The sequence below is a fragment of the Vibrio sp. RE88 genome, assembly GCF_013113835.1.
Lineage (GTDB): Bacteria > Pseudomonadota > Gammaproteobacteria > Enterobacterales > Vibrionaceae > Vibrio.
The window spans coordinates 1-57671 of sequence record NZ_VTYQ01000015.1 but is presented as its reverse complement, the minus strand read 5'-3'; the positions used below and the strand labels follow the sequence as shown (position 1 = coordinate 57671).

The following is a 57671-nucleotide window of genomic DNA, read 5'->3' as shown; positions in this document are numbered from 1 at the left end:
ATACGCCTATCGCCATTTTTGAGTCAGTCACCGTTCGAGCAGATTTCCCAAGACGAGCACAAAACTTAGGGTTGTTAGCCAACTCCAACAGGTTGTTTCTAAACAAATTATCGTTAACTGCAAGTACATCCAATTTGCTATAGCTCACTGAGGGAGAATACGCCGTACTAAGAAAATAAGAAAAATCAGGAAAGCGGCCAAACAGTTTCAATACATCAAGATCACTAAGCTTTTCAACGAGCCTCTGCTCTGCCAGCTTTCTTATGTCTTCCACGACCTCCTCTTGCAATTTTTGCTTCTCTTTTGCAGCTTTTCGTCTCTCCTGAACTTTACTTTTCTCACACTCTAAAAGCAGGCGTTGATTTTTGGTTACCCGCTCTTTTTCATTAAGTATGACGCTATCACAGAACTCACTTTGCCGACTTAACACGGAATCGACATCAGATTGATCAAGTACGTATTTAATACTCACCAGCCATTTGGCATAACGCTCTCTGGTTGATGCCGCAATTTTACTCGCAAGCTGATTAGCCTCTTCATTGTATTTCTTATTGGTGAGTAACAAGGTACAAAAGCTCTGCAAAGGGTGATAGGTTTAATACTAACACAGTATGAGGTTCTGTTTGTTTTAGTAGCCGAGGCCATAGAACAAAAAAGCCCCTAGTCGCTAGCTAGAGGCCCTCTTGGTGTGACTGACCTAATGTGCTTTCTTTTTGCCTTTAGAGCGAAAGCCTTGATGTGGAAATACGTTTCTTATCCGTTGCTGTACTTTCTTGGGAACTTGCTTTGAAAAAACCAACTTGGAGCCTGTACGTTGCTGATAGACTTTTAGCTCTCCATCAAAAGGATCGCGCTCTGCAATATCTAAAACATTATGACGAAAAGTCGGAGGAAAGTGCCCTTTTTCTTTGGTGATGTGCCCTGACTTAAACTGAACACGCAACACTGGCCTATCAACCGCCACTAACCAGAATACAACAATTGCAGCAACCAAAATCACGTAAAGCATACATGCTCCTTAGTCTAGTAACTTACTCAAATCCTCTTTGAGGCTATTGACCGCTTTGCTGGCTTTCTCACTGCGTGATGCTTCAGATAGCAAATATTCAATGGCATCAGACAATGTGCAGCCTAGTTCGTTTGCGCGAGTCGAAAGCTTCTCCCAAACGCGATAATCCAAATCGATTGATTTTTTCTTGGTATGAATTTGTTCCGCGTTAAAATGGCGTTTACGCTTAGCACGGATGGCTTGCTTGAGCTTGTTGTCCAATTCAAGCGACATATGCTGCTCTATCCACTCCAACACTTTTGTTGGCTCATGCTCTAAATGGCGCAATTCATTAACCGCGGCCTCTGCTTCACTCGTATCAACATGCCGAGTGATTGCCTCTCCGTTCTTCCATTTACTGATGAGATACGTCCACTTCCAACCACATTCTAAATTTTCAAGTTGTTGATATTTCATTGTAAGCAGTTTCCATTCAATTTGGGTGACAGCGTAACTCACCATCACTTTAGTTACAATCTTTATTGTAGAAAAATCGACCTAGATCATCACATTGAATTCGCTATGTCATACTTAGCCGTTTTTCTATATAATTTCTGACCTTTTCAAGTACATGAATACTGTTGATGATCCAAGAAAGCTGGCGTGCAGTCACTCCACAATACACAAGTTATGACGATGTAATATCGAGATTTGAAAGCCTACCCAGTGTGGGTTTTCTTGACGTTCAGCCTCGACTAAAGCAAGCCTTATCTACTTTTGCTGCTATTAGAGGTTTTGCCAGAATTCTCGTTGTAAACTCGCCAGACAACGCTTTCTACCGTTCCAATATTAAGCGTAGTTTATCTTTCGTTTCTGACAGTAGCGTCATTTCAACAGAAAGCATCAACATAAACGAACTTCTTGGTACCTATTCGTGTAATAAATCTGGCGAAATTATCGCACACAAGAAAGGATTATTAGCCAAAGCTGATGGTGGATTCTTGATCGTTTCCGCTAATATGCTTCTCGCTAATCCAAGCAGTTGGCCTGTATTCAAATCGGTTTTTCTAGGTGAGAGTGTTAGCCCAATCAATACGACACCACGCAATATTGCTAACGATCTTCCAAGCAATTCTTATGATGTAAAACTCGTTGTCGTTGGCGACAGAGACCAAATTGCAGATCTAGAATACATGGATGGTGAACTCTATACGGGCTTAGCTGCTTATACAGAGGTTGAACACGAAATCACGTTAAGTGAACAATCCATAGAACTCTATCTGGGTTACTTGTCCTCTCTGCTGAAAGAACACAGTCTACCAACCCTCTCTTGCGAAGCGATTCATAGATTAATGGTTGCGGGAGCTAGGTACACTGAAGATCAACGCTATATGCCGATCGAACCTCTGTGGTACCTATCGATATTTCAGGAAGCTTCACTCCATGCCAACGACCAGATAATTGATGAGAGTGCACTAGACCAGGCATTAGATGCGAAGTACCAGCGCGAGTCTTACCTGCCCGAGCGCGCCTTATCAGACATCTTAGATGGACAGGTAATCATTGAAACCCAAGGTGAATGTGTTGGCCAGGTCAACGGTTTAACCGTCATTGATGTTTCCGGACACCCGCTTTCTTATGGTGAGCCAGCGCGTATTTCATGTGTTATCCATTTTGGTGACGGCGATATTTCCGATGTAGAACGGAAAGCTGAGCTAGGTGGTAACCTCCATGCAAAAGGCATGATGATCATGCAAGCATTTGTTTCAAGCGCTCTACAGTTGGATGAACCGCTACCTTATTCGGCCTCAGTTGTATTTGAACAGTCCTATTGCGAAGTCGACGGAGACAGCGCCACGCTCGCCGAGCTGTGCTCTTTTGTAAGTGCCCTATCTGAATACCCGATTAATCAACAGATCGCAGTGACTGGTGCGGTAGACCAATTTGGTCGAGTTCAAGCAGTTGGTGGCTTAAATGAGAAAATTGAAGGTTTCTATCGTGTTTGTAAGCATCAGGGCTTTACGGGCAAACAAGGCGTCATTCTTCCTAAAACGAATCTAAAACACTTAGCCCTTCATAAAGATGTAGTAGAAAGCATTAAGAATGATGAGTTTCACATCTGGTCTGTCGAAACCGTTGATGAAGCAATTCCTATCATTATGGGCAAGCCTTTCCGTGGCAATGATGAAACAAGCGTGATTCATAAGATCGCGGAACGAATTGAAAACTTTGAAAAACATGAACTTCCTCAAGGATTTGTGGAGCGCATCAAAAACTGGTTCTCTTAGAACAAAGATTAGTCACATTTAGACTGATCGGAGTTGTTTGGCGTACACGTGTTCACTAACATGCTGCTATCAAAATTTGGAGTAATTGATAATGCAAAACAAACGTGATTCTTATAACCGCGAAGATCTACTAGCTTCAAGCCAAGGCGAACTATTTGGCCCAGGCTATCCTCAGCTTCCAGCACCAAACATGCTGATGATGGACCGCGTGACTAAGATGTCTGAAACTGAAGGTGATTTCGGTAAAGGTCTGATTCTAGCAGAACTCGATATTACTCCAGATCTATGGTTCTTTGATTGCCACTTCCCTGGTGACCCAGTAATGCCTGGCTGTCTAGGCCTTGACGCAATGTGGCAGCTAGTGGGTTTCTTCCTTGGCTGGGTTGGCGGTAAAGGTAAAGGCCGTGCTCTTGGTGTTGGCGAAGTGAAGTTCACAGGTCAAATTCTACCGACAGCGAAGAAAGTCACATATGAGATTCATATGAAGCGTGTTGTAAATCGCAAGCTTGTTATGGGCCTAGCTGACGGTCGTGTACTTGTAGATGGAAAAGAGATCTACGTAGCGAAAGATCTTAAAGTTGGCTTGTTCCAAGACACATCTTCTTTCTAATTTAGAATACTTTTTAAAAGCGACTCTCTTGAGTCGCTTTTTTGTCAGCAAAATATTTAGTTATAGTGCGTTAAGTAACTAAACAAAAACCCCAATTGTTGGGGTTTTTGTTTGTTCCTTATGTCGTATGTGGATTGAGTCTTTTATTTGTAGAGACCAGAGTGTTTGTCTTCCCTGGCATCGCGCCAACCACCGAGCCAATAAGATCGAGCATCCATCTGTTGGTAAGGACATGAGTCCGTTGAGCGGCCATTTAAGCCTGCTTTATAGCCTTGAGACTGAGCTCTTTCTAAGCGGTCACGCTTTTGTCTCTTCATAGTGTCGTCCTCATACATAAAGTTTTTCTAACGTACTACTATTAACTTTTTGTGGAGCTTTTATGACTCCACAATTAAGAATCGATCAAAAATCCGCCTTTCTCAAGGTATAAAAAAGGCACAGATCCAAAAATGTGAACCTGTGCCCTAGATTAAAATTTAACCTACTTTCTATGGAACCCTAAGAAACCAAGTAGAGTCAGAGCTAGAAAGCCCAGTGAACCGCCTTGGCGATCAACTGTCTCAGTTCGATAGCCACGAGATTGAATATTATCTTTACCATTACCGGCGATAGGAACAAGCTTAACGGCAACAACTTTCTCTACGTTCACAGCCCCACCTTGACAGTATGAATCGACTTCCGTTGTATCGTACCCATTTTCACATTTAATAGCCGTAGCCGAGATAACCCCCGCATCGTTGATATCAGAGGCATCGATAATCCGATAGCGGTTATTGACTGAAGATGCAGAGCCATCATTAGTTAGATCATCTAGAATCCAAGCTTTGCTATCAAATATAGAAGAACGACGCGTAGATTTCGTATTAGTCGCATCTAATGGATTAATAAACGCACGCTTAGCGCGCTCTGTTCCATCAACTTCGGCAGCACTACTGATATCAACGCTACCAACTACTTCGTTAAAATTGTTTATGCTTCCCATTGTGCCACCAGCGCCATCAAAGAAAATGCCACCACTAAAATAGGTCGCAGCCGGAGAGCTACTTTTCACGTCAGAAACATAAAAGAGTCTATTTGAAGCAGCACGATTTTGGGGTTTATCGCCTGCTCGTTTTGCACTACCAACCGCTACAAAGTTGTCGTTGATAGATGAAACTACTGAGTTGCTGTAAATATAGTCAGAGCCGCTCTGTGCATTAGAAACAGCATTAATATCATTTGTATTAAATACCCATTGTGTAACATCGTTGGGATCAGCACTCATATCACCAACAAACACAGTAGCATCCATTCGTTGGTCTGAATAAGTATTGTAACCTACCCCATAAAAGGTCGTACCATCCACTTTAAAATCTCTGATACTCGCCTGCCCGAGCGTGTTACCATCTCGCTCGACACCACCATTTCCAAAGCCTATCTCTTTCACCCCAGATGAGCTATCCCAAATGCTCCCCTTAGAGTAGAAGTGTGTACCGTTCCCATCAGTGTCTTGTTGACGAGAAACGCTACCAACGGTATACGTGCCATCGGTTTTCCACGCCCTAGTTTGCACAACGGTAGGAGAACCCGTTGGTGTAGTCAAACTAGAAGAGCCAACAAACGCTACATTTCTTGTACTTCCATCACGTTTGTTGCCGACAGGATCAGTTCCATTTAAGCTATTGATAACTGCATTAGTTGTAGATACTTCTGTTTGATTCTCAACAAATGCGATAGAGTTAGTAAAGTCATTTGCGATCTCTTTCGCGTATCCATTCCACTCATCTTCAGCCCATGTATTACAAGTCGCATAACGAAGTTGAGCGTAGCAGTAGTTTTCGAAATCCGATTGATCATCAACATAGTTAAATGCGTTATCCATTGCAAATGGTGCTTCTTCCCTATAGCTAATACCTTCCTTCCAGTTGCGTGTTTCTGCCGCAATTTTAAAGTCAGCACTACTGCATGAAGCACTACTAGCAAAACAACCTAGATCTGGATTTCCCGTTGTATTTCCTTGCTCGACAGCTGTTCCATAGTACTCCGTGGTATATCCACCCTGTCCATGGGAATTGCTCGAAGATTCTGAAATTTCGACGACATTATAAATCGCGGCATGCGCTCCAAAAGAAGCGGCTACAGCTAATGTAATGGACGATAATTTAAAGATTTTACTACTCATTATTTGTTAACTTTCCTGTTGCATTGCTTCGAGCTCTTCCCAGCGTTCGAAAGCAACTTCAAGTTCCTGCTCTACCGCAGAAAGTTTATCTAAAATCGGTTGTGTCTGCTCTACTGGCTGAGAGAAAAAGTCAGGATCATTCACCTGCTCTTGCATTGATTCTATCTCAGCTTCCAATTCTTCGAGTTTTGCCGGCAGCACTTCAAGTTCACGCTGCAGTTTATAGGATAACTTCTTAGGCTTGCTCTTTACTGGCGCTGTTTTGGGAGATTCCTCAACCTGTTTCTCAGCTTTGATTGGTTTTTCAACCGCACGAGCTTTCTTCGTTTGTTCACGTTGCTGCTGGGCATCATGGTAGCCACCGACAAACTCTTCGATTTCACCTTCACCCTCAAAAATCCAACTAGTCGTCACTGTGTTGTCGACAAACTGACGATCGTGGCTGACAAGCAACAACGTACCCTGATAATTGGCAAGCAAATCCTCCAAAAGTTCCAATGTTTCGATATCTAAATCGTTGGTCGGTTCATCGAGAACTAATAAGTTGTTCGCTTTTAGGAAGATACGTGCCAGTAAAAGTCGATTTTTTTCACCGCCCGACAACGCTTTTACCGGTGTGCGAGCTCGCTTAGGCGCAAACAAAAAGTCTTGCAAGTAACTAAGTGCATGGCGTTGGCGTCCACCGACCATCACTTCTTGTTTACCATCTGCCAAGTTATCGATAACAGACTTCTCAGGATCTAAGATTTCTCGGTATTGATCGAAATAAGCGACTTCAAGTTTAGTACCACAATGAAGTCGACCTGAGTCTGGTGTGAGATCGCCAAGCAGTAATTTTAATAAAGTACTCTTACCACATCCATTTGGGCCAATCAGTGCGATACGGTCACCACGCATGATATTGAAAGAGAAATCCTTAACTATCGACTTACCTTCAATGTCATAGTTGATATTCTTTGCTTCGAAGACAATCTTGCCTGAGCGTGACGCATCATCAATCTGAATATTCGCTTTGCCTTGTACTTCACGGCGATCGCTTCGCTCTTCTCGTAGCTTCTTAAGCGCACGTACGCGCCCTTCGTTACGTGTACGACGAGCCTTAATGCCTTGACGAATCCAAACTTCTTCTTGAGCAAGTTTTTTATCGAATTCTGCATTTTGCATCTCTTCGACTCTTAGCATCTCTTCTTTATCGACTAGGTAGTTGTCGTAGTTACCTAGGAAGGAAGCCAGTTTGCCGCGATCGAGATCGACAATACGTGTCGCCATAGATTTGATGAACGCACGATCGTGAGAGATAAAGATAATCGAGCCACGGAAGTCTTTGAGGAAGTTTTCTAACCATTCAATCGTTGTGACATCAAGGTGGTTAGTTGGCTCATCTAATAGAAGTACATCAGGATCACGAACCAAAGCACGTGCAAGCGCGGCTTTACGCTGCCAACCACCAGAGAGGTCGGTTAGTTTAGTGTGACCATCGAGTTTAAGCGCAGCGAGCACGTTCTTGATACGGTCTTCAAAACGCCAAGCTCCAGTATGCTCTAGCTGCTCCTGAATACGGGCAAGTTTATTGATGTTCTGCTCTGATGGGTCAACAGCAATCAGATCGAGCTGATCTTGGTAGATCTTCAAATGCTCACCTATTTCTGCCAATCCACCAGCTACGTAATCGAATACCGTCCCTTCTTGGTTGCGTGGAGGGTCTTGTTCTAGCCGAGAGACGACCACATCCTGAGTCACGGTCAACTTTCCGTCATCCAGAATAACTTCGCCAGCCAGCACCTTCATTAAGGTGGACTTACCTGCTCCGTTTCGGCCAACCAGACAAACTCGCTCGTTTTCCTGAAGTGCAAAGTCTGCGTTATCGAGTAGCGGATGATCACCGTATGCCAGCAATCCGTTATTTATGGTAACTAATGCCATTCTTTTCTAACCAGTTTTGTAGTTCTTGTAAGTCAAACGGCCAGTTCAGCTCTTCACCGCTTACGTTTAAAACGGGAATCGTGACGCCGTAACGAGAAAATAGACCATCATCGAAAGCAATATCGACAACTTCAACTTTCTCTGCAATGTTTGCTTGTTGGCAAAGCTCAAACGCCATCTCACAAAGATGGCATCCTTCTGTACTGTATAGTGTGATCAATTTTTGGCCTACTATTCTGTGTGAGTCACAATCCAGCAGTTGTGAATATGTTTATTACGAGAAAAGTCTAGCGGCAGAGTTTGACTCGATATGTTCTTCGCATTGAGGCTCAATTCACCCAGAGCTTCCATATCCATTTTGAACTGTCGTTTATTGTTCGAGAATACGATGGTTCCACCTGGACGTAAAAGTCGCTTAAGGTTTTTCATCAGTTGAATATGGTCTCGCTGAATATCAAAGCTCTGCTCCATTCTCTTAGAGTTAGAGAATGTTGGAGGATCAATAAAGATAAGATCAAACTGTGCAGTCGAGCTATCTAACCACTGAAGGCAGTCAGCCTGTTCAAATCGGTGCTGACGTCCTACTTGCCCGTTGAGCTTCATGTTTTCTTTCGCCCATTCGAGATAGGTATTTGACATGTCCACTGTCGTCGTCGATTTAGCACCACCACAAGCCGCATGAACTGTGCCCGAGCCCGTGTAAGCAAACAAGTTTAAGAAATCTTTACCTTTGGCCATTTCACCAAGCTTGCGACGAGTAATCTTATGATCAAGGAACAGCCCTGTATCGAGGTAATCGTGCAAATTAACGATCAACTTAACGCCATATTCATTAACATACATGGTTTCAGATTCTTGGGAGAGCTTCTGATACTGTGAGCGGCCCTTTTGCTTCTCACGGACTTTAAGGACAACCTTGTTTGCTTCCGTGCCCGTCACTTGAATCGCTGCACGAATGATATCCGTCAAACGACGTTTTGCTTTTTCTTCAGGGATGTTCTTAGGCGCTGCATATTCTTGGATAACAAGGTGATCGAGATACACATCTATCGCAACATTGTACTCAGGTAAATCTGCGTCATAAATTCGATAACAATCGAGTTCTTCTTTACGCGCCCATTTGCCAATTTTGGCAATATTTTTCTTCAAGCGGTTAGAAAAATCAGGTGCGATCACCGATTCAGTGACATTGTCACCTTTATTTTCTACCGGGCGATCACTAATCGAGTAATTCTTCTGGTGACAAGGTAACGCACCATTATTCAGTTTAAACTGCTTATCTGCACGCATGCGTAAACAGCTTAGAAGCTCATCAGAACTAGAGAAAATAGACGCTTGGCAGCCACCGAATTCAGATTTCAGTTGAGCACCAAATGCGGTGTACAGAGCGATTAGACCTGGATGCGTTCCTAAACGCTCACCGTATGGTGGGTTTGAAACAATAACACCCGCTTCAAACTCTTGAGGACGCTTAACTTGCGCAGCATCGCCAAGATTAAATTCAATCAGAGAATCGACACCTGCTCGACGCGCGTTGTCTTTTGCGGTTTTAAGCACTCGCGCGTCGTTATCAAAGCCGAAAAACTTAGTGTCAACTTTTTTGACGCCCCTTCTCGCCTGTACTGCTGCTTCCGATTTAATCTCTGCCCAAAGCTCAGGTTCAAAGTCTTCTAGTGATTCGAAGCCCCATTTCTCGCGGTTTACGCCAGGTGCCATGTTTGCCGCCATCATGGCCGCCTCAATCAATAGCGTGCCTGAACCACACATAGGGTCTAATAGAGGCTTATCAGCACTCCAGCCACTACGTAGAATAATCGCAGCAGCTAAGGTTTCCCGAAGTGGCGCACGACCAGACTCTGGACGATAACCGCGTTGATGCAGGCCACCACCCACCATATCCACACCAAGAATCGCTTTATCGCGATGTAGACGAACATGGATGCGAAGATCTGCACGATCTTTACTGATCGACGGCCTTGGCAAGTTCTTTTTCTCGAAGCTATCCACTACAGCATCTTTCACTTTCATTGCACCGTACTGGCTATTGCGGATTTCACGGTTGGTACCATTGAAATCAACAACAAACATCTTTGAACTATGGAATTGATTTACCCAGTTCACGGAAGACGTTGCTAGATAGAGATCCATATCATCGTTACAAGTGAACTCAGATAGCACACGAACGAAACGCGACGCTAAGCGACTCCATAAGCAACAACGATAAATTTGCTCATTTGATGCTTTAAAGCGTACCCCTGCTTGAACAGGTTTGGCATTTGTGATCCCTAGCTTAGTTAACTCTTCAACCAACAAGTTTTCCAAACCGTTGGACGTAACCGCAAGATATTGATGCATAGTGTTCTTAAATTCTTGATAAATGACCCTTCATTATACCTGTCTCACATCAATTACGTTAGCTCAATCCACTTTTATCTCTCCCTCAACACGCTCAATTGAACAAAACATCAGCACATTCATATCGATCATTTACTTTCAAACTGAAGTTTGGAGCTAAGACAACGTTGTACAGTTACTTAGGGCTTTAATTGATAGTGAATACTTATTTACCACAAAATTGGACTATACCAGGCCATCAATTTCACGTAATTTAATTACAGAAAATAGCTAATTGGGGAATAAATGGTTAAATAAGGAACGTTGAAGTATCAGAACTGGGAATATTTTATTGATAGATAAATCGAAAAATTATGGGTGACTCACGTTATCCCCTACCTCTAATCTCAATTGAAGGTTCTTTTAAGCAAAAAAAAGTCGGCTCGAAGGCCGACAGGGAAATGAAACAAAGGAACGAATTGTTAGCTGACCAGAGCCATAGGTTGTGTCTGGCCAGAGAGAATATGATTGGCGCTCGACATGCGATCGTGCATGACTTTAATCGCCTGGCCAAATCCCAAAGATTTGGTTCCATTAAGAACGAACGCTTCCAAATTAATAGAGGCGCATAAGCTAGAGTTGTCTCCTACTTCTAGAACTAGAAAGTAACCATCACTGTAGCTGTTCGATAATTGGACAAAATCGCCTTCCACAGGCACATTTAAGCCATCAGAGATGCAATCAAAGAACCAGCTCTTAGGTTGGACTGGCTTATGAAAGCGCTTTGCGGCTACGCAATAGAGTGCTAATTCAGCCTGACGAGGCTCTGAAAGGTCTAGATGAGCAATTTGCTCTTTGTATGTTTGGTAAGCAGATGCGTCGTCAACGGAGAATTCGTTAACACCGATTGCGCAATCTACAATCAACTTTTTGGAAAGATTTGTCTTGAATACCATATCATCACCCAGATCCAGCATCAGGTGCTGCTCTGTGTCATCATAGTACCAAGTCCATTTGTCGCTCGGTTTAAGCATCATTCCAATCTCGTGTAAAAGTCAATTCAGGTAAAACACTAAATTACCTTCCCATACATTTACCGAAATTCTATTCGCTAATAAGCAAAAAAAAAGAGGAAATGATAAATCATCCCCTCTTCAGAAACTTAATAAATTCAAGCTTTACGTTCGTGTGACAGCGTCACCAAGGCTATCATAGGTTTTTAACAATATCTCTCACCAGCGTTGGACCATGATAGATAAAACCAGAGTAAACTTGGACAAGTTGTGCGCCTGCCATCATTTTCTCTTTCGCTGCAACGTATGAGTCAATACCCCCTACACCGATGACCGGAATTTGCTCTCCCAACTCTTCATGTAAACGACGAACAACTTCGGTGCTTCGAGATTGAACCGGACGGCCACTCAACCCACCCGCTTCATTGGCATGCTTCATTCCTTCAACAACACTGCGATCCAATGTCGTATTTGTCGCGATAACGCCATCAATGTTGTTCTTCAGTAAAGACTCGCAGATCTGGCTGATCTCATCATCACTAAGATCCGGAGCGATCTTTAGTGCAAGTGGTACGTATTTGTTATGCTTCTCCGCTAACTCAGCCTGCTTCACTTTTAATTCTGACAGCAGTTCATCCAACGCTTCACCGTACTGAAGTGAGCGTAATCCCGGAGTATTTGGTGATGAGATATTCACGGCGATGTAGCCTGCGTGCTCATACACTTTTTCCATACAGATGAGATAGTCTTCAGCACCCTTTTCAATCGGTGTATCTTTGTTCTTACCGATATTGATACCAAGCACGCAATCGAAGTTGGCTTTCTTTACGTTATCAACCAGATTGTCAACACCTAAGTTGTTAAAGCCCATTCGGTTGATAATGCCTTCAGCTTCGACTAAACGGAAAAGACGAGGCTTATCATTACCGGCTTGAGGTCTCGGTGTTACCGTGCCGACTTCAACAAAGCCAAATCCCATTGCGTCGAAAGCTTCAATACATTCGCCGTTTTTGTCCAAACCCGCCGCTAAGCCAACAGGGTTACGGAAAGTCAGGCCCATACATTCGACTGGACGATTAGGAAGTTGTTGACGATAAAGAAGATCGAGAGGAGTGCCGGTGAAACGTTTGAAGTTTTGAATTGCGAGATCATGTGCCTTTTCGGCATCAAGTTGGAAAAAGCCAGTTCTGGCTAGACGGTAAAGCATTGTGCCTCCGATAGAAAAAAGCCCCGTATAAACGGGGCTGTATTATTTACTGTTTTACCGAATAATTCAACGAAATATGTGTCGATTACTCGTTAGCTGAACAGTTTAAGTTAAGCAGCATCAATTCACGTAAAGCTACAGAGAACTTAGCAAATTCATGCACTGAACCAACTTTGAACTCATTAAGGATATTTTCCCAACGATGGAGCGAAATTTCATTATTTTCGATCCAATCATCCAGAGCTTTCATCACATCGAGATCTTCTGGTGCACAGCTACAACTTAATACCTGACCCGTTAGCTGACGTTGCTGCCAATCAAGATCTTCACGGAATGCCGCTCTTGCCAGTGCCTGCCAATGGTTATCGACAGCCTGACCATTGATCTGTTTCAAGAACCAGTGAAGAGACAAACGATCACCCAAGTTGTAGTACAACTTAGCGCTTTGCTCTATTGATTTGCCTTTTTCTCGAGATACTGTAGAAATATCCAGTACTGAGTAAAGGCTAGACAAACGCGCAACGTAATTAGCAATTTCAGGACTGATACCCTGCTCAATCCACGCCTGAGCCATTTCGTTGTGCTCTTCGACTTCAGATGGAACCAGCATATCATCGAGTTTAGCTTTGATCGTTTCAACATCACCTTGGTAAAGTTCGATCAGTGCTTTCACGCATTGGCGACCAGTGCGGTTGCGTAACAACCAGCGAGACAGACGGCGTAACGTTCGACGAACATAGAACATCATATCGTACTGTGCTTCGGTTGACGCTTCGTTGTCGAGTTCACGCAGTGACTTAAGCACATCACCTAAACCAAAGATTTCACGTGACGCTGCATAAGCATTTGCTATATCAACAACATGCGCACCTGTCTCTTCTTGTAGACGCGTCACATAGTTACAACCCATTTCGTTAACCATCTGATTTGCAAGCGCTGTTGCAATAATCTCAGCACGTAGTGGATGATTATCCATTTGCTGTGAGTAGTTACGGCGTAACTCAGTTGGGAAGTAATTAACGAGTTGCTGTGCATGGTAATCATCGTTAGCGATGTCATCGTGAACCAGCTCTTCTTTCAGAACCATCTTGCCGTAAGCAACTAGCACTGATAGCTCAGGTCGGGTCAACGCTTTACCTAACTTCTCACGCTCAAGCAATGTTTCATCGTCTGGAATGTACTCAAGTGCGCGGTCTAAATGACCCGCTTTCTCTAAGTCGTGAATGAAGCGAATCTGCTCTTTCACAAGAGAAGTGCCCTGCTGCTCAGTCACCGAGATAGATTCAGATTGGCAATAAGCGTCATCAAGAACAATCTCACCCACTTCATCTTCCATGGACTCAAGGATCTTATTACGCTGCTTAACCGTTAGATCACCATTAGCCACTAAGCCATTTAGGAAGATCTTGATGTTAACTTCGTTATCCGAACAATCCACGCCACCAACGTTATCAACAAAGTCCGTGTTTACGCGGCCGCCAGTCAGAGCATACTCGATACGACCCAACTGAGTCATACCCAAGTTACCACCTTCACCGACAACTTTTGCACGTAGGTCACGTCCGTCAATACGCAGAACGTCGTTAGCACGGTCGCCCACATCAGTGTGCGTTTCGTTTGATGCTTTTACGTAGGTACCGATACCACCATTCCATAGAAGATCAACTTCCATCTTAAGCAGCATCTTGATGAGGTCATTTGGTGCTAGTGACGCTTTCTTGGTGCCGATCATCTTCTGAATTTCTGGTGTAAGAGCAATTGACTTCGCTCGGCGAGAGAAGATGCCACCACCTTTAGAGATCAGCTTAGCGTTGTAATCTTCCCAGCTTGAACGAGGTAACTTAAATAGACGATCACGCTCTTTCCAGCTCTTCGCTGAATCTGGGTTTGGATCGATGAAGATATGCATGTGGTTAAACGCAGCCTGTAGACGGATATGCTTAGATAACAGCATACCGTTACCGAATACGTCACCAGCCATATCACCAACACCGATAGCAGTGAAGTCTGTAGTCTGACAGTCAATACCCATTTCACGGAAATGACGTTTTACAGATTCCCAACCACCTTTCGCTGTAATACCCATAGCTTTGTGGTCGTAACCGTTAGAACCACCAGAAGCAAAGGCATCACCTAGCCAGAAGTTGTATTCGTCAGACACAGAGTTCGCTAAATCAGAGAATGTCGCTGTACCTTTATCTGCCGCAACAACCAAATACGGGTCATCTTCATCATGACGAACCACACTCTTCGGCGGAATCACTTCCCCTTCGATAATGTTGTCTGATACGTCTAGAAGTGCGCGAATAAAGCGTTTGTAACAACGTTGACCTTCAGCAAAGATCTCATCACGACCACTTAGAGTGTGCTGACGCTTACAAACAAAACCGCCTTTTGCGCCAACCGGAACAATAACCGTGTTCTTAACTTGCTGTGCTTTAACCAGACCTAAGATTTCGGTACGGAAGTCTTCTTGACGATCTGACCAACGCAAACCACCACGAGCGACCTTGCCACCACGTAGGTGAACACCTTCGATATCCGGTGCATATACAAAGATCTCAAATGCAGGAACTGGCTGAGGAATTTCTGGAATGTCACTCGGCTTCATCTTCAACGATAGCCAAGGTTTATTCTGCTTATTCGCGTCTAGCTGATAGTAGTTAGTACGCAGCGTTGCACTGATCATTTCGACATAGCGACGGATGATACGATCATCATCCAAGCTTTCTACATGATCAAGTTGCTCTGTGATCTTATTAGTTAGTTCAGTCTGACCTTTCTGACTGCCCTTAAATTTGGGATCAAAACGCTTAGCAAATAATTCAACCAAACCTTTCGCTAGCTCAGGATAATGGCTTAGCGTTTCTTCAATGTATTGTTGACTGAACGGGAAACCTACCTGACGCATGTAGCGCGCGTAAGCACGAAGAATCGAAATTTCACGACCCGTTAATGACGCACCAAGTACTAGGCGGTTGAAACCATCGCTCTCCAGTTCACCTGCCCAAATTGCGGCAAATGCTTGTTGGAAACGATCACGAGCTTCACGAAGATCAACTGTCTTTTCACTCTTATGAAGCATTGAGAAATCGAGGATCCAATACACCTGGCCGTTCGCTTTACGAACTTCATAAGGTGACTCACCAATCACTCGTAGACCCAAGTTTTCCAACATTGGCATCACGTCTGAAAGGTGAATAGGTTCATCGCGATGATAAAGTTTCAAGCGAACTGATTTTGAATCTGAACCCAGCTCTTGCGGACGGTAGAACAACATACCTAACTTGTTGTCATCGCTAAGCGCTTCAAGACGTTCAATGTCTGCTACTGCAGAACCAGGCATGACATCTTCTTTGTACGAACGAGGGAATGCACGTAGATACTCTTTCGATAAAGGCAGACCTTTACTTTCACCGAAGTTCGCAACAATCGCGTCAGACAGGCGATCATCCCAAGTTGAAGATGCTTCCATTAAGTTTTGCTCAATCGTTTTAACGTCTACGTCCATGTTGTTGTTATCAACACGAACAATGTAATGAGTTCGGGCTAGTGGGCTCTCAGAGAAGTAAGTTGTAAACTCTACTTCTTTATCACAACCGAAATATTGTTTTAGGATTCGCTGAGTCTGGCGGCGAAGCTCAGTGTTGTAACGATCTTTTGTTACGTACACCATACAGCTGAAGAAACGACCAAACGGGTCTTTGCGAACAAACAAACGAAGCATGTCGCGATCTTGCATCTGCACCACACCCATACCCACTTCAAGAAGTTCTTCTTCTTTCGCTTGAAGCAGTTCATCGCGAGGGTAATTTTCAAGAATGTTATGCAGAGCTTTGTAAGAGTACGAGCCTTCACGGTAGCCACTTGCGGCTAGGATACGTTCTACTTTTTCACGAATCAGCGGAATACTTTCGACACTCTGGTTATATACAGCGGAGGTGTAAAGACCAGTGAAACGGTGCTCACCGACAACCTTTCCATCTTTATCAAACTTCTTGATACCGATGTAATCGGTATAAGCTGGGCGGTGAATACGCGAAGGCGTATTACCTTTGGTCATAATCAGCAGGAATGGCTTCTTCGCTTCTAAGCGAGCAGAGTCAGGGAAGTCGGAAAGCTTCACACTGCGCACACGATCACGGTTGCCAAATAGCCCTAAACCTTTATCCGCTGTTGGGCGAAGTTCGGTATCGCCGTCAACATTGACAAGGTCGTATTCTTTGTAGCCCATGAATGTGAAGTTGTGATCACCTAACCAACGGAGAAACTTGATCGTCTCCTCGTAACGATCACGTTCTACTTCTACTTTACCTTCTTGTGCTTCAACTTGATTCGTTACCTCTTCCAGTTTTTCAACCATCAGTAACCAATCTTGAACCACCAAAGCAGTATCAGTCAGGATTTTAAGTAGCTCTTCTTTTAGAGAGCTCATCGTCTCTTTCGCACTTAAGCGGTCAACTTCAACATGGAACAGTGACTGAAGAACACCCTCACCTTCATTGATGCTGGTAATCTCACCTTTTTTGTTGCGTTCAATCTGTGTAGGGCCATGAAGCATAAGGTGAGAAGCTAAGTCTAAACGGCTAAGTGCCATTTTTACCGAGTCAACAAGGAAGGGACTGTCAGGAACGACGATTTCTACAATGGTGTGTGTGGATTGCCATCCTTGACGGCTAACGGTCGGGTTAAAAACTCGAACCGATACATCATCTGCTTTTTTCTCATTGATATGGTGCCAAAGGCTAACTACAGCGCCATACAAATCAGATTCGTTTCGTTCGACTAGGTCGTCTTGAGATATGTTATTGAATAAATGCTGAGCAAGTTGAGTGACTAAGGGTTGATGAGCAAGCTCGAGTTTGTCTTGAATCAGTTTGTAGACCTTTTCAAGCAGAACCGGCATCAGAGTTTCACGCGCGGTCATAATCACACTCCACAATTAGAATTGTATATATTTTTGGGGGATGTTGTAAGCATAGTGCTTAACACGGGTAATGCCGCTTTATTGTAAAAGCTTTATTGATAAATAGTTAATTCTTTTAGGAGTGGTAGGAGGTGAAATGTTCGATAATGTGACTAAGGCACTATTTAAACTCCTATAAAATCAGTTGCTCACAGAACTTCTAACTTAAGAAACTTGTTATTTTGGTCAGTTGTTAAACGAAAACGCCCCTTAAGGCCAATTTGACTAAGAAAAGGTCTGAATCTTGATGCAGGCAATTGTAGGCGTAAACCATTGTCTGTCACCACTAAAATGTTGCTCGCCGCCCCATTGTAATGAGCGAGAAAAGATTGATATGAGATGTTGAGTGAAAAGTAGTACTGATTCATTTTCTTTGATTAAAAAAGTAACGATTTTATCACGCGCAGAAAAACACTGTGTAAATAAACAGTAGCACTATAAAGTGCTACTGTTTCGCTCAGCGATTACGCTTCCAAAGCTTTGTTGACCTTCTCAAATAGGTCTTTTGCTAAGTTGTCCATCGATTTGAGTGCTTCAAGCTCTGCTCTAATCAGAGCTTGGCGCTCTTCATCATACTTACGGAACTTAAGCAATGGATCAATCAGGCGCGAAGCGACTTGTGGGTTACTGCTGTTTAGTTCTTTCAGAATCTCACCTGCGAACTTGTACCCCTCACCTGACTTAGCGTGGAACCGCACTGGGTTCATATTCAGGAAAGATCCAACGAGGCTACGAGTTCGGTTCGGGTTTTTCAAACTGAACGCTTCATGACTCATCGTATCCTTGATTACATCCAAGACGTTATTGGCTGGGTTAGTACCTTGCAGCGCAAACCACTTGTCCATAACCAGGCCATCATGCTTCCACTTGTCACTGTAGTCTGACATCAGTGTTTCGCGGCATGCTAGTTGCGCACTATTCGCAGCACTCATTGCGGCAATGGTGTCTGTCATGTTGTTCGCATCGAAATACTGCTTCTCTGCTAACTCATTCCCTTGTTCCGTGTATGCTAGATAAGCTAAAGCAGTGTTACGTAAAGAGCGCTTGCCGATCGCTGGGTGATCGATCGTGTATTCAACCTGCTTCAAGCTGTGATAAAGCGCGCCAAACTCATCTTCTAGCTCAGCAGCCAGCTTCACTTTGATAGATTTAAGCACTTTAGCAACGGCATCAACATCTACTTGTTTGTACCAGCCGGATACTTCATTGTGGTTTGGCAATGCCATCATCTCAGCAATAAATGCTGGCTCAAGCTTGTCTGACAATAAGACACCTCGGAAGGCATCAATCAGCGCTGGAGACAGTTCAACATCTTGACCACTTTGTACTGCTTCAACGTTGCTACGAATGTATTTTGCTAGCAGCATTTGACCAGCATCCCAACGAGCAAACTCGTTACGCGCATGCACCATCAGGAAAATCAGTTCTTCATCGCTGTAATCGTACTCAAGGACTACCGGTGCAGAAAACTCACGTAGCAAAGACGGTACTGGTTGCTCAGATACGTTTTCAAACACGAAGGTTTGCTCCGCTTCTGTAACGTTAAGAACACTTTCAACTTTTTTACCGTTACATTGTAACTCAATGACATCACCATTTTCCGCGTACAACTCAACATCAAACGGAATATGAAGCGGCTGTTTTTCTTGTTGCTCATGAGTCGGTTCAGTGCGTTGAGAAACCGTCAGAGAATACGTTTGTGCTGCTGAATCATACTCACTTGTAACGGATACCGTTGGTGTACCTGATTGGCTGTACCATAGGCGGAATTGTTTCAGGTCAACACCAGATGCATCTTCCATAGCTGCAACAAAATCTTCACAGGTTGCCGCCGTGCCATCATGGCGCTCAAAGTAAAGCTTCATACCCTTCTGGAAACCTTCTTCTCCCAGCAGTGTATGCATCATTCGGATAACTTCACTGCCCTTTTCGTATACCGTTAAAGTATAGAAGTTATTCATTTCTATAACTTTTTCAGGACGAATTGGATGAGACATAGGGCTCGCATCTTCTGCGAATTGAGGACCACGAATAATTCTTACGTTGTTAATACGATTCACCGCTCGTGAACCTAAATCCGACGAAAACTCCTGATCGCGGAATACAGTAAGGCCTTCTTTCAAGCTCAATTGGAACCAGTCTCGACAAGTGACTCGGTTGCCTGTCCAGTTGTGAAAGTACTCATGACCAATGACCGCTTCGATACCTAGGTAGTCTGTATCAGTTGCCGTTTGCTCATTTGCCAAAACAAATTTAGAGTTAAAGATGTTAAGACCTTTGTTTTCCATTGCGCCCATGTTGAAGAAATCAACAGCAACAATCATGTAGATATCAAGGTCATACTCTAGACCAAAGCGCTCTTCATCCCACTTCATTGAGTTGATAAGAGACGTCATTGCATGTGGTGCGCGATCAAGGTTACCTTTATCGACAAAGATTTCTAACGCCACATCACGGCCAGATTTAGTCACATACTTATCGCGAAGGACATCAAAATCCCCAGCAACAAGCGCAAATAGATACGCTGGTTTTGGGTGCGGGTCTTGCCACTGAACCCAATGACGGCCACCTTCCAACTCTCCTTCTGCAATACGGTTACCGTTGCTCAGTAAGAATGGATAATCCGCTTTATCTGCGATCACTTTCGTTGTGTATTTCGCTAACACATCCGGGCGATCCATGTAGTAAGTGATTCGACGGAAGCCTTCCGCTTCACATTGAGTACAGAAAGCGCCGCCAGATTTATACAAACCTTCCAAAGCTGTGTTTTCTTCGGGATTAATTTCAGTGACGATTTTCAGTTCGAACGTCTCAGGCAGTGCGGAAATCTCTAGCGCACCTTCCTTTTCTTCAAACCTTGTCCAAACTTCACCGTTAACAGAGACACTAACCAGTTTAAGACTTTCACCTTCCAGTTGAAGCGTTGTGTATTCTTTTAACTGCTTAACTTGAGAAACAGCCGTTACGATTGTCGCTGTATCATGGAGATCGAAAGTTAAGTCGATGTCGGAAATAGTATGGGATGGTGAGGTGTAATCTTTGCGATATTTGGCTTGAGGTGTTTGAGCCATGTCGAAATCCTTCTGACTAGATGTAATACATTGTGCTTGTGTCTATTTGAGACACTTATTAAATAGGTGGTTGTTTGCAAACGCTGATAATTTTATTTTGAGCTAGCTTAACCCCAGACAATTAAAAAAACGAGGTATTATGTCTAAATACCTCGCTTTTACCCTACTGTGGCGAATAAATTCAAACTATACGTCTAAATACTCACCTCTATTTGTTGAATGTTATGTCACCTGACCCGGTTCAGCACGGCGTAGAGTGCTCCTTCTTCCATTTCCAGAGTGAGGATATCACTGTTCAAACTGTATTTTGTTTCATGCTCACCGTTTTCATAGAGCAACACTAAATGCTCTCCTTCGGTGTAGTACACACCTTTGTGAATAGCTTCGTCGCCTTCCTCGTTACTGACTCTAAACATAAATACAAAGTCAGGCTGCAAAATCAAATCCATTCGCTGCACTTCACTGGCCACCATCTCATGACCACTCAACTGAGCACTTGACCACATACCTGCAAGCGAATTGGATAAGGCTTTTGTGAACACCACACCGTTGAGGTTCAGCATATTATGATTACTGCTGTAGTTGTAAATTTGCGGCTCGGAGGTATTCAAACCGAGAATTAATGTATCTTCATTCGCGGCGTAAAGTCCCTCCCAGTGATCGACCGAGTAATCGCGTTTTTGAATGTCGATCTTGAAACTGTAGTTAGAGTCGAGGCTCAGTTTGATGGCTAGAAAATTCTCTTCAGATTGCTCAGGGTTTGGGTTAACCAAATACCAGTCACCGAGCAGGAATGGCTGGTCGAATTGAGTTAAATCGCTGTTATCTCTGGTTTCACTCGCGAACACAGAAACGCTAAAACAAGTCAGTAGAATTCCAATCCATCTCATAGCGCACCCCTCACTCTTTTCTTTAAGCTTAGGAGCGGAAATCTGATTAAGCGAAATTTTTTGATCTATATCACGTTAATTATTGATATAAAAAAAGCGAGCCGTTACTTGGCCCGCTTTTTAATTCCTTTATTTTCAGCTACTTAATCATATCAACCATGATAGCTACGGATTCATCCAGATACGCATCTGGAGCTTCGTAGTCTTTTGGCACATCATCGAGAGATGCAAATGCTTTCTCTCCGTGAGATTTTTGTCTCAGATTGATACGAGCTAAGCGATCATCATCCGCCTTATCGCTTTCCTCTTTGCGAACTTTTTCGTTAAGAGATAGTGAGTTATCGTCCTTCTCAGCTTTATACTTTTCGATATCTTCAGCAATAAACTGGAATTCCAGATCGTTAGCGATTCTAGCTTGGTGCTCGCTATTAAGCTTAGTGATCAGTTTTTCGTTACGCTGTAACACTTCATATTTTGCTTTATCGATGCTATCCCAAGGCAGTGCATTATCTTCAACACTCTCACCTGTTTCGCTAGGCTCAATTGGCGTTGGGTAGGCAATGTCAGGTGCAACACCTTTATTTTGCGTACTGCCACCATCGATACGATAAAACTTCTGAATTGTGTACTGAACGTAACCTAACTCTTTATCAAATAAATCATAGATATGATTTAACGAACGGTGTTGCTGAACCGTCCCTTTACCAAAAGAGTTTTCGCCAAGAATAATCGCGCGGCCATAGTCCTGCATAGCGGCAGCGAAGATTTCTGAAGCTGATGCACTGTAGCGGTTAATCAATACCGTCATCGGTCCGTCGTAGCTGATCTTGCCGTCGGTATCACTATTTACATTGACCCGACCATAGCTGTCACGGACTTGAACCACCGGCCCGCTAGTAATAAAGAGACCAGATAGAGCCGTCGCTTCTGTTAACGCACCACCACCATTATTACGCAAGTCGACAATAATGCCATCAACACCTTGGCCTTTCAGATCGGTAATCAACTTATCCGTATCTTTTGCGAGACCAACGTAAAAGCTTGGTACTTCCAATACGCCAATCTTCTTACCATCTTTTTCAATGACTTCAGATTTAACAGCGCGGTCTTCAAGACGAATTTTGTCTCGAATAATGGTGATGACTTCCGCTTTCGCATCTTTACCTTCAGGCAAGATCTGCAGATTAACCTTGGTCCCTTTCGGGCCTTTAATCAACTGAACGACATCATCCAATCGCCAGCCAATGACATCAACAATATCTTCACCGTCCTGGCCGACACCAATAATGCGGTCACCTTCAGCTAATTGCTTACTCTTAGATGCAGGGCCACCAGCAACCAATGAGCGAATTACGGTGTAATCGTCTGTCATTTGAAGTACGGCACCAATACCTTCCAGTGAAAGGTTCATTTCCGTCTGGAATTGATCAGCACTTCTTGGAGATAGATAGCTGGTATGTGGGTCCACTTCACGAGCAAACGCATTCATATACAGTTGGAATGCATCTTCATTGTGAGTTTGACTCAGACGTTTCAAAGCATTGTTATAACGCTTACCTAAGACGTCTTTGATCTCTTCCCAATCTTTACCCGTCAGTTTGAGGTTCAGCGCATCATACTTAACACGCTTTCTCCAAAGTTCATCTAACTCCGCCGTATCTTTTGGCCAAGCTGCTTCACTTCGGTCAAGTTCAATACTCTCATCAGTATCAAACTTCATTTCCTTATCAAGCAAAGACAGTGCGTAGACAAATCGTTCGTAGCGGCGCTTCATCGACAAGTTGTAAATATCAAAAGCAATCTGGTTGTCACCAGACTTTAGCTGGTCATCGATACCAGCCGCCCACTTGTTAAATGAGTCGATATCGGCTTGCGTGAAAACGTTACGATTGAAATCAAGAGACTCAACATAGCGTTGGAATATCGCCTGAGAGAATTGATCGTTGAGTGTGAAGTGTTTGTAGTGAGAACGAGTGAAGCGTGAGGTAACGCGTTTACTTGCTGTCGCATGCTGGGCTTCGGGAGCTAAGACGGGTAAGTCTTCGAGAGTAATTTTCGCTTCAAGAGCGTTTGCTGACGAAGCTGCCAGCCAGAGGCTAGCAGCAATCAGCGACAATTTTGAACGGCATTTCATGCGTAGGAGTATCTCCTTTATGCGCGCAGGTGCTCCGCTTTCACAACCATTTGCAGGCCGTTAGACAGTTGAACACGCACATCTTCCTTATTGATTTCAACGATAGTCGCAGCCATGTTTCCTTTGCCCATATTTACGTTTACTTGATTACCGATTGTAATTTCATCAGCATTCAGAGCGCGCGTTTCTACTGGCTTACTGGCTTTCTGTGCTTTGTTTTGTTGTGGGCGACGGCTTTGTGGCTTTTTGTTAGCCGGCTTAGCTTTCGCTTTACCTTCTTCACGAGCTTTTTGAGCTTGCTCTTTACGACGAGCTTGCACTTTAGCCTTGCTTTCAGCTAGCGCTGTTTTTGCGTGTTCAACATGCTCTTCTTCCAGATCACCTGCTGAGTTGCCATCTAGGTCAACACGAGTCGCACCCGGCTTAACACCGTGTAGGTAACGCCATGAAGAAGTGTATTGTCTTAACGCTGCACGAAGCTGAGTTTTACTCACTTTTGGATCGTCGCTTAGACGTTCCGCAAGATCTTGAAAAATACCAATTTTAAGTGGTTTTGCTTCACCTTCTAAAGTAAAGCACTTAGGGAAACATTCAGCAATATATGCAATCACTTCTTTGCTGTTTTTTAACTTTTCAGTGTTTTCCATGAGGAGTCCTGGTTAGTGCGGCTTGTCCGCGAGCATTAAGATAAATATTTCAGGTATTATAGTGACCTGCAAGCGAAAAACCACACTCAATATGGAAATTATGCACTGATAGCGTGTGAATTAAACAGCTTTTCCACTTCGCTCATCAAAAACGTCAAACCTTCTTCATCTATTTCACTAAATCGACCCACTTTTGGGCTGTCAATATCGAGTACACCAACAATTTGGCCATTAATGCTAAATGGAATGACGATCTCGGAATTACTGGCGGCATCACATGCGATATGTCCTTCAAACTGATGGACGTCGTAAATGCGTTGCACCGTATTGGTTGCCACGGCCGTTCCACATACGCCACGACCAACCGGAATTCTCACGCACGCAGGTTGCCCCTGAAATGGGCCAAGAACCAGTTCCCCTTCTTTCATTAGATAGAAACCCACCCAATTAAGTTCCTCAAGCTCCATATTTAAAAGAGCACTTAGGTTCGACAAATTGGCGATAAGGTCTTTTTCTGACTCTAAAAGTGCAACAGCTTGCTTGGTTAAGCGGTGGTAATGTTCTATTTTCATATTGACTTCCATTTGAAAATTAGAGACTTCCATCATGAATCAACGTACAATCGTCCGTAAACTCTAAATAGTAAGCATTCTCATTATAATGTCTGATAACCCCAACACTATTAGCCGTTCTTGGCTGATAACTCAAGTAAAAAAGCACAAGTCGAAACTTGTTCTCGCCAACATCATCGCGCTTTTCGCAACGCTCGTCAGTGTACCCATCCCTCTTTTAATGCCTTTAATGGTCGATGAAGTCCTACTTGACAAGCCTGCAACGGGCCTTGAGTTAATGGATAAAGTGTTGCCTGTTTCAATGCAGACACCAACCGGTTATATATTCCTTACCCTGCTTCTCGTTATTCTGATGCGAACCGTGAGCCAAGGTTTAAATATCCTGCAGGGACGTCAGTTTACTCTCGTATCCAAAACGATTACGTATCAGATGCGCAGCAAGATGATCGACAAATTAGGTCGCATCAGTATCAGACAATACGAAACGCGTGGAAGCGGCGGTATCAATGCTCACTTGATTACCGATGTAGAAACCATTGACCAGTTTATTGGTACCACTCTAAGTAAATTCCTCATTAGTTTGCTAACGGTCATCGGTACAGCTGGTGTTCTGCTTTGGCTGGAGTGGCGTCTCGGCTTGTTCATCCTTTTGGTCAATCCCATTGTTATTTACTTCTCTCGAAAGCTGGGCAGTAAAGTAAAACATCTTAAAAAACGCGAGAACCAATCTTTTGAACGTTTCCAAAATCGTCTTGTTGAAACCTTAGACGGCATCTACCAACTACGCGCAGCCAATCGTGAGCGGGAATTTCTTAGCGAATTAAAGCAACAGGCCAATCAGGTTCGTGTAGACGCTGATAAATACGCGTGGCAATCCGAAGCTGCTGGACGAGTCTCTTTTCTTCTATTCCTGCTTGGTTTTGAATTGTTCCGTGCTGTTGCCATGTTAATGGTCTTGTTCAGTGACTTAACCATCGGTCAAATATTTGCTGTTTTTGGCTACCTATGGTTTATGTTGGGCCCAGTGCAAGAGTTACTTGGTATTCAGTTTTCTTGGTACAGCGCAAAAGCGGCAATGGGACGTATCAACGCCCTACTCGACTTGGAAGAAGAGCACCGCCCAGTGAGTAAAATCAACCCGTTTACAATGGATAGAGAAGTCGACGTCAAGATTGAAAACATTGATTTTTCTTATAATGAAGAAAGCAAAGTACTCAATAATCTAAACTTGAATATTCCAGCTGGAAAGAAAGTTGCATTGGTTGGAGCAAGTGGTGGCGGAAAATCGACGCTCATCCAGTTGCTCATTGGTGTATATCGACAGGATTCAGGTATCATTCGTTTCAATGGTGAGACAACAGATGATATCAGTTATGACGTAATACGTGATCAAATTGCCGTTGTATTACAACAACCTATACTATTCAATGACAGTTTAAGGCATAATCTGACGCTCGGCTCTGACTATGACGATTTACAATTGTGGCGAGCACTTGAAATTGCTCAAATGCAGGATGTCATTAGTCAGTTAAGTGACGGTTTAGATACACAAATTGGCCGAAACGGCATTCGATTGTCCGGCGGTCAAAGGCAGCGACTTGCTATTGCAAGAATGGTTCTTAGCGATCCTAAGTTTGTCATTCTCGATGAAGCAACGTCTGCGTTAGATACGGCGACCGAAGCAGCACTGCATAAAGCGCTGACAGAGTTTTTGAATGGGCGTACAACCTTAATCGTTGCTCATCGACTGTCTGCCGTTAAACAGGCTGATTTGATCTACGTTTTAGAAGATGGACAAGTAACACAGGCAGGCACTCATGTTGAGTTGGTTAAACAAGAAGGTTTATACCAAACGCTTTATGGAAGCGTTCAATCGCACGCCTGAGATCCCGTTATTGCATGAAGTTCGGAGGGTGATATGAGCCCTCCAAAATTAACATCCCACCTTTCTGAACCGTCCCATGTCAGGCTATGCCATGGGTGTGAACTCCCAATAGATACTGTCAGCGTCGAACGGGGCAAAAGCGCTTATTGTCCTCGTTGTGGAAGCAAGTTATATCGTGGAGGTACGCCTTCATTGTCCGGCAACCTCGCCATTGCCATTACTTGTCTCTTACTCTTCATACCTTCTCATTTCTTTGACTTTATTAGTATTCGCCTATTTGGCGTCATGATTCCAGCGACCTTACCTTCTGGCGTTTTCACGCTATTTGATGAAGGTTTTGTCTTCTTATCTATATTGATCATTTTTTGCAGCTCTATCGCACCCTTACTAGTCAGCGGTTCGGTCCTAACTGCTCACGCTGCGCTAAAGCAACGTAACTTTCCGTTACTCAAATATTCGCTTTATACGATTCAACACCTCAAAAACTGGGTGATGATCGATGTATTTCTCGTCAGTGTTGCTATCTCCTGCTTTAAATTGCAGGACTATTCCGACATATACGTGGGCGTCGGTTTATATGGTTTGGTTCTGTTGCAGATCGCGACAGTCATGCTTGTCACACGAGTGAGTGTGCGTCGCTATTGGGAAGCGTACGAGTCTGAACGTTCTTATCATTTCAAAGAAAAACAGCTCCACTGCCACCATTGTCATCTTTCTCAGCCGGAAGGAACAGAGTGTGTTCGGTGCCATAAACCCATTTATCACCGTAAGCCTCGTTCCATACAAGTGACTTGGGCTTATCTTGTTGCCGCTACAATTGCCATTTTTCCGGCAAACCTCATCCCAATATCGATTCTAATTACCAATGGACAAAGGCTTGAAGACACCATTTTTTCCGGCGTTGCTTCACTGGTAAAGAATGGTATGCCAGGCATTGCGGTCATTATATTCGTAGCGAGTATTGTCGTTCCCGTCGCCAAAATCATCGGTTTGGCGTACTTATTGCTCGCGATCCAATTCAAGCGCAAAGTATTTCATCGTCAGAGAATGATCATCTATTTTGTTATTAAATGGATAGGACGTTGGTCCATGATGGATTTGTTTGTTATTTCTATCATGATGACCTTAGTCGATCGCGGCCAGATACTCGACTTTACTCCAGGGTATGGGGCGGTTGCGTTTGGAATCGTTGTTGTATTGACTATGCTAGCGGCAGAAAGTATTGACCCAAGACTGTTGTGGGACAATTACCCAGATTCAGCTAAGAGCAAATCAGAGAAAAGAGAAGAACCTTTAAATGACTAATTCATCTTCTAATCAGCCTTCATACTCACCGGACGTTAAGCGCAATAAAGGTGTGTCACCGCTGTGGTTATTACCTGTGTTGACCATGGTGCTCGCAGGTTGGTTAGTTATTAAGGCGATTAACGACGCCGGTCAGCGAATTCAGATCTACTTCTCTGATGCTCAGGGCTTAGTTGCAGGTCGAACTACCATTCGCTATCAGGGTCTCGAAGTCGGCATGGTACGTGATATTAACTTGGCTGAAGATCTTGAGAGTATTTATGTCGAAGCAGATATCTACCCAGAAGCCGCCAAATTGCTTTCAAAAGAAACTCGCTTCTGGATGGTAAAACCGACCGCTAGCCTTTCAGGGATTTCAGGCTTAGACGCACTGGTTTCCGGTAACTACATTGCAATACAGCCCAGTGATAACCCAGCGGAACCCGAAACAAAGTTTACTGCGCTTGAACGAGCTCCTTCAGATATTCTTGCGAATGAGGGGCTAAACATCACCCTACGAGCGGAAGATCTCGGTGGTATTTCTGTTGGCTCACAAATAGTCTATCGTAAAATTCCAATTGGTGAAGTCTATAGCTATCAACTTGACGGCCAAGGTAAAAATGTCCTCATTCAGGCCTCAATTCACGATGAATATCGAAAGGTCATTACCGACGAAAGTCGATTCTGGAATGTCAGCGGTATCGGCGCCAATATTGGCTTTGAAGGGGTTGATGTCAGATTAGAGAGTTTAAGTGCCCTGATTGGGGGCTCTATTGCCGTTGACTCGCCAGACGGCGGTGAACCCGTTGCCGATAATACTCGCTTTAAACTCTATCCCGATCTAAAAACTGCGGGTCGTGGTATACCAATTAAAATCACCCTGCCAGACGACAATCAAATCAGCCCGACTGGCGCCCCTATCATGTATCGAGGAATCGAAATCGGTCAGATCACTGATTTACAGCTCAGCAATGGGCGAAAAGAGATTGTCGCCTCTGCCGCCATTCAGCCAGCTTTCTCAGACATGCTGACGAGCGGAAGTAACTTTATCCTCGAAGAAGCGAAAGTTTCTCTTTCTGGCGTAGAAAATCTAACAAACTTGGTAAAAGGTAATTTCCTTACTCTGGTTCCAGGAAAAGGCGATCGCTCTCGCTATTTCTCCGCTATTCGCAAAGAACAGTTTAATAAACAACAAGCTAAATCTGTGGCCCTAACTCTGGTTGCTGACAATTCTTTCGGACTTGGAGCTGGAGCTAACGTCCTCTATCGAGGCATCACCGTCGGTGAAGTAACGAAAGTATCGCTCAAAGGTGAGAAGGTAAACTTGGACGTTCTGGTGGATAAGACCTACGCCGAGTTGATTAAATCACAGAACCGATTCTTCGTCACAGGTAGCGCTACCGCTGAGCTGACCGAATCCGGTCTGAACATCAATGTTCCGCCCGCACAGCAGCTTCTAACAGGTTCAATCAGCTTTGTTAGCGAGGGTTCTGACAATCCTAGAGAGCAATACACACTGTACCCGAGTAAGTCTCTAGCAGAATTGGCGAAATATAATATGTCTGGCTCAGAAAGTATTACACTGTTTGCTAACGAGCTCCCCCCTATCAGCAAAGGCGGCCCGCTACTTTATCGTAACCTGCAAGTGGGTAGCATTTCCGATTTCCACCTTGTTGATGGTGGCGTGATCATTACCGCGAGTATTGAAAATCAATACAAGCACCTTGTTACTGATCAAACTGTCTTTTGGAATCGTTCCGGCGTTGAAGTGGATGCGAGCCTAGCTGGTATCAGTGTTAAGGCTGCGCCTTTGAAATCACTCATTCAAGGTGGTATTGCTTTCGATTCTTTGCCTGGCGTCGAAAACAAGCAAAATGACAAGTGGCTACTCTATCAAGATTTCAAAACTGCACGAAAGTTTGGCCATGTCATTACGCTCAATGCTGAGGGTGAGAACAATATTACCAAAGGAACAGCGGTTAAATACAATGGCGTAAAAGTAGGTGAAGTCACGCTTGTCATACCTGATTTTAAGCGTGAGCGTGTTGAAATTAAACTGCGAGTGCTGCCTGAGTATGCAGACAAGCTGGCGACCGAAGGTAGCTACTTCTGGGTTGCTCAAGCGACTATTGGCTTGAATGGCGTGAAGAATCTTCAGAACCTTCTCACTCAAACTATTAACGTAGTCCCTGGGGAAGGTAAAGCTCAGCATGCTTTCCATCTTAATAAAGAAGAGAGAGATAATCAGGGGGTATCCTTCACCCTACAAAGCGAGTCTCGTGGCTCAGTCGCTAAAGGCACACCTATACTCTATAGAGAAATTGAAGTGGGTAAAGTGACTAATGTGGAACTCGGAGAGTTTGCTGATCGCGTTGTCTCGACCATCTCTATCCAACCTAGATACGCTTATCTTGTAAGACAAAATAGCATTTTCTGGAACACTTCAGGTGTCGATGTTTCCATCGGTTTGGGTGGCGCCAACATCAAAGCAGGAACCATAGACAGTATTGTGAGAGGCGGAATCACCTTTTCAACTCCTGAGAACAGTCAGCTTCAACCTATAGCCCAGCCTGGTCAGTCTTTCTTCCTCTATCCAACGCCAGAGGAGAGTTGGAAGACATGGCGCACCGCTATTCCGAAACCATAAATAACATTAGGCTTTCAAACGCAGCGATTTCGCTGCGTTTTGTTTTTCAATCCGCTATAATTCCGGCCCCTGTAAAAACTGAGATAGAACTTTGCATCAGAACGTCTACTTACCCGAAGAATTTTTGAAAGAAATGGAAGCCATTCTTCCTGACGGCCTCAATATGGAAGACTTTGTCGCCGCGTGTCAACGTCCGCTCCGTAAAAGTATTCGCGTAAACACGTTGAAGATTTCTGTCTCAGAGTTTACTCAGCGAGCTCAAGAAAAAGGCTGGCAACTGTCACCTGTACCATGGTGTGAAGAAGGGTTTTGGATCGATGCCGACGAATCAGAAACCCCACTAGGCAACACAGCAGAACACATGTCCGGCTTGTTCTATATTCAAGAAGCCAGCTCAATGATGCCTGTGTCTGCCTTGTTTCAGGATCAGAATGACGACTTCCTCAGTGTGCTCGACATGGCAGCTGCACCGGGTTCAAAAACCACTCAAATTGCGGCGAAAATGGATAACTTAGGTGTGCTGGTCGCGAATGAATTCTCATCGAGCAGAGTCAAGGTCTTGCACGCCAATATTGAACGCTGTGGTGTTCGCAACGCTGCGCTGAGTAATTACGATGGTCGAGTCTTTGGCGGCTGGCTGCCAGAACAGTTTGACGCTGTCTTGATTGATGCTCCTTGCTCAGGTGAAGGCACAGTGCGTAAAGACGCAGATGCGATGAAAAACTGGAGCAAAGATTCCGTTTTATCCATTGCTGACACCCAGAAGGATCTAATAGAAAGCGCGTTTTACGCACTTAAGCCTGGCGGTGTTATGGTTTATTCAACGTGTACATTAAGCATCGAAGAAAACCAACAAGTCTGTTTACACTTGAAAGAACAATTTGGCGATCTCGTAGAATTTGAGCCTCTGGATTCTCTCTTCCCCGAATCAGAGAAAGCGTTAACCGAGGAAGGCTTCCTGCACATTTTCCCTCAAATGTATGATTGTGAAGGTTTCTTTGTCGCCAGAATGAAAAAGCTTGGCTCTACTGAAGCACCACAAGTGAAAAAGCGCCTAGGCAAATTCCCATTCGAAAAAGCATCGAACAAAGTTCATCAAGAAATCAGTAAACAGCTGCGTGACAGTTTAGATATCGAGCTTCCCAAAGATTCAGGAGTTTGGATGCGCGACAATGATGTCTGGCTCTTCCCTAACGCACTAGAATCTATGCTCGGTGAATTTCGCTTCTCAAGAATGGGGATTAAAATCGCGGAAGCTCATAAAAAAGGCTACAGATGGCAGCATCAGGTCGCGACAGCGTTAGCCACTGGTCACGAGTCGAACTGCGTCACACTTTCTATAGATGATGCCCGTGAATGGTTTATGGGTAGAGACGTTCGACCAGAGAACCAATCAGGTAAAGGTGAAGTGATTGTTAAACTTGGTAACGATGTGATTGGACTAGGAAAATGGGTTGGTAACCGAGTGAAGAATGGTCTGCCTAGAGAGCTAGTACGAGATAAAAATCTATTCTAAACCGCAAAATATTAGTAGGAAATACCAGAGTTACCTAGCGAAACTGTGATGATGTACTACACTTTATCTAATGATAAATCATCGAATATCAATCAGTTAGCGCAGGCTCTGTAAGAGCCCTTCCCCTAGGCCCAAAGCTATATCCGCTTCGGGCCTTTTTTTGACTTCAATTACGAAGCAATGCGAATACCATCTTTTTCTATCGTAATTTTTCCTTGCTTATACAGGCCACCGATTGTTTTCTTGAATGTACCTTTACTGGTACGAAACGCAGCAAAAATACTTTCTGGTGATGATTTGTCATTCAGAGGAAGAAAGCCGCCTTTCTTTTCAAGAAGATCCAATACTTTCTGACTCAAGTCATCCATCTTAGCAACGCCGATTTTCTGTAAAGAAAGGTCCACTTTGCCATCTTCGCGAATGCCCTTGATGTACCCTTTGAGTCGTTTACCGACAAACAATTTACCAAAGACGTCGGATTTGAAGATCATTCCCCAGTGCTGGCCTTCCACAATTGCTTTGTAACCTAAGTCACTGCGTTCAGCGATGATGAGTTCGACTTGTTGGTTACGTTGGTAATTAGCAGGCGTTTTGTCCAACAGCTTATTAAACTTAGTGGTACCGACAATTCGCCCCGACGCCTTGTCGGTATAGACGTATACCAGCACATTCTGGCCTGCTTTAAAGTGCGTGCGTTGCTCACTGAATGGGATAAGCAGATCTTTGCCTTTGATTCCCCAGTCAGCAAAAGCGCCAGTGCTGTTTACGCCTTCGATTGTCATCAACCCCCACTCACCGACTTGAGCGATTGGAGTTTCAGTGGTTGCAACCAGCTGATTGTCAGAATCGAAGTACAAAAATGCATCGACAAACTGGCCTACTTCTGTTCCTTCTGGGACAAAGCGATTAGGTAATAAGCTTGTTCCGAAATCACCTGCATCGAGAAATACGCCAAAATCTGCTTTTTTTACTACTTCTAAGTGGTTTATCTGACCAACTTTAATCATTTCAACTGTCTCTTGCTAAATTTGCGGTGATTATACCGAAACTCTGTTATGCTTTCGCCAGATAATTAGAATTTTTTCAGGAGTACTCATTGCTCACCGTTGATAAGCAGGACGGCATCACTCTCAAGATTTCCCACGCTATGGCTTCGTCTAAAAAGTCAGATCTCGACCTCTATTTTTTCATCCCTGGCGAACTCGGCCTAACACCAGATGTACTCAAAGAGAGCGAGATTTACTACGAGTCGATCATTCAAAAAAGAGCCTACTTCAGTGACAAAACCCTGCTTCCACTCGTACACAGTCGATTGGCGAAACGGGGCCGCCTTTCATCAACGCAGTACCGTGTAAGTTTGAGTTTGTTCGCCTATCAGTATGTGATTGCTTTAGACAAAGCAGTGAATGAACTGAACAAACACAATTCCGATGTCATCACGACTGAAGAAGTGGATGAGGTGATTGAACTTGCCTTAGATATCCTGAAAAAGCTAAGACGTAGTATTCCTTACGAAGAGAGCCTAAAGCGCTACTATGCCAACATCGACAATTACCTGTCTTGGTACACGGGCCAACGTTTTATGTCTCTTATCGCCCATATGCCACGTGATAGTGACTATAAGACGATCAAAGATCGGCTGTTAGCTATCGTCGAAAAAGAAGCGGCACACCGTAAGCTCAATAACTACAACTCGAAAAGTGTACGTGACGACGTAACGCGACTCAGTAACAAAATGAGATTGCTACGCCGTTTGATTGAGCACCCAGTTGTATTAAACGCAAAAACTCAGTCGCTCGGCAAAAATATGAAGCGTGTTGTCAAAGGCTCGGCTACGGGTTTTGTTATGGTTTTCGTTACCATTACCGCCATTCTAGCGCGAGATTATTGGGGTGAAATCACAGTCTCTTTCATCATTCTGATGTCGTTTGTCTACGCTTTGCGTGAGATTTTTAAAGATGATCTTCGCGATGTGATGTGGCGGTGGATACGCAAAGGGCGACCTAAGTGGCGTAAATATTACCTAGACCCGACCACAAACAAAGCGGTTGGGCAGAAGCTTGAGTGGCTGGATTATAAAAATCTACTCAAATTGCCTGATCGTATTCAGCTAATACGTAAAAAGCGCGTTGTACAGCGGGAAGAACAGATCCTTCACTATCGCTCAGAAACAGAGATGTCGACCTCTAAGTTTATGAGTGGTTATGAAGAAACTCGCGAATCCATGATGTTGAGCATGCGACCATTTATGCGTTTGATGGACAAGGGTTCAAACAAGGTTTACACGCTGAATAATAGCCAAGTCAGTAAAGAATCTGTGGAGAAACGTCATTTGATAAATCTCATTGCCAGAGAAGACAATCACAATGACAAACCCAATTATTATCGTTGGAAGATTGTACTCAACAGAAACAAAATTGTAGCCATTGAACAGATGGAAGTGGATGACATTAGCCACCCATTCTCTTCAATGACAGAGTAAGTTGGAACTCTGCCATCGGCTCGTCACCATGTAAGCTTGGACAGATGGCGGTGATCTTCACTGGCTGATTAATTCGCTCTCCGGATTCCAGTGTTTCATCCAACATTTTGTCAATGAGCGCCCCATCGTTGCACACAAAGTGGACGTCCCCTTCTGGTCTTTTAAGAAATTGCCCATCAACGGCTTTAAAGGCCAGAGACACTTTATGGCCTCTGTCTTGAGCTTTACTCATCGCCATAAAACCACCTGCCACATCGGCACCAATCGCCAGCACACCAAAGTACATACTATTGAGATGGTTCTTCGTCTTTCTTTTTAGCGGTATTTTGATTTCGACTGAATCAGAATCCAGTTTGAGTATTTTAGGCCGGCACAACCAAATCAATGGTACTTTGAAAAATCCGAAAAGTTTGAGGTATAAATTGGCTTTAGCAAGTGGGGAGAGCATTTCACTGGTCCGACATGTTGTTATGTATTTCTTTAGTTCATAACGAACAAAGGTTAATGTCAACATTTTGTTAACATCAACCTTTTGAAGTTATAGCAAAGTCACCTATTTTTTGGTTACACCGTCACAACAACTTGAATATAAGTATGCTCAAGAACATATTCTTGTATTTTATTGTAGCTAGCGAGTCCACTACTCACGACCAATGCTGGCTTATTACTGTGATTTGCCGCTTTTACAGCCATATCAATAAGGTCGATTACAGCTTCGCTCTGAGGATCGAAAAGATGCTCCAATTCCTCATTGAGCCTGTCGACACCAAGTGTAAACTGAGTGAGATTCTCTAGGTTGATAACTAAGCCGTCAAAGTAATGCAATAAGCGCTCTGAGAGCAGCGCTGCGGAAGGTACGTCAACGGTATACAAAACCTTCAACCCGTTTAAACCTCTTGGCAGCCCCTGCTCTGCCAGTAAATCAATGATCTTTGCTGCATCAGACAGTGCTCGGACAAAAGGCACAACAATCTCAACGTGAACACCCTGCTCCTGCAACGCCTTGATAACCTGACACTCTAGAGCGAATGCAGAACTAAACTTCGTTTGAGCATAGCGAGATACACCGCGTAACCCTAATGCTGGGTTGATTTCTTGTGCTTCAGCTTTCCCACCGAGAAGTGAGCTCAACTCATAACTATCAGCATTACCTAAAGCGACACGCACAGATTGATGGTTGGGCTTCACCGACTGCATAATTCGTTCAGTTAACGTGGCAACGAAATGTTCTTCCATCGAAACTTCGCCAAGTATCGCGTCAATAGAGCTGAGTTCAACGTCACTCAGAGTGGACTCAACATTTTTATAGCATGGGTGGTAGAAAATATTTTCTGTGACTAAATCGGAAAGAGAAACAAAGAGGTGCGTGCTTTCTGGTGACAATTCCTCACCCGGTATCGCATCACCTAAATTAAGTTCTGAATGCAATTCACCTGAAGTATTAATGCTCATTACTGCTCCGTGCATTTTATTGTTTGATTCTTTCCTGAACATACCGACAGAACCAAAGTAAAACAAGCCCGAAGAGCATTTTTAGTAACTATAAATGAATAATATTTCACTCACTATAGGTAGACACACTAAGAATGCAGATAAGAGGTTTATTCCTACTGACGTTTCCGTTATCTTTACCGCTTCGCAATAAAAAGAACAGGCTATTGTATGCCACTCAAAACCGATGAATTAAGAACCCAGCCACTGGGTCCGATGCCGACTCCGGCAGAGCTTGGAAGCGCCCACCCAATTACGGACGATGTAGCGGAACGCATCGCTGAATCTCGCCGTCAAATTGAAAAAATTCTTATAGGGGAAGATGATCGCTTATTGGTGATTGTCGGCCCATGTTCTGTACACGATACCGACGCTGCTCTTGACTACGCTAAACGCCTGTCTGACATCCAAGAGCAACACAAAGACGAATTGTTTGTCGTAATGCGTACGTATTTTGAAAAACCTCGTACTGTAGTTGGCTGGAAAGGCCTGATCACAGACCCAAACCTTGATGGTTCTTATGCACTTGAGACGGGCCTTAACAAAGCACGTAAGCTACTGCTAGACATCAACAAGCTAGGTCTTGCGACAGCAACTGAATTCCTCGACATGATTACTGGTCAGTACATTGCAGACCTAATCACTTGGGGTGCGATTGGCGCACGTACAACTGAGTCTCAGATTCACCGTGAAATGGCGTCAGCGCTTTCTTGCCCTGTAGGTTTTAAGAACGGTACAAACGGCAACATTAAAATTGCGATTGATGCGATTCGCGCTTCTAAAGCCTCTCATTACTTCTATTCACCGGACAAAAATGGTCGCATGACTGTTTATCGCACAAGCGGTAACCCGTATGGCCACGTTATCCTTCGTGGTGGTGACAAAGGGCCAAACTTTGATGCTGAATCCGTAGAAGCCGCATGCAAACAGCTGGCTGAATTCGATTTACCGCAACGCCTTGTGGTTGATTTCAGCCATGCGAACTGTCAAAAACAGCACCGTAAACAACTAGACGTTGCGAAAAACATTTGCGAACAGATCACATCAGGCAAAAATCAGATTGCGGGAATCATGGCTGAGAGCTTTATCCTAGAAGGCAATCAACCAATGAAAGACATCAACAACCTGACTTATGGACAGTCAATTACTGATCCATGCCTGAGCTGGGAAGATACTGCTGAAATGCTAGACCTGTTAGCAAATGCAGTAAAAACACGCGGTTAAACAAGAGGAAATTGAGCAATGCCATCTTTTGATATTGTATCTGAAATCGATACTGTTGAGCTTCGTAATGCAGTGGATAACGCGTCTCGCGAACTGTCGACTCGCTTTGATTTTCGTGGCGTCGAAGCGTCATTTGAAATGCAGAAAGATGAGTCGGTAAGGCTAAATGCAGAGGGTGATTTCCAGTTAAAGCAAATGCGTGACATTCTGCGTTCACACCTGACTAAACGAGGTGTTGATGTAAATGCTATGGAAGCAAAAGGCGAAGAAGCATCAGGAAAAAAATGGCACCAGTTTGTCGTGTTCAAACAAGGTATTGATACGCCGACAGCGAAAAAAGTCGTTAAAGCGATTAAGGATGCCAAGCTTAAAGTTCAAGCCTCTATACAAGGCGAGAAAGTCCGTGTTACGGGTAAAAAGCGCGATGATCTTCAAGCAACCATTGCGATGATTCGTGAAGCGGATCTAGGACAACCATTTCAGTATGAGAACTTCCGCGATTAAGTTCATTGGAAGGCCATAAATACCAATAAACCCGCGTGATGCGGGTTTATTTTTTGCTTTCTATATTGGTGATATCAAATACGACCGAGCCTGATATGCAGATCGCCATTTTTCAACAAGTTAAATTGCGATGATTCTGGAGCAATAAAGACCACTACTCTTAGGTTGCTCTCTTTAGCTTCAAGTAGTTTTTTCGATAAGTCTACATCATCAGCGTATTCTAGCCGTTCTGCATCTCGTCGAATTAAGTCCACATACTCAAACGGGCAATCCTTACTGTAAAAAGCCACTTCGGCTTTTTGCATTAACCTCAGTGCCTTTATTGGCAATAACTCAACATCACTACCAAAATCGATCCAAGTAATGCTTCCTTGCTCTTCAGTACCCGCGTTCAGGGTGTTTTGATAAACCTCTTCTAGCTCATTGCGCTCAGAAGCCAAATCTATCCTTGGATCATCAAAGAAGGATTCCCAAAATTTGCGTCTTAAATCCACAGACGGTAAATGCTGTTTAATGTCATTTCTTTTTGAAGCGCCAAAGTCAGCGAGTAACGACAAGTTTTGAGGCAAGGTTGCTTCGAGCTTTTCACGAATATTGCGAACCAATACGGGCGATGCCCCCCCACTTGAAATCGCTATCTGAATGCGACCTCGATTGATCATTGAAGGGGTAATAAAATCACAATAAGGTTGGTCATCGACGACATTAACTAACAAGCCAAGTGCTTTAGCATCATGATAGACACGATGGTTTAGCTGAGGGTTATCAGTGGTTGCCCATACTTGAACATATTTTTGATCAAGCAAGTCATCCGTATAAAAATTCTGAACCCAGAAACAGTCACCTGACTCCACTAAGTTTTGTAAATACGTATCAATTTTGGGTGACACAATCGTTACATGCGCACCAGCCCTGACTAGGCTGTCCACTTTACGACAAGCGACCTCTCCTCCTCCAACAACCAAAACTGGTTTATCGGCAAGATTCATAAATAGAGGAAAATACTGCATTTCATTCCTTGAACAATTCAACAACCTATAACAGTAGATACTACCAAAAATGGGGCGTATGTATAAACCCAACAATGACAAACGTATAATTTATCACCAAATTTAATACTATTTATAGAATTATATGTTATTCCTTATCAATTGTTCGAAATGTAAATATTGTGTAAATACTAACTTATAGTGAGTCTCGGCTTTTGCACCATTAGTGTGAACTCTTGCACTATTTACATTCGATTAACATTTCGTCATTCTAATTACAGATCGGGTTTGTGAGTTCTATCAAAAATCTTTTTAAATTATACATTTGAGAATTCACCAATCCTTTCCTACGCTTATAAATGGTTGATTTATATACAACTCAAAAGTTGAGAGATCAGCCAATAACTATTGAAACACAACACTTTTTAATTCGTTGTATCAGGTGTTACCTGGTTTAACATGGATCATACAGGAAGGATACAAATGGCGAACAAACTAACACTTCTTGCTTCAGTAGTAGCTGCTTCGACTGCTCTTATGTCTACGAGCGCTTCTGCAGCAGATAGCACTCTGGATAAAGTGACTAAGCAGGGTTTCCTAACTTGTGGTGTAAGTACTGGTCTACCAGGATTCTCTAACCCTAACTCAAAGGGTGAATGGGAAGGCATCGACGTGGAATACTGTCAAGCTCTTGCATCTGCAGTACTTGGTGACAAATCAAAAGTTAAGTATGTGCCTTTAACCGCTAAAGAACGTTTCACCGCTCTACAATCGGGTGAAATTGACGTTTTATCTCGTAACACAACATGGACACTTCACCGCGACACGGCTCTGGGTCTGAACTTTGTAGGCGTTAACTACTACGATGGTCAGGGCTTTATGGTTAAGAAAGATCTTGGCCTTACAAGTGCAAATGAACTCGATGGTGCATCGGTTTGTGTTCAGTCTGGTACAACGACAGAGCTAAACCTAGCTGACTACTTCCGTAACAATGGTATGTCATACAAGCCTGTAGTATTTGATACAGCAGCTCAAACTTCAAAAGGTTTCGATGCGGGTCGTTGTGACGTGCTAACTACCGACCAATCTGGTCTGTATGCTCTTCGCTTAAACCTTCAGGATCCTAGCTCAGCTCAAGTACTACCAGAAATCATTTCTAAAGAGCCTCTAGGCCCTGTTGTACGTCAAGGTGACGATCAATGGTTCAACATTGCCAAGTGGACACTTGCAGCGATGGTGAACGCAGAAGAGTACGGCATTTCCTCTAAAAATGCGGATGAGATGCTAAAATCTAAAGATCCAAACGTGAAACGTATTTTGGGTGTGGATGGTCCTAAAGGTAAAGGCCTAGGTATCCGTGACGACTGGGGTTACCAAGTTATTAAGCAAGTAGGTAACTACGGTGAAAGTTTCGAACGTACTGTAGGTAAGGGTTCTCCACTACAAATCTCACGTGGTGTAAATGCACTATGGAATGCGGGCGGCTTTATGTACGCTCCACCAATCCGTTAAGCAAAACATAGCAACAAAATGGGCGGTGTAAGCCGCCCTTTTTACAAAAAAATGGATTTGAGGTTATAGCTGTATGAAACCTACTAATACTGTTGCGTCGAAGACGGATAACGGACCGACTTCTAACGCGAGCCTTTTATACAATCCCACCTTTCGATCGGTCGTATTTCAAATCATTGCGATACTGGCTCTGGTCTTTTTCTTCTACACGATTGTCAATAATGCACTTACTAACTTGGAAGCACGTGGTATCGCCACGGGTTTTGGGTTTCTGACGCAAGAAGCGGGCTTTGGGATTGGCCTAACGCTGATTGAATATGATGAAACTTATTCCTATGGTCGCACATTTATTATCGGCCTCCTCAACACTGCCTTAGTTTCTGTTCTCGGTATTATCCTTGCCACAGTCATCGGCTTTGTCATGGGTATTGCTCGTCTGTCATCAAACTGGCTAGTAAGTCGACTTGCTGCTGTTTATATTGAGACGTTCCGAAATATTCCTCTTCTTCTACAGATCTTCTTCTGGTATTTCGCTGTCTTACAGGCGCTACCTTCTGCAAGGCAAAGTCTCAGTCTAGGCGAAGCCATTTTCTTAAACGTGCGTGGGCTGTATTTCCCATCACCGATTTTTGAAGCTGGCTCATCAATTGTCATTGCTTCATTCGTGATAGGTATCATTGCCACTGTCTTTATCAACATTTGGGCACGCAACAAGCAACGTCTTACAGGTCAGCAGACACCAATGGGGCGAATTGCGTTGGGTTTGGTTGTTGTCTTCCCAACTGTGGTCTACTTCCTAATGGGTTCACCTATCTCGGCGGAATATCCTGAACTTAAAGGCTTCAACTTTAAAGGTGGGGTTAGCATCATCCCAGAGCTGGCAGCGCTACTTCTAGCTTTGAGTATCTATACCGCATCATTCATCGCTGAGATTGTACGTTCAGGTATCAATGCTGTTAGCCATGGGCAAACAGAAGCAGCAATGTCACTTGGCCTGCCGCGTTCAAGAACATTGAAGCTCGTTATTGTTCCACAAGCACTGCGAATCATCATTCCACCTCTGACAAGCCAATATTTAAACCTGACCAAGAACTCATCTCTTGCGATGGCAATTGGTTACCCAGACTTGGTCTCTGTGTTTGCAGGTACAACGCTCAACCAGACAGGTCAAGCAATTGAAATCATTGCGATGACAATGGCCGTTTACCTATCATTGAGTTTGATTACCTCAGCTCTGATGAATATCTATAACCGTAAAGTTGCTTTGGTGGAGAGATAGCATGAAAGTACATCAATTTCAGCCAGATCTGCCACCACCAGCTAACACGGTGGGTGTGGTCGGGTGGCTACGCAAAAACCTATTCAATGGCCCGGTAAACTCTATCCTTACGGTTGTCTTAGCGTATTTAGCTCTATCACTTCTATGGACAGTGTTTGATTGGTCAATCCTTAAAGCCGATTGGGTCGGAACCACTCGCGATGCCTGTACTCGTGATGGCGCATGTTGGGTGTTCATCAGTGTTCGCTGGGAACAGTTCATGTACGGCTTCTACCCTCAGGAAGAGCTGTGGCGCCCTCGCCTATTTTACTTCACGCTAGCCATTTTCACTGTGTTGCTCGCGTATGAGAAAACACCGAAACGTCTTTGGATTTGGCTGTTTTTCGTCAACATCTACCCATTCATTATCGCTGCACTGCTGTACGGTGGCGTATTTGGGCTAGAAGTTGTAGAAACACACAAATGGGGCGGATTGCTGGTTACGCTAATCATTGCGTTGGTCGGTATCGTTGTGTCTCTGCCTATTGGTGTCGCACTGGCGCTGGGTCGACGTTCTGAAATGCCAATCATTCGAAGTATCTGTACCGTCTACATCGAGATTTGGCGTGGCGTACCACTCATCACAGTTCTGTTTATGGCGTCAGTAATGCTGCCATTGTTCCTTGCAGAAGGGTCTGAAACCGATAAACTTATCCGCGCTCTCATTGGTGTGGTTATGTTTAGTGCTGCGTATATGGCGGAAGTCGTTCGTGGTGGGCTACAGGCAATTCCTAAAGGACAATATGAAGCAGCCGATGCGCTCGGGTTAAGTTACTGGAAGAAAATGGGGCTGATTGTTCTTCCTCAAGCTCTGAAAATTACGATTCCATCAATCGTTAACACCTTTATCGGTTTGTTTAAAGACACCAGTCTAGTACTTATCATTGGTATGTTTGATGTACTGGGCATAGGTCAAGCTGCTAACACTGACCCCGAGTGGTTAGGCTTTGCAACAGAAAGTTATGTATTTGTCGCGTTAGTGTTCTGGGTATTTTGTTTCGGCATGTCGAGATATTCGATTTGGCTAGAAAACAAACTTCATACCGGTCACAAACGATAATCAGAAAGCTCAAGGACGTATTATGACGCAACAACAAGATTACATGATCCAGATTAAGGATATGAACAAGTGGTACGGAGAGTTTCACGTACTGAAAAACATCAATCTTGATGTTAAAAAAGGCGAAAAAATCGTTATTTGTGGCCCGTCGGGCTCGGGTAAGTCGACTATGATTCGCTGCATCAACCGCTTGGAAGAGCACCAAAAAGGTCAAATCATTGTATCAGGCAATGAGCTTACGGAAGATTTAAAGAACATAGAAGCGGTACGCCGAGAAGTCGGCATGTGTTTCCAACACTTTAACCTCTTCCCTCACCTGACCGTTTTGGAAAACTGCACATTGGCTCTGATTTGGGTGAAGAAAATGCCTAAAGAAGAAGCCAAAGCGATTGCAATGAAGTACCTAGAGCGGGTTAAGATTCCTGATCAAGCAGAGAAATACCCAGGTCAGCTATCTGGGGGCCAGCAACAACGTGTGGCTATCGCTCGTTCATTATGCATGAGCCCACAAGTGATGCTGTTTGACGAACCAACGTCTGCACTTGACCCAGAAATGGTACGTGAGGTACTGGATGTTATGGTAGAGCTCGCTGAAGAAGGGATGACCATGCTCTGCGTGACTCACGAGATGGGTTTTGCGAAAGAAGTAGCTGACCGAGTTATTTTTATGGATGCTGGCGAGATAATTGAAGAGAACAATCCTGTCGATTTCTTCGAAAATCCTCAGTCAGATAGAACACAAAACTTCCTTGCTCAAATCTTAAGTCACTAAGAAAAAAGAGCAAATTTTTAAAGAGGCGATTTAGATCGCCTCTTTTTATTTGTTATATTGTGTTACATCTTTCAAAATACATAACTTTGTATTTCTATTATCATTTACTCTACTGCATGCATTGATAGGGCTTGATTTTTTCATTGTTCGCCCTCATAAATGTAGTTATAAACATAAAACCTTTACGAGGAAGATTATGAACAGTCCTATGTTTACCCGCACTTCGAATCAAGAAAGTGCTCTACAAACCAATAAGGTATTGCGTAACACCTACGCTCTACTTTCTATGACGCTCTTATGGTCAGCGGTTGTTGCTGGTGTATCTATGGCGATGAATCTACCTCGCCCAGGTATCATCATTATGCTTGTTGGCTTCTATGGCCTACTTTACTTGACTGAAAAGAACCGTAACAACAGCATGGGTATCGTGTTTACATTTGTGTTTACCGGTTTCCTTGGTTACACCATTGGCCCTCTTCTGAACGCTTATATTGGCGCAGGTATGGGTGATGTGGTTCTAACGGCTCTTGGCGGCACAGCGCTGTCATTCATGGCCGCTTCTGCATATGCTCTGACAACGAAGCGTGATCTGTCTATGATGGGCGGTTTAATGCTTTCTCTATTTGTCGTACTAGTTGTAGGTATGATTGCAAGCTTCTTCATTCAGTCAACAATCCTACACTTGGCTCTTAGCAGCTTGTTCATTGTGTTCTCTACAATGGCAATTCTGATGACAACTCAGGGTATCATCCGTGGTGGTGAGACTAACTACATCTCTGCAACGGTTACTCTGTACGTATCTATCTACAACATCTTCATCAGCCTACTTAGCATTCTAGGCATCATGAATGACGATTAATTCGTAGACACAAGTTGATTAAATAAAGCCCGGAAGGTGAAACTTCCGGGCTTTTTCTTTTCCTACATATTGTTGTCCCAACCTAAGCTGCGCTACCCTATTCTATATCTGAGTTTTTGAGACCTACAACAATGTTTGAATACAACGGCAAATCAATCGAAACTGATGCACAGGGTTACCTACTCGATCATACTCAGTGGGAAGAAGGCATGATTCAAATCCTTGCAGAACAAGAAGGTATCGAACTGACTGAAGCTCATTTGGAAGTTGTCCACTTTGTTCGAGAGTTTTATGAAGAGTTCAACACATCCCCAGCAGTGAGAATGCTAGTGAAAGCCATGGAAAAAGCGCATGGCCCTGAGAAAGGCAATAGTAAATACCTTTTTAAGCTGTTTAAACAAGGCCCTGCGAAACAGGCAACCAAGCTCGCAGGTTTACCAAAACCCGCGAAATGCTTGTAAATATCAAAGAATTTTGAATCCGCTAAACGGTTTATAAGACATTGGCTCTGAGACTACTGAATCAACATGTGACGTCTTAGGGCCATCTTCCAACCACTTTGCCATGTCGGCTATTTGTTCTTCATTGCCACACACCACCACTTCAACATCTCCATTGTTCAAGTTCTTCGCATAGCCTGTTAAGCCCAGTTTCATGCCATAGTGAGAGGTGTGATAGCGAAACCCAACGCCTTGAACAATGCCAGACACTGTGAACTTCTCGCACTTTTGATTCATAACTAATTCCTCAATACAAGGTCCGTGATATATTCGATTGGTATGTTTTACGACCCATATGGAACTACGGGTTTTTCATCGGAAATAGCAATTATGAAAGAAATACCATTTCGCTGGATTGATAAATATCTCATTCATTTAAAGATACAGGAAAAGTTTTACCTCCTGTTTTTCCTCCCTGTCATCGCACTTTTAGTCCTCACTTTCGTTCTCGATAGTGCCGCTGATCAAATGCTTAACCACCTTTATCAAGATGAACTAGTTTTGATGAAAGGTCTAATCGAATCAGCAAATCTCACTCAAAATCAGGTCGCGTCTCTACTCGCAAATTCTGAGACCATTTCCATCGGTGTTGGCAAAGACGCTATCAGTGTCAACAACGGCGCATTCAGTCTAGTTGCAGACCCAAGTCAAAACTTATGGTCTGCCCTATCCTCAACGCACATTGCCATCATTCTAGTGACATTGTCTCTTATCGCCTCTGGTGTGTATTACATTATGACCTTTATCGGTGGCGCAATGTTCACCATGAATAAAGCTCTGAACACCCTAGCAGATGGTGACCTAACCAGTCGTATGAACTTCTTCAAAGTCCGTGATGAGTTTAGCGAAATTGCCATCACCATAGACAAAGTCGCGGAGCGAGAGCAGTCATTAGTCTTGTCGATTCAGGAATCAGTCGCACTCATGCAGCAAATCAGTTCTGATCTGAATCAGTCTAACCAGCACAGCGCTGAAATTTCCGGAACTCAGCAAGAACACTTGAACTCACTAGCGAGTGCAACGGAAGAGATGGCATCAACCATTCGCGAAGTAGCGAACCTTGCGCACGACTCCAGCACCCAAACTGAAAACGCACGCTCTGTCGCCCAGCAAGGACAACAGAAAGTCGGCCATACTCTAGCCTCCATTTCACAGTTATCTAACGAAGTCCAATCTGCTTCTCAAGCCGTTGCAGAGCTTGATGCCAATGCCGCTCAAATTGACGAGGTAGTCACCGCGATTAACGGCATCTCTGAGCAAACTAACTTGCTTGCTCTTAACGCAGCTATCGAAGCTGCACGTGCCGGTGAACAAGGCCGAGGTTTTGCCGTGGTGGCCGATGAAGTTCGAGCATTAGCGGCAAGGACTCAGCAGTCAACTGTTGAAATCCAGTCAATGATTGAAGCCTTGCAGCGCAACAGCCAGTCACTGACTAAACTGATGGAAACAACAGTGGTCAACTCTAGCGAAGGCCAGACATTGATGTCAGAGGTGGATACGGAAATCGCATCCTTGGCAGACAAAAACCAATCCATATCTGATGCAAGTGTACAAATAGCCACGGCGGCTGAGGAACAAGGTGTTGTTGCAGATAGCATCGCGGCGAGTGTGGAAGAAATTCGCACTCAGTCCAATCAAGTCTGTGAAATGATCAACGCAACTAATGGAAATATTGAGCAACTTCGGGGGCAAAGTGATTCCATGGAAAACCTACTCACAGGCCTTAAAGCATAATGTATAGAGCCGCCAGCTGGCGGCTCTTTTATTTGCTTTTCACTCCCACTTCCCTGAAAATACCCAACCTTTCAAAACCAATCAATTGAGTAAACACATGACTCCAGCTATTTATCTTGAAAAAGGCCGTGATAAATCCTTAAGACGTCGACATCCTTGGATTTTCTCTCGCGGTATTCGCAAAATGGAGGGGGAACCTTCATTAGGTGAAACAGTGGACATTTATGCTCATGACGGTAAATGGTTGGCAAAAGGCGCTTACTCTCCCCACTCTCAAATTCGTGCCCGTGTTTGGAGCTTTGAGAAAACTGAAATAAATGAAGACTTCTTTGTTAAACGTATCCAAGACGCACTACTGCTTCGTCAAGACGTGATTGAGCGTGACGGTCTAACGGGTTACCGATTGATCGCAGCAGAATCAGACGGGCTGCCTGGAATTACCATCGATAAATATCAAGACTACCTTGTCTGCCAGCTCCTAAGTGCAGGCGCAGAATTCCAGAAGCAGTCACTGATAAACGCTCTCCTAAAAGTATTCCCGCAATGCAACATTTATGAACGCTCAGATGTAGCGGTACGTAAGAAGGAAGGCTTAGAAGAACGCACAGGTATTTTACATGGTGATGAGCCACCAAAGTCTGTGGTCATTGAAGAGAATGGAGTAAAAATCAGTGTCGACATCGTTGGCGGACATAAAACAGGTTTCTACTTAGATCAACGTGACAGCCGCCAACAAGCCATGAAATACGTTAAAGACAAAGAGGTACTTAACTGCTTCTCCTACACTGGTGGGTTCGGCTTGTATGCGCTTAAAGGTGATGCGAAGCGTGTGATTAATGCTGATGTCTCTCAGCCAGCACTGGATACTGCAAAACTCAATGCTGAGCTTAACGAGTTCGATATCTCTAAAAAACGCGCAGTGTTCCTCAATGCTGACGTGTTTAAGTTGCTACGTGAATATCGCGATCAGGGTACCAAGTTTGATGTTGTCATCATGGACCCGCCAAAGTTTGCAGAAAGCAAAGCACAGATCAATGGTGCATGTCGCGGATACAAAGACATCAACATGCTAGCGATGCAGATTCTAAAGCCTGGTGGAACGCTGCTTACGTATTCATGCTCAGGCCTTATGGACCAAGTTCTATTCCAGAAAATCATTGCGGATGCTGCGGTCGATGCAGGTAGACAAGTCAAGTTTGTCGAGCGTTTTGAACAAGCTGCGGATCACCCTACTGATACCGCTTACCCAGAAGGCTTTTACCTTAAAGGTTTTGCTTGTAAAGTCATCTAAGCAGACAAATTCGTTAACAGAAAAGGGCCTTACGGCCCTTTTTTTAATCGTGTGATTTGATAATTTCGTTAAGTAAGCTGGTCAAATCGTTACCCGTGATACTGCCATGGCTAGTATCAATACCATTGAGTTGATCGACGACGTTATCCAGCTTAATCGACTGAGTGGTTTGTCCGTTGTCTCTCTGAATGGTGAGTTCAATGCCGTTACTGTCGACAACATTGGCAGAGACATCAGAAAGTAACTCTTCCATGGTTTCATCTTGTCCTAGCAGATCAGAAATATCGATCTTATCTTCCGATACATGGAAGTCCGTGATTACGTCAGTACCACCATCTAGGTCGCCATCATGCCAGACGAATTCATCCTCACCATCGCCGCCAGATAGAATGTCACTACCTAAGCCACCGATGAGCGTATCATCACCCGCTCCACCTAGCAGAATGTCATTGCCTGCACCGCCATCCAAAGTATCATCACCCCCTTGACCGAACAGGATGTCATCTCCTGCTCCGCCAGTAAGAGTGTCGTCCTGATCACCATCACGGGAAACATCAAAGTCACTGTAATTCTGGAGAACATAGCTGTGAACATCTTCTGCGGACACATCTGCTAACGGGCTGCCGGTCTCTGACGCGACGTATTTCTGCAATGCGGCAACACCTTGGCCGTCAATGTTATCGAAATCAATGAGGTCGCCAAATAGAATATCGTCGCCCTGTCCACCTTCTATGTTGTCTTCACCTTGTTCTAAGGTCACTTCCTGACCAAGGATTGTTTCAGCCAGCTTATCTACGTTGATGTTAGGGACAACGACGCCATCAGAATCATATTGCGATAAAGTAGCTTCATTGATTCCACTGCCAATACCTACCGCTTCTACGGCAGAGATTAATGCCAACACCTGATACATATGACGAGCCTGCACCGATGCATTGCTACCATCGGTGTATCTCAATCCACCTGAGTAGCTTAAGTTACCAAGCGTTGCGCCTGTCAGTGGAGATTTAACAGCACCCGAACTGGAGACAATCTCTTCACCCTTATAAGAGACTGCAGATCCCACAGAATAATTGTCAGGCAGAATATCGTCTAAGGTCACAACATCCTTCGTTGACGTATCATAGTCCAGCACAAGCTGGTCAAAATCGGCGGACGTAACATTAAGGTGGTTGCTGGCGTTAGGATAACCGTCGGTAATAAAGTAAGTAATGTTTTCGGCTTGGTCGTTAGTATTGCTATCAAACCATTCAACAGCGGCGTCGAAGCTGGTTTCGTAGTTTGTAAGACCACTACCACTGTCCTCGATGCTACTTAGCTGAGAAACAAAATCAGCGCGTGCGGTTGGAGAGCTTAAATCCACCGATATCGTGACACCTGAGTTAGTAGCGAATTCAGTCAAGAGGATATTGACTGTCCCGGCATTAGCGCCTGAGTTAGCAGTGCTGAGTAACTGATCGAAAACCTCGATAATTTCTGTTTTCGCCGTACCAACTCTTCCACCCATACTACCTGAAGTATCAAGAACAAATGCGATGTTATAGTCCTGCCCCGCAATAATCTGGATACCCTGTACATCACCCACAATGAGCTCATGGTCTCCGTTACCAATAATAGTATCATCACCATGGGAGCCTGATTCAAGCACATAGCTGCGGAAAGAAAGTGTCTCTTCCGCTGTACTATGCGCTGTATCTTGGTTGGCGCTTTCGACCGAAGATCCTTGAACCTGAATCGGGAACTCTAAGCTTCCACTATAATCGTGAGGTACTTTGATATCGAAAGACGCGTCGCCATCACCATCTAGTGTTATTAGATAAGAGCCATTAGGTTGTGAGACGATTAAGCTATCGTTCACATACACTTCGACTCCGGCAGGAATACCTGTGACCACAATTTGCGATCCTAAAGACTCACTACTATCAATATCAGTGAGTTCAACAGAAACACTGACTGGGATTGTTTTATCTTGAGATGTCTCATAGCGGCCGTCATCTGTTTGCTCCGTCGCCACGTTCACCACTTCCATTTCACCTATAGTCATAGAGACCTGAGGTGCATCGGCTACTGGCACGACCTGAATGGATAGCGTATCTGAGGCACCCGTATTCGTCGTGTAAGTGATAACGGGAAGCTGACCAGACCAGTTTGCGTTTGGCGTAAATTCATAAGCACCATTGGCCTGCATGACAAACGTGCCTTCAGACAAAGTCACGCTACCACCTGCTGGGTAAGAGACATTGTTGATAGAGAAGTGTTCAACAGAAAGGATGTTATCTTCGTCGCTGTCTCTACCGTCTATATCCGTCAGCACATTACCAATCGCACTGTGGTCTTCATCGACGACATTAGCATCTGATTGCGTCACTGTAGGTTTGTTTTCATGAACGACAACATCTATCGTTGCTTGAGAATCCGCCTCGCTGGTTGAGTTCACCTCTGAAGCTGTGGCCACAACTGTAATTGTAAAATCGTCGTGAGAGCCTGCTGGTGGTAAAACGGATAACGAAGATAGATCCCAAGTCGTTACATCCACCTCACCGGAAGCGCCTACAACCACATTATTAGAACCACCATCACTCAATGTCGCACCTTGTGGTAAACCACTCAATGTGACCTGCAGCGTTTCAGAGCCATCGTTATCGTTAAGAGCACTCGTAATCTGAGAAAGTGGGATTTCAGTATCTTGAAGCCCTTCGTTGTAACCGTAGACTTCATATACTTCTACACCATTTACCGACTTAAGCTCTGAAGCCCTGACATCAGATTGATCCAGCTGTGTTTCGTCGGTCACTACGGATAGAGCAGAGCTGGTAAGATCAACTGCTGCTGCGCCATTTATAGAAACATCGACATTAAAGTTGCCTGGACCACTTTGGTTATGGTGGTAAATCGCAAGTGGGTAATAACCCGACACCTGAGGCGTAAAGGCACTGCCCTGAATTTGCCCACTTGAGTTCCCCCAGTAGGCTTGATCGGACATGACGCCACCAATAGTGATCGCTAGGCTGTCATCACCACGCCCTACAAAGTCATAACTCGTTCCAGCCTCAAGGTACACCAAACCAGTCACGAGCACGGCATTGTCTGCTGCCGTTGCCCATCTTCCAGTATCTTGCGCATTAGTTGTTGTACTTGAAGAGGCAAGCTGAGGATCGAGAGCATCAATAGCTGAAATCAACGTGCTGCCATTCACACCCTGACCATTGTCATTTCCTACAACCACTCCCGTCCAGGTCGCCACATTAAAGTGTTGTTCTGGAAGCACAGTATCTGGAGTGGTGATGTTAAGAACTGGAGTATCTGCCACGGGCGCAACATCAAGAGTGAGCGTCATTTCGTCAGACTTGGCATCACCTTTTTCAACCACAAAGTCAATGTGAGCATAATCCTGATTCAGGTTACCTTCTCCGGTGCCAGTATGCTGGTTGTATCCTGACTCATTATCCTCAGGCGTAAATCGGAGATTGCCCTGAGACACATTACTCACGGAGATCAAATCACCTTCTGAAACTGGTGCCCAGACTCCCGGCGAAGTTTGCACCTCTAAAACACCTGAACTCGGTAATTCAGAGATTGATATTTGTGCATCTAAGTCAGTAATGCCGAAGTCAGAGACGCCTAAGATGTAGTTTTCGTCTTCATCAAGTGTCACTTCCTTACTCTCAGCATCAAGCACTGGCAATACCGTTAGATTAATTACCTTGCTGACTGACTCAGCTGTCGCAGGTGCATTATCTTGTGCGGTTACAACAAATTCGAGCGGGTAGCTGCCCTCCTCAGGAACATTCACTTCAAGTCCCGTCAGGTCATTGCTCCATGCAGACAAATCTACGCTATTCTTCCCATCTGGCGTTGCTACAACAGTGATCGAGTGACCATTGCCATCTCGAATAACAGACCCTTCTGGTAATCCATTAAGTACCAAAGACAAGGTTTCTGAGCCGTCAGTATCACTTAAGCCAACAACAATATCGCTAAGCGGGATGAAGCTGTCTTCGTAACCAATGTTGTCTGCTTTCTCTAACGTTATGTCATCGAGCAGCGCACCGTAGCTGTTTGATGATGTTTCTGATTCAAATACAACTTTGTACTCGCCATCCGATGGTGCTTGGAAATTAATACTTTCGGTTTGCCAATTGAGGCTTTGCTGATCGGTGTACTCAAACAGAACTTTACGATCACCATTTTCATCTTCAAGGAATACCGTCAATGGAGAATCATTTAGCCTGCGCGCGACGACATCAAATGAAAGGGTGTAGAACTGGTCTGCTTGCGCTGTAAACTGAGTGAATAGTTGGTCATCGCCATGGCGACCTTCCAGTTCATATATCTGGTTTTCTCGGTCTGAGACTCCACCTCGATAGACGGTTTCTTTACCAACTTCATTGTAACTATTACGGTTATCCGTTCCCCAGATACCTTCAGCACCATCAGATTGCGTAAGCTCACTCGCACTCACATTACCGCGCCATGAGCGGTTACCCATGTCGATAGAATCGAAATCATGGAACGAAACGACTTCTGGCTCTGCAATAGTAATCAAAGGCACGTCAGTAACAGCATCAACCTGAACATCGATACTATGTTGCTCTATAAGCTCGTTCGAAGAAGTATAACCTTCAACATTAACCGTAAAGTTCTCGTCACTGTTGTTTGGCGAAGTTATGGTCAACTGCGCTAGCTGTTGTGGAGTCAGCGTTGCTTCTCCATTGCTGATCGCAATGATATTTTCGCCAGACTTAAGAATCGAACCGTCTGGTAAATCGGTCAATACAACTTCAGTCACGGAGCTGTTCGCAGGTATAGAGATGTTCAGTGCAATTTGGCTATCTTCATCACCGCTAGCATCCTGTTGTACGGTCAGGTCAGCCACTTCAACAACGCTTACCGTTGTCGTTGCCGTTTCTGATTGTTGACCCGAAGCATCCGTCACATGGATGTCGATCTCACGATCCGTTTCATCAGGGTTTTCACTGGTATTTTCGAATCGAATCCCTTTGAGGAAAGTTTCAAACTCTGAAGAAGATACACCACCAACCGTATCGGCTGTAATCAACAACGTAACGCTGGTAGGTGTCACAGTCTGGCTGACGGTGAACCCGGGCGTAGAAGGCCAAGTAAGTTGATCGCCTGCATACTTGTTCGTCAACGTCACTTGCATAGATTGAATAGCGTCTTTGTCGTCAAAAATGTCGACAGTTGCATCTGCAATCGAGATTGGATCATCACCTTCAGTGAAAGAAGTAGCAAAATCAACGTTGGTGTCTTGTTTCGAAATTTTGATGATTAAGTCGTTGTAGTCATTGTCATCATTGACGTGATTTTTCTGGTCGTCAAAGCTTAAAACCGTATCGCCATCGCTATTTTCAGATACTCTCATGTGAGAGTTTTCGTCATGGCTAAGGAAAACATTGATGTTAGATTGCGTTGCTCCATTGATTAATAACTTACCATTGGAGTCCACTTCAAACGTTGCGCCTGATGGTGCATTTTCAATTGCATTGGCACCATTTGGAATGAGGAAGTACTCTACGTTGTCCATGCTATCTAGATTCGCAAGGACAGGATCAAACCCATTTTGACGGGAGTCGTACGAGTCCGACATCAAGATTTGAAGCTGCTGTGTATCTGACGCTTCATCATAAACGTAGTAGCCGAATACATTGTGATAACCCGCACTTTCGCTGACAAATTCAATCTGATATTCACTGCCATCTAAATCGACAGTTGGTTTTTCATTATCTTGGATCGTAGCTGTACCGCTAACCTGATTCGATTGATACTCTGTCTTAGCTTCTAACGTGAATGTCTCGTTGTTGTCGGATACCTGATCATCGTTCGTTTGTACAGAAACCGTAAAATCACTTTCATCGGCTGGTAAATCAAACTCAAACACACCATTTTGTAGGGTGACTTGCTCTGATTGCTCAGGGTCGCCATATTTCACCGTCACGACACTAGCATTAAAGTCTTCTGGTGAGGTGGCATTAATTTCATTGAGCTCTAAAACCACTCGGGTATCCGAAGTGCTCTCTGCGGACAACGCGACATCGAAGCTGACAACACCGCCTTCTTCAACATTTTGGTCACTGACTGAGGTAACAACCGGGCGGTCATCATCGGCGATTTCAGGGCCTTCACCGTCAGGATCAACGCTTCCATCATCGACAATGGTCGCCACGCTAGAGTCAGAACCCTGAGCACCGGCAACACCACTAACGGCTAGCTCGAAGCGCTCAGCTCCCTCGTAAACAGGCTGAGAGTCGTCATCGGTTGTCTGAACGGTAACACGAGCCTGAATCACTCCTGCTGGCAATACGACATCACCATTTGGAGCAATCGCCAGCGTTTGCCAGCTGTTGCCATCGTAATATTCTACTACCATGCTTGAAATATCAGGCGCGTCTGTCTCTAAGTGAGCCAAAGCTAGGTTGATAGTCACCGCTTCAGCCGTGTTTTTGCTCAATGAAACGGTGAATTCTGCAGCTGAACCTTCACTGACACTCACATTTTCAGAAACAGACACCAATGGTATATCTACATTCTCAATTGTGCCCGTGGCCTGCTGTTCACCTAAAATCAGTGTGTAATCTTCAGAGCTTTCATAAACACCATCTATTACGGTCGGGATGAGAACGGAGAAAGTGCTAACACCGACAGGAACAACCACTTGCTGTGTCGTGGAGTCATAAGTCACCCCGTTGGTGAATATCACTTGAGACAAGTCCACATCCGAATTGCCTGCGCTATCGCTATCTGTCTTACCAAAAGTGACACTGTATTGTGTTTCTTGCAGTACACCTTCTTCCAGTGTCACTTTGTAGACAAGGCTATCTCCTTCATCCACTGAATTCTCAAGCATTGAGATAGATTCTACGGCGACTTCTTGAGGCAATGGATTCACTACAATTGAAACCGTCGCCTCGGCAAAGCCCCCTTTATCATCAGTAATAACGTAGTCAAACGTAGTACTACCAACGAATGCATCGTCTAGATCTATATAAACTATGCCATTCTCAATCCTAGCGCTGGCGTTATTGACTTCAGAGACATGGGTAATTCGAATATTGTCGCCATTCGGGTCAAAATCGTTACCCAATAGTTCAGTCAAAGGAATTTCAAGAACTTCTCCTTGATTGGCTGCGTATGCTCCGTCACCAGACGCTTTAAAGCCTGTTAGGAAATAGTCTGAAGAGTCACTGCCACGGGCAGGAATGTTGCTAAAATCTGTCGCTTCAAAAACAACGCTATCAAATGCTACGCCGCCGAGGTCTTGCTCGTCAAAATGATAAGAACCGTGGTTGCTGCCATCATTGGCGACGAAAGTGCCACTCGCGACTGGGTTATCACCGAGATAGGCCACCCATTTACCTTGCTCATGGTTGCCACTTCCACCTTCATTTTTGAATAGATTTGATACTTCAAAGCTAAACTCTGTCGCAGGCTTATCTAGGTCTACTCTGAACTGCTCAGATTCACCATCTTCTCGGTTGTATTGAATTTGAGCACCCGGCCCTCCATTCTCGTCACCCGCTACTCCACGTTTGACACCACTTTGAGTAATAGACTGGTCTTGACCTTGATAGCTACCGCTAATATTCACGCCATCATGTGTCCAAGAATTAGAGTTAAAGGTACCAAGTGCGACCTCAAACCCAACAGGGTCATCTGTGGCAATCGGCGCTTGGTTTCCTTCGACTAGAGTAACCGTGTGTTCGTCGCTGTAATTTCCATCACTATCTACTGCTCGGTAATCGAAGGTGTCATTTGATGATGTTTCTAGATAACGCAGCTCCCAGTTACCCGGGCCTTCGGTGGTAACTATCAGCTCTTCAATTTGTCGACCTTCTGGAGCATCGATAGTCACAACATGGAACAAATCTGTATTGCCTGAGGTCTCTTTTGAGACTGGTACTTCGATGATTGAGCCATCATCAAGTTTTGCTTGCACTATCGCTGTTGTTTCAAACTCGTGGCCATCCTCAAACCAGCCACCAAGTCCATCTAACCCTACTTCTACAGACGTTGACGGGCGCTGGGTAAAATCAATCGTAATTGTCTCACCTTGCTGAAGACCGCCATCATTTCCTACTGCAAGTCCATATCCAATATGCCCTGCACTTGGCTGACCAAAGTATTGTGTTAATGCCTGACCTGAGGAAGTAATTGTGATTGCATCGCCGTTGTCAAAAGTCAGAACCCTCTGGCCAGCATTGTCTTGAACAGGTTCACCCCAATTTAAGAAATTAGACTGGCTAGCGCCGCCATCCATCCCATCGGGCGCTTCTTTTACTCCCAGAACGAAGCCTGTCGATTCAGCATCATTTTCATAACGAATCAGGTTTGGATCACTGAATATTGTTCCTTGCTGCAGCACTTCGCCTTCTGAAGTAAAGGTCGTAAGATCATCGGCGTCGATCAACTGATCGCCGTAATACAGTTGACCCGACTCAGGAAGCTCTGTGATAACAACGCCAACAGGTGTATTTGTTGCGTCATCTTCGTTATCAGAAATATGATCTTGTTCAGCATCCTCACTATTAAACAAGATGGTTGCATTTCCATTTGCGTCGAGTGTTGCATCAAAATCTTCTGCTTCAGGTGGATTATCTTCGAAATCTAAAATCGTAGCGCTCGCAGTGGTGTCTGTTGACGCGCTAACCGTTCCGCTTCCCGCACTGACGGACAGGCTAAAGCTCTCATCCCCTTCATAAGTATCATCTTGTTGAGTGACAACTTTAACGTTTACAGAGCTCGAACCTGCAGGAACAGAAATTTCTCCCGACGCTGGTACATCCAACCAAGCACCATCCGCAGCTTGATATTGGTACGAAGCCAGATCTTCTGGTGAAGTATCTCCCGCATTTAACGTGAGAACGAAAGAAACCGTCGATGTCGCAGTGTTTGACAAATGAACCGTGAAGTTAGCGGCATTACCTTCATTAACGTCCCCACCTCCTGAGATAGAAACTTGAGGGCGGTCATCGTCACCACCTTCACCGCCATCTTGAATGGTAGCTTCACCGCTCACCGTACCTGTTTGACTGCTGCTCGCACCACTTAAAGTGAAGGTTTCATCGCCTTCATATGCAGGTGCATTGTTGTCATCAGTCGTCTCAACCGACACAGTGTAAGAACCGTTGCCCGCTGGGACATCAAAACTGAATTCACCATTGACCGCGTTAACCACCGTGCTGGTGCCATCGGCAAAGTTGACCGTAATTTGATTGCTGGTGTAGTCGTCACTTTCCGCTGTACCATTGGCCAGCGTCATGGTGACAGGAGTGGCCAATTCACTTGGGCTACTCAGCGTGACATCAAAGACGGCAGTACCGCCTTCGTCGACGGTCGGGCTGGAGATGCTGGTAATTTCGGGGCGGTCATCGTCATTACCCTCACCACCATCTTGAATGGTCGCTTCACCGCTCACCGTACCTGTTTGACTGCTGCTCGCTCCACTTAAAGTAAAGGTTTCATCGCCTTCATACACAGGCGCAGTGTTGTCATCCGTGGTCTCAACCGACACGGTATAAGAACTGTTGCCCGCTGGCACATCAAAACTGAATTCACCATTAACCGCGTCTACCACCGTGCTGGTGCCATCGGCAAAATTGACGGTAATTTGATTAGTGGTGTAGTCATCACTTTCCGCCGTGCCATTGGCTAGCGTCATGGTGACTGGCGTTACCAATTCACTTGGGTTGCTCAGCGTCACATCAAAGACCGCCGTACCGCCTTCATCGACAGTTGGGCTAGAGATGCTGGTAATGTCTGGGCGGTCATCATCATTGCCCTC

40 protein-coding genes (1 of these 40 running past the window's edge) are annotated in these 57671 nt (G+C 44.4%); 17 read left to right on the top strand and 23 right to left on the bottom strand.

Annotated elements, in window-relative coordinates; translation table 11 throughout:
* The 3 genes from F0265_RS22930 to matP form a co-directional block, all read right to left on the bottom strand.
* A protein-coding gene (locus F0265_RS22930) for an HDOD domain-containing protein (protein ID WP_171750467.1) crosses the window boundary here: on the bottom strand, positions 1–565 show its 5' end (the start). Its footprint begins 653 nt before the window's first position; only the first 565 of its 1218 coding nucleotides appear in the window; the start codon lies at positions 563–565; its stop codon lies off the left edge, out of view.
* Between the two features lie 132 nt (positions 566–697).
* Positions 698–1009, bottom strand: coding sequence for a DUF3634 family protein (locus F0265_RS22925; RefSeq protein WP_171750466.1), 312 nt, complete (start codon positions 1007–1009; stop codon positions 698–700).
* 9 nt (positions 1010–1018) lie between these two features.
* The gene (gene matP / locus F0265_RS22920; protein ID WP_029236077.1) at positions 1019–1465 is read right to left on the bottom strand and encodes a macrodomain Ter protein MatP; all 447 of its coding nucleotides are present in this window, start codon (positions 1463–1465) and stop codon (positions 1019–1021) included.
* 167 nt (positions 1466–1632) lie between these two features.
* Between matP and F0265_RS22915 the strand changes: the two genes are divergently transcribed.
* Positions 1633–3276, top strand: coding sequence for a Lon protease family protein (locus F0265_RS22915; protein WP_171750465.1), 1644 nt, complete (start codon positions 1633–1635; stop codon positions 3274–3276).
* A 91-nt stretch (positions 3277–3367) separates the two neighbouring features.
* Positions 3368–3886: a bifunctional 3-hydroxydecanoyl-ACP dehydratase/trans-2-decenoyl-ACP isomerase gene (gene fabA, locus F0265_RS22910; RefSeq protein ID WP_171750464.1), complete on the top strand. Its 519-nt coding sequence runs from the start codon at positions 3368–3370 to the stop codon at positions 3884–3886.
* A gap of 143 nt (positions 3887–4029) precedes the next feature.
* On the opposite strand, the gene rmf is transcribed toward fabA, so the two are convergent.
* The 14 genes from rmf to F0265_RS22840 form a co-directional block, all read right to left on the bottom strand.
* Positions 4030–4203, bottom strand: a complete 174-nt coding sequence (gene rmf, locus F0265_RS22905) for a ribosome modulation factor (RefSeq protein WP_006962151.1) — start codon at positions 4201–4203, stop codon at positions 4030–4032.
* 164 nt (positions 4204–4367) lie between these two features.
* On the bottom strand, positions 4368–6047 hold the full coding sequence (locus tag F0265_RS22900) for a DUF3466 family protein (protein ID WP_171750463.1): 1680 nt from the start codon (positions 6045–6047) through the stop codon (positions 4368–4370).
* Positions 6048–6053: 6 nt separating this feature from the next.
* Entirely contained in the window at positions 6054–7970 is a 1917-nt protein-coding gene (locus F0265_RS22895; protein WP_171750462.1) for an ABC transporter ATP-binding protein, read from the bottom strand.
* The gene (locus F0265_RS22890) at positions 7948–8190 is read right to left on the bottom strand and encodes a glutaredoxin family protein (protein ID WP_171340942.1); all 243 of its coding nucleotides are present in this window, start codon (positions 8188–8190) and stop codon (positions 7948–7950) included. The genes F0265_RS22895 and F0265_RS22890 overlap by 23 nt, the downstream gene beginning before the upstream one ends.
* Positions 8191–8201: 11 nt before the next feature.
* Entirely contained in the window at positions 8202–10325 is a 2124-nt protein-coding gene (rlmKL, locus tag F0265_RS22885) for a bifunctional 23S rRNA (guanine(2069)-N(7))-methyltransferase RlmK/23S rRNA (guanine(2445)-N(2))-methyltransferase RlmL (protein WP_171750461.1), read from the bottom strand.
* 461 nt (positions 10326–10786) lie between these two features.
* A complete protein-coding gene (locus F0265_RS22880) occupies positions 10787–11338 on the bottom strand; it encodes a cell division protein ZapC (protein WP_171341034.1) in 552 nt (183 codons plus the stop codon).
* Between the two features lie 175 nt (positions 11339–11513).
* Positions 11514–12524, bottom strand: coding sequence for a quinone-dependent dihydroorotate dehydrogenase (gene pyrD, locus F0265_RS22875; RefSeq protein WP_038511585.1), 1011 nt, complete (start codon positions 12522–12524; stop codon positions 11514–11516).
* Positions 12525–12609: 85 nt separating this feature from the next.
* Positions 12610–17451, bottom strand: coding sequence for an NAD-glutamate dehydrogenase (locus F0265_RS22870; protein WP_171750460.1), 4842 nt, complete (start codon positions 17449–17451; stop codon positions 12610–12612).
* A gap of 188 nt (positions 17452–17639) precedes the next feature.
* Entirely contained in the window at positions 17640–17858 is a 219-nt protein-coding gene (locus tag F0265_RS22865; RefSeq protein WP_171750459.1) for a DUF2835 domain-containing protein, read from the bottom strand.
* A gap of 96 nt (positions 17859–17954) precedes the next feature.
* Positions 17955–20561, bottom strand: a complete 2607-nt coding sequence (pepN, locus tag F0265_RS22860; protein WP_171750458.1) for an aminopeptidase N — start codon at positions 20559–20561, stop codon at positions 17955–17957.
* A 227-nt stretch (positions 20562–20788) separates the two neighbouring features.
* Positions 20789–21451, bottom strand: a complete 663-nt coding sequence (locus F0265_RS22855) for a hypothetical protein (RefSeq protein ID WP_171750457.1) — start codon at positions 21449–21451, stop codon at positions 20789–20791.
* A gap of 139 nt (positions 21452–21590) precedes the next feature.
* On the bottom strand, positions 21591–23585 hold the full coding sequence (prc, locus tag F0265_RS22850) for a carboxy terminal-processing peptidase (protein WP_171750456.1): 1995 nt from the start codon (positions 23583–23585) through the stop codon (positions 21591–21593).
* Positions 23586–23602: 17 nt separating this feature from the next.
* The gene (proQ, locus tag F0265_RS22845; protein WP_006962136.1) at positions 23603–24232 is read right to left on the bottom strand and encodes an RNA chaperone ProQ; all 630 of its coding nucleotides are present in this window, start codon (positions 24230–24232) and stop codon (positions 23603–23605) included.
* A 98-nt stretch (positions 24233–24330) separates the two neighbouring features.
* Positions 24331–24804 carry a GAF domain-containing protein gene (locus tag F0265_RS22840; protein ID WP_171750455.1) on the bottom strand — a complete coding sequence of 158 codons (474 nt, stop codon included), beginning with the start codon at positions 24802–24804 and terminating at the stop codon, positions 24331–24333.
* Between the two features lie 88 nt (positions 24805–24892).
* Between F0265_RS22840 and F0265_RS22835 the strand changes: the two genes are divergently transcribed.
* From F0265_RS22835 to rsmF, 4 genes are all read left to right on the top strand, one after another.
* Positions 24893–26689, top strand: coding sequence for an ABC transporter ATP-binding protein (locus F0265_RS22835; protein ID WP_171750454.1), 1797 nt, complete (start codon positions 24893–24895; stop codon positions 26687–26689).
* A 33-nt stretch (positions 26690–26722) separates the two neighbouring features.
* Complete coding sequence (locus tag F0265_RS22830; RefSeq protein ID WP_171750453.1) at positions 26723–27994, top strand: paraquat-inducible protein A; 1272 nt, start codon at positions 26723–26725, stop codon at positions 27992–27994.
* On the top strand, positions 27987–30620 hold the full coding sequence (locus tag F0265_RS22825) for an MlaD family protein (protein ID WP_171750452.1): 2634 nt from the start codon (positions 27987–27989) through the stop codon (positions 30618–30620). Before F0265_RS22830 ends, F0265_RS22825 begins: the two co-directional genes overlap by 8 nt.
* 91 nt (positions 30621–30711) lie before the next feature.
* A complete protein-coding gene (gene rsmF / locus F0265_RS22820) occupies positions 30712–32136 on the top strand; it encodes a 16S rRNA (cytosine(1407)-C(5))-methyltransferase RsmF (protein WP_171750451.1) in 1425 nt (474 codons plus the stop codon).
* A gap of 170 nt (positions 32137–32306) precedes the next feature.
* Here the strand turns inward: rsmF and F0265_RS22815 are convergent, their stop codons facing one another.
* Positions 32307–33143 carry a S1-like domain-containing RNA-binding protein gene (locus F0265_RS22815; RefSeq protein ID WP_171750450.1) on the bottom strand — a complete coding sequence of 279 codons (837 nt, stop codon included), beginning with the start codon at positions 33141–33143 and terminating at the stop codon, positions 32307–32309.
* An 89-nt stretch (positions 33144–33232) separates the two neighbouring features.
* Between F0265_RS22815 and F0265_RS22810 the strand changes: the two genes are divergently transcribed.
* Positions 33233–34618 carry a hypothetical protein gene (locus tag F0265_RS22810; RefSeq protein ID WP_171750449.1) on the top strand — a complete coding sequence of 462 codons (1386 nt, stop codon included), beginning with the start codon at positions 33233–33235 and terminating at the stop codon, positions 34616–34618.
* Here the strand turns inward: F0265_RS22810 and F0265_RS22805 are convergent.
* The gene (locus F0265_RS22805) at positions 34587–35066 is read right to left on the bottom strand and encodes a DUF4442 domain-containing protein (RefSeq protein ID WP_019276483.1); all 480 of its coding nucleotides are present in this window, start codon (positions 35064–35066) and stop codon (positions 34587–34589) included. The genes F0265_RS22810 and F0265_RS22805 overlap by 32 nt on opposite strands.
* Positions 35067–35182: 116 nt before the next feature.
* On the bottom strand, positions 35183–36070 hold the full coding sequence (locus F0265_RS22800; protein WP_171750448.1) for a putative PEP-binding protein: 888 nt from the start codon (positions 36068–36070) through the stop codon (positions 35183–35185).
* Positions 36071–36280: 210 nt separating this feature from the next.
* Here F0265_RS22800 and F0265_RS22795 point away from each other — a divergent pair, with 210 nt between their 5' ends.
* Together F0265_RS22795 and F0265_RS22790 are read left to right on the top strand one after the other, a co-directional pair.
* Positions 36281–37333, top strand: coding sequence for a 3-deoxy-7-phosphoheptulonate synthase (locus F0265_RS22795; protein WP_171750447.1), 1053 nt, complete (start codon positions 36281–36283; stop codon positions 37331–37333).
* Between the two features lie 18 nt (positions 37334–37351).
* Entirely contained in the window at positions 37352–37837 is a 486-nt protein-coding gene (locus F0265_RS22790; protein ID WP_019276936.1) for a YajQ family cyclic di-GMP-binding protein, read from the top strand.
* A gap of 74 nt (positions 37838–37911) precedes the next feature.
* Here the strand turns inward: F0265_RS22790 and F0265_RS22785 are convergent, their stop codons facing one another.
* Positions 37912–38847, bottom strand: coding sequence for an NAD(P)-dependent oxidoreductase (locus tag F0265_RS22785; protein ID WP_065740179.1), 936 nt, complete (start codon positions 38845–38847; stop codon positions 37912–37914).
* 462 nt (positions 38848–39309) lie between these two features.
* On the opposite strand from F0265_RS22785, the gene F0265_RS22780 reads away from it, so the two are divergent.
* The 6 genes from F0265_RS22780 to F0265_RS22755 all read left to right on the top strand — a co-directional run bounded on the left by F0265_RS22780 (position 39310) and on the right by F0265_RS22755 (position 44808).
* A complete protein-coding gene (locus F0265_RS22780; protein ID WP_171750446.1) occupies positions 39310–40338 on the top strand; it encodes an amino acid ABC transporter substrate-binding protein in 1029 nt (342 codons plus the stop codon).
* A 73-nt stretch (positions 40339–40411) separates the two neighbouring features.
* Positions 40412–41617 carry an amino acid ABC transporter permease gene (locus F0265_RS22775; RefSeq protein WP_045984570.1) on the top strand — a complete coding sequence of 402 codons (1206 nt, stop codon included), beginning with the start codon at positions 40412–40414 and terminating at the stop codon, positions 41615–41617.
* A gap of 1 nt (position 41618) precedes the next feature.
* Positions 41619–42716, top strand: coding sequence for an amino acid ABC transporter permease (locus F0265_RS22770; protein ID WP_065740180.1), 1098 nt, complete (start codon positions 41619–41621; stop codon positions 42714–42716).
* A 22-nt stretch (positions 42717–42738) separates the two neighbouring features.
* A complete protein-coding gene (locus tag F0265_RS22765) occupies positions 42739–43488 on the top strand; it encodes an amino acid ABC transporter ATP-binding protein (protein WP_006962120.1) in 750 nt (249 codons plus the stop codon).
* A 196-nt stretch (positions 43489–43684) separates the two neighbouring features.
* On the top strand, positions 43685–44347 hold the full coding sequence (locus tag F0265_RS22760) for a Bax inhibitor-1/YccA family protein (RefSeq protein WP_019274588.1): 663 nt from the start codon (positions 43685–43687) through the stop codon (positions 44345–44347).
* A gap of 131 nt (positions 44348–44478) precedes the next feature.
* Positions 44479–44808, top strand: coding sequence for a TusE/DsrC/DsvC family sulfur relay protein (locus F0265_RS22755; RefSeq protein WP_006962117.1), 330 nt, complete (start codon positions 44479–44481; stop codon positions 44806–44808).
* Positions 44809–44811: 3 nt separating this feature from the next.
* Here F0265_RS22755 and yccX read toward each other — a convergent pair whose 3' ends face one another.
* Positions 44812–45084: an acylphosphatase gene (yccX, locus tag F0265_RS22750; RefSeq protein WP_006962116.1), complete on the bottom strand. Its 273-nt coding sequence runs from the start codon at positions 45082–45084 to the stop codon at positions 44812–44814.
* A gap of 93 nt (positions 45085–45177) precedes the next feature.
* On the opposite strand from yccX, the gene F0265_RS22745 reads away from it, so the two are divergent.
* Both F0265_RS22745 and F0265_RS22740 read left to right on the top strand, forming a co-directional pair.
* On the top strand, positions 45178–46581 hold the full coding sequence (locus tag F0265_RS22745) for a methyl-accepting chemotaxis protein (RefSeq protein ID WP_171750445.1): 1404 nt from the start codon (positions 45178–45180) through the stop codon (positions 46579–46581).
* Positions 46582–46678: 97 nt separating this feature from the next.
* Positions 46679–47872: a class I SAM-dependent methyltransferase gene (locus tag F0265_RS22740; protein ID WP_171750444.1), complete on the top strand. Its 1194-nt coding sequence runs from the start codon at positions 46679–46681 to the stop codon at positions 47870–47872.
* A gap of 43 nt (positions 47873–47915) precedes the next feature.
* Here the strand turns inward: F0265_RS22740 and F0265_RS22735 are convergent, their stop codons facing one another.
* Positions 47916–57590: a VWA domain-containing protein gene (locus tag F0265_RS22735; protein ID WP_216607967.1), complete on the bottom strand. Its 9675-nt coding sequence runs from the start codon at positions 57588–57590 to the stop codon at positions 47916–47918.
* Positions 57591–57671: the final 81 nt, after the last annotated feature.

Bases quoted from the DNA above. Each gene is read 5' to 3' on its own strand.
- F0265_RS22925 (WP_171750466.1), bottom strand. From the start codon at position 1,009: ATGCTTTACGTGATTTTGGTTGCTGCAATTGTTGTATTCTGGTTAGTG.
- F0265_RS22765 (WP_006962120.1), top strand. From the start codon at position 42,739: ATGACGCAACAACAAGATTACATGATCCAGATTAAGGATATGAACAAG.
- F0265_RS22840 (WP_171750455.1), bottom strand. From the start codon at position 24,804: ATGAAAATAGAACATTACCACCGCTTAACCAAGCAAGCTGTTGCACTT.
- F0265_RS22770 (WP_065740180.1), top strand. From the start codon at position 41,619: ATGAAAGTACATCAATTTCAGCCAGATCTGCCACCACCAGCTAACACG.
- F0265_RS22740 (WP_171750444.1), top strand. From the start codon at position 46,679: ATGACTCCAGCTATTTATCTTGAAAAAGGCCGTGATAAATCCTTAAGA.
- F0265_RS22775 (WP_045984570.1), top strand. From the start codon at position 40,412: ATGAAACCTACTAATACTGTTGCGTCGAAGACGGATAACGGACCGACT.
- matP (WP_029236077.1), bottom strand. From the start codon at position 1,465: ATGAAATATCAACAACTTGAAAATTTAGAATGTGGTTGGAAGTGGACG.
- F0265_RS22830 (WP_171750453.1), top strand. From the start codon at position 26,723: ATGAGCCCTCCAAAATTAACATCCCACCTTTCTGAACCGTCCCATGTC.
- F0265_RS22800 (WP_171750448.1), bottom strand. From the start codon at position 36,070: ATGAGCATTAATACTTCAGGTGAATTGCATTCAGAACTTAATTTAGGT.
- F0265_RS22745 (WP_171750445.1), top strand. From the start codon at position 45,178: ATGAAAGAAATACCATTTCGCTGGATTGATAAATATCTCATTCATTTA.
- F0265_RS22825 (WP_171750452.1), top strand. From the start codon at position 27,987: ATGACTAATTCATCTTCTAATCAGCCTTCATACTCACCGGACGTTAAG.
- rmf (WP_006962151.1), bottom strand. From the start codon at position 4,203: ATGAAGAGACAAAAGCGTGACCGCTTAGAAAGAGCTCAGTCTCAAGGC.
- F0265_RS22785 (WP_065740179.1), bottom strand. From the start codon at position 38,847: ATGCAGTATTTTCCTCTATTTATGAATCTTGCCGATAAACCAGTTTTG.
- F0265_RS22895 (WP_171750462.1), bottom strand. From the start codon at position 7,970: ATGGCATTAGTTACCATAAATAACGGATTGCTGGCATACGGTGATCAT.
- F0265_RS22795 (WP_171750447.1), top strand. From the start codon at position 36,281: ATGCCACTCAAAACCGATGAATTAAGAACCCAGCCACTGGGTCCGATG.
- F0265_RS22835 (WP_171750454.1), top strand. From the start codon at position 24,893: ATGTCTGATAACCCCAACACTATTAGCCGTTCTTGGCTGATAACTCAA.
- F0265_RS22755 (WP_006962117.1), top strand. From the start codon at position 44,479: ATGTTTGAATACAACGGCAAATCAATCGAAACTGATGCACAGGGTTAC.
- yccX (WP_006962116.1), bottom strand. From the start codon at position 45,084: ATGAATCAAAAGTGCGAGAAGTTCACAGTGTCTGGCATTGTTCAAGGC.
- pepN (WP_171750458.1), bottom strand. From the start codon at position 20,561: ATGGCTCAAACACCTCAAGCCAAATATCGCAAAGATTACACCTCACCA.
- F0265_RS22805 (WP_019276483.1), bottom strand. From the start codon at position 35,066: ATGCTCTCCCCACTTGCTAAAGCCAATTTATACCTCAAACTTTTCGGA.
- F0265_RS22780 (WP_171750446.1), top strand. From the start codon at position 39,310: ATGGCGAACAAACTAACACTTCTTGCTTCAGTAGTAGCTGCTTCGACT.
- F0265_RS22855 (WP_171750457.1), bottom strand. From the start codon at position 21,451: ATGAGATGGATTGGAATTCTACTGACTTGTTTTAGCGTTTCTGTGTTC.
- F0265_RS22790 (WP_019276936.1), top strand. From the start codon at position 37,352: ATGCCATCTTTTGATATTGTATCTGAAATCGATACTGTTGAGCTTCGT.
- proQ (WP_006962136.1), bottom strand. From the start codon at position 24,232: ATGGAAAACACTGAAAAGTTAAAAAACAGCAAAGAAGTGATTGCATAT.
- F0265_RS22880 (WP_171341034.1), bottom strand. From the start codon at position 11,338: ATGCTTAAACCGAGCGACAAATGGACTTGGTACTATGATGACACAGAG.
- prc (WP_171750456.1), bottom strand. From the start codon at position 23,585: ATGAAATGCCGTTCAAAATTGTCGCTGATTGCTGCTAGCCTCTGGCTG.
- F0265_RS22815 (WP_171750450.1), bottom strand. From the start codon at position 33,143: ATGATTAAAGTTGGTCAGATAAACCACTTAGAAGTAGTAAAAAAAGCA.
- fabA (WP_171750464.1), top strand. From the start codon at position 3,368: ATGCAAAACAAACGTGATTCTTATAACCGCGAAGATCTACTAGCTTCA.
- F0265_RS22865 (WP_171750459.1), bottom strand. From the start codon at position 17,858: ATGAATCAGTACTACTTTTCACTCAACATCTCATATCAATCTTTTCTC.
- F0265_RS22870 (WP_171750460.1), bottom strand. From the start codon at position 17,451: ATGACCGCGCGTGAAACTCTGATGCCGGTTCTGCTTGAAAAGGTCTAC.
- F0265_RS22760 (WP_019274588.1), top strand. From the start codon at position 43,685: ATGAACAGTCCTATGTTTACCCGCACTTCGAATCAAGAAAGTGCTCTA.
- F0265_RS22900 (WP_171750463.1), bottom strand. From the start codon at position 6,047: ATGAGTAGTAAAATCTTTAAATTATCGTCCATTACATTAGCTGTAGCC.
- F0265_RS22915 (WP_171750465.1), top strand. From the start codon at position 1,633: ATGATCCAAGAAAGCTGGCGTGCAGTCACTCCACAATACACAAGTTAT.
- pyrD (WP_038511585.1), bottom strand. From the start codon at position 12,524: ATGCTTTACCGTCTAGCCAGAACTGGCTTTTTCCAACTTGATGCCGAA.
- rlmKL (WP_171750461.1), bottom strand. From the start codon at position 10,325: ATGCATCAATATCTTGCGGTTACGTCCAACGGTTTGGAAAACTTGTTG.